Below are 56834 nucleotides of genomic sequence, written 5' to 3'. Positions count from 1 at the left end.
ATCAACAAGCCGCCCGTGGACCCCGGTTCGGGCTGGAACGCCCGCCCGGGCAAGCTCTCCGCGCAGGACCTCGCCGCCTACCGCGCCAAGCCGCAGAGCCCCACGGAGACCGGTTACCGGGGCCTGAAGGTGTACTCCATCGCACCCTCCTCCTCCGGCGGCACCACCGTCGGGGAAGCCCTCAACATCCTTGAGAACACGGACCTTTCGCGCGCCAGCGATGTGCGCTATCTCCACCGCTTCATCGAGGCCAGCCGGATCGCGTTCGCCGACCGGGGCCGCTGGGTGGGCGACCCGAGCTTCGAGAACGTGCCCACCAAGGACCTGCTGTCCCAGCGGTACGCCGACTCGCGCGCCTGCCTGATCAAGGACGAGTCGGTCCTCACCAGCCCGCTCGCCCCCGGCGACCCGCGTCACCCCGCCGCCTGCGGCACGGGAGGCAAGGCCGCCCCGACGACCTACGAGGGCGAGAACACCACCCATCTCACCACCGCCGACAAGTGGGGCAACGTCGTCTCCTACACGCTCACCATCGAGCAGACCGGCGGCAGCGGCATCACCGTCCCCGGCCGGGGCTTCCTGCTCAACAACGAGCTGACCGACTTCTCCTTCGCCCCCGCCGACCCGGCCGTCCACGACCCCAACCTGCCGGGTCCGGGCAAGCGACCGCGCTCCTCCATCTCCCCGACGATCGTCCTGGACCGGCACGACCGGCCCGTGGTGGCCCTCGGTTCGCCCGGCGGCGCCACCATCATCACCACCGTGCTCCAGACCCTCACCGGGTTCGTGGACCGGGGCCTGCCCCTGGTCGACGCCATCGCCGCACCCCGCGCCAGCCAGCGCAACGCGGCCCAGACCGAACTCGAACCCGCCCTCTACGACAGCCCGTTGAGAGCACGGCTCGAAGCCATCGGGCACAGCTTCAAGCTCAACCCGGAGATCGGCGCCGCGACCGGCGTCCAACGCCTGCCGGACGGACGCTGGCTGGCCGCCGCCGAGAAGGTACGGCGCGGTGGCGGCTCGGCGATGGTGGTGCATCCGGCGCCCTGACTCAACTGCTCCCATCGCGTCCCGCTGTTCAGGACGCTCAGGACGCGGCCTCGGCCGACCGGGCCCGCTCCCGGTTCTCGACCCGGAAGTCCAGTCCGTCGTCGGCCGCGTCCACCGTCACCCGCCCGCCCTCGGCGACCTCGCCCCGCAACAGCAGCCGCGACAGCTGGTTGTCGACCTCGCGCTGGATGGTGCGGCGCAGCGGGCGGGCGCCGTACTCGGGCTGGTAGCCGCGCTCGGCCAGCCAGTCCACGGCCGCGTCGGTGAAGTCCACCGTGACGTCCCGCGCCCGCGCCAGTTCGCGCGTGCTCTCCAGCAACAGGTCGGTGATCCGCCGCAGTTGCTCACCCGTGAGCTGGCGGAAGACCACGATCTCGTCGATGCGGTTCAGGAACTCCGGCCGGAAGTGCTCCCGCAGCGGCCGCAGGATCTGCTCGCGCCGCGCCTCCTCGTCGGCGTCCTGCCCGCCGGGCCCGAAGCCGATCGAGGCACCGCGCCGGTTGATGACGTCGGAGCCGAGGTTGCTGGTCATCACGATCACCGTGTTGGTGAAGTCGACCGTGCGCCCCTGCGCGTCCGTCAGCCGCCCGTCGTCCAGCACCTGGAGCAGGATGTTGAAGACGTCCGGGTGGGCCTTCTCCACCTCGTCGAGCAGCAGCAGCGAGTACGGATGCCTGCGCACCACCTCGGTGAGCTGCCCCGCCTCCTCGTGCCCCACATAGCCGGGCGGCGCCCCGATCAGCCGGGAGACCGTGTGCCGCTCCTGGTACTCGCTCATGTCCAGGCGGACCATCCGGTCCTCGCTGCCGAACAGGTCCTCCGCGAGCGCCCGCGCCAGCTCGGTCTTGCCCACACCGGTCGGCCCGAGGAACAGGAAGCTGCCGATCGGCCGGTCCGGGCTGGCCAGACCCGCGCGCGAGCGCAGCACCGCGTCGGCCACCACCCGTACCGCCTCGTCCTGGCCGACCACCCGCTGATGCAGATGATCCTCCAGACCCAGCAGCCGCTCCTTCTCCTCCTGGGTCAGCCTGCTGATCGGGATCCCGGTCTGCCGGGAGACCACCTCGGCGATGGCCTCCGCCGTCACCTCCAGGTTCTGGCCCTCGTCGGCCTCGCCGTCGTCGCTGGCCGCGATGCGCTCCTTCAGCTCCACGATCCGGTCGCGCAGCCGGGTCGCCTCCTCGTACTGTTCGCTCGCGACCGCCTGGTCCTTGTCCCGGACCAGCTGCTCGGCCTCGCGCTCCATCGCGCGCACGTCGGTGCCCTTGGTCCGCGCGCCGAGCCGTACCCGGGCGCCCGCCTGGTCGATCAGGTCGATCGCCTTGTCCGGCAGCCGCCGGTCGGTGAGATAGCGGTCCGACAGCTCCACGGCCGCCGCCAGCGCCTCGTCCGTGTACCGCACCTGATGGTGGGCCTCGTAGCGGTCCTGGAGCCCGCGCAGGATCTCCAGCGCGTCCTCGGGCGTCGGCTCCGGCACCAGGATCGGCTGGAAGCGGCGGGCCAGCGCCGCGTCCTTCTCGATCCGCCGGAACTCCTCCAGCGTCGTCGCGCCCACGATGTGCAGCTCGCCCCGGGCGAGCGCGGGCTTGAGGATGTTCCCCGCGTCCATCGCGCCGCCCTCGCCGCCCGTGCCCGCGCCGACGACCGTGTGCAGCTCGTCGATGAACACGACCAGGCGGTCGGAGTGGGCGCGGATCTCCTGCACGATGTTGTTCAGCCGCTCCTCGAAGTCGCCCCGGAACCGGGTACCGGCCACCACCGCCGTCAGATCGAGGGCCACCACCCGGCGCCCCTCAAGCCCCTCCGGCACGTCACCGTCCGCGATGCGCTGCGCAAGCCCCTCCACGACGGCCGTCTTGCCGACCCCCGCGTCACCGATCAGCACCGGGTTGTTCTTGCCGCGCCGCGACAGCACCTCGATGGTCTGCTCGATCTCCTTCTCCCGCCCGATCACCGGGTCGATACGGCCCTGCCGGGCCAGCTCGGTCAGATCGCGGCCGTACTTGTCGAGCGTCGGCGTACCGGTCGGCTGCGGGCGCTCCACGCGCACCTGCGTGGGACCGGCGGCGCCCTCCGGCGGCGGGGGCGGCAGCGGGCCCGCGCGGAAGCGGGCCGCGTTCAGGATGTGCCCGGCCGCCGAGTCCGGGTTCGCGGCGAGCGCGCTCAGCACATGCTCCGGGCCGATGTATCCGGCGCCGGTCGACCGCGCCATGTCGTGCGCGTCGAGCAGCGCCCGCTTGACCGCCGGGGTCAGGGACAGTGCCGTCGGCGGCACCTTGCCCTGCGGGTGCTGGGAGGGGCCCGCGCGGCCGTCTATCTCCGTCGCCAGCGAGTCCGGGTCCGCGCCCGAGCGGGAGAGCAGGCTCCGGGTCGGCTCGCTGGACAGGGCGGCGCGCAGCAGGTGCTGGGTGTCCAGGTCCCGGCTGCCGTGCTCGGCGGCGTACTGCGCGGCCCCTCTGACCAGCTCGCGGGCCGGCTGGCTGAGCAGGCGGCCGATGTCGATGGGGCGGGGGCCGGGCTGGCCTGGGGTGCCGGGGGCTCCGCCGAAGTAGCGGGAGAAGAGTTCCCCGAAGGGGTCGCCCTCGGGGGGACCGGTGTAACCGCTGGTCATCGTTTCCGTCCTTCGCCGACGATGTGCGGGGAGGCCGGTGGCCCTTCTGCCAACGATGGCACGTCGTTCTCCGAGTGGCACCTGCGGACGGCTACGGCGGGGGGTGGTGCGGGTTGTCTGTCGGGTGCGGGTCGTGGTGGGTTCTCGCGCAGTTCCCCGCGCCCCTTCAGATGTGGTCTATGCCGTCTCTCCGGTGCGGGGCGTCCGTGGTTGCTCGCGCCGTTCCCCGCGCCCCTTTCAGGTCGGCTGCCGCGAGGTCAGGATTCGGGGGCCCTCTGTCGTGATCGCCACTGTGTGTTCCGCGTGGGCTGCTCTTGAGGCGTCCGAGGTGCGGAGGGTCCAGCCGTCCTCCGCTTCGTAGTAGGCGTTCTTGCCGCTGGCGATCAGCATCGGTTCGATCGCGAGGACCATGCCGGGGCGGAGGGGGATGCCTCGGGCGGGGCGGCCCTCGTTGGGGACCTCGGGGTCCTCGTGCATGCGGCGGCCGATGCCGTGGCCGCCGAAGCCGGAGGGGATGCCGTAACCGGCCTGGCGGCAGGTGCGGCCGATCGCGTGGGCGATGTCGCCGATGCGGTTGCCGACGACGGCCGCCTCGATGCCCGCGGCCAGGGCGCGTTCGGCGGTCTCGATCAGGCGCAGGTCCGCCGGGTCGGGGCGGCCGACCACGAAGCTCGTCGCGGAGTCACCGGCCCAGCCGTCCAGCAGGGCGCCGCAGTCCACCGAGAGCAGATCGCCGTCGCGCAGGCGGTACGCGGTCGGGATGCCGTGCACGATCGCGTCGTTCACCGAGGCGCAGATCACCGCCGGGAACGGGGTCGGGGCGAAGGAGGGGCGGTAGCCGAGGAAGGGGGACGTGGCGCCCGCCTCGCGCAGCACCTCGCGGGCGACCTCGTCCAGCTCCAGCAGGCTCACCCCGATCCCGGCGGCCTGTCGTACGGCGGTCAGGGCGCGGCCGACCACTTGGCCCGCGGCGTGCATCGCGTCGATCGACGCGTCCGTCTTGAGTTCCATCATGCCAATTACTATACCGGTATTAGAATGGGTGCCATGGTGCGCACCCCCCTCACCCCAGAAGAGCGCGAGCGCGGCGAACGGCTCGGTGCGCTGCTGCGCGCGGCCCGTGGCCCCCGGAGCATGACCGAGGTCGCGGCGGTGGCCGGGATCTCCGCCGAGACGCTGCGCAAGATCGAGACCGGCCGGGCGCCCACCCCGGCTTTCTTCACCGTGGCGGCCCTCGCCGGGGCGCTCGGCCTCTCCATGGACGAGCTGGCGGCGCTCTGCGTCCTGGTGGACGCCTGACGGCCCGGCCCTGGTCGGCGCTCGACGCCCGGCGGCCCTGGTCGGCGCCTGTCGGTCCTGGTGACGCCTGACGCGGACCGCAAACCGCGCGTAGTCGGGACGTAACACGGCGGGTGTTGGCTGCACCCACGCGCTCACCCACCGGAGTGTGAATCGAGATCGACTCAGCGGGTTGCCGACGATGGTCTTGGCAAGGGCGTCCAGGAGGCTTACTTTCGTCCCTCTACGGGCCGTTTCTACGGGCGTGGAGGGCTCGGACGCCGCGTCGAAGGAGCAGCTCATGGCCAACGTCGTACGTGCCGCACTGGTCCAGGCCACCTGGACCGGCGACACCGAGTCCATGATCGCGAAGCACGAGGAGCACGCCCGCGAGGCCGCGCGGCAGGGCGCGAAGATCATCGGGTTCCAGGAAGTCTTCAACGCCCCGTACTTCTGCCAGGTCCAGGAGCCCGAGCACTACCGCTGGGCGGAACCGGTCCCGGACGGCCCGACCGTGACGCGGATGCGGGAGCTGGCCCGCGAGACCGGCATGGTGATCGTCGCCCCCGTCTTCGAGATCGACGGCTCCGGCTTCTACTACAACACCGCCGCCGTGATCGACGCCGACGGCAGCTACCTCGGCAAGTACCGCAAGCACCACATCCCCCAGGTCGAGGGCTTCTGGGAGAAGTACTACTTCAAACCCGGCAACCTCGGCTGGCCCGTCTTCGACACCGCCGTCGGCAAAGTCGGCGTCTACATCTGCTACGACCGCCACTTCCCCGAGGGCTGGCGCGAACTCGGCCTCCAGGGCGCCCAGTTGGTCTACAACCCGTCGGCCACGCATCGCGGACTCTCCGCCCACCTGTGGCAGCTGGAGCAGCCCGCGGCGGCCGTCGCCAACGAGTACTTCGTCGCCGCGATCAACCGCGTCGGCCAGGAGGAGTACGGCGACAACGACTTCTACGGCACTTCGTACTTCGTGGACCCGCGCGGCCAGTTCGTCGGCGATCCGGCCGGTGACAAGAGCGAGGAACTCCTCGTCCGCGACCTGGACTTCGACCTCATCGACGAGGTACGGCAGCAGTGGGCGTTCTACCGCGACCGGCGCCCCGACGCGTACGAAGGGCTGGTACGGCCATGACCGATCTCTTCGCCCGCCACCGCCGGGTCATGCCCGACTGGCTCGCCCTGTATTACGACGACCCGCTGGAGATCACCCACGGCGAGGGCCGCCACGTCTGGGACGCGCGGGGCAACCGCTATCTCGACTTCTTCGGCGGCATCCTCACCACGATGACCGCGCACGCCCTGCCCGAGGTCACCAAGGCGGTCAGCGAGCAGGCCGGGCGGATCATCCACTCCTCGACCCTGTACCTGAACCGCCCGATGGTGGAACTCGCCGAGCGCATCGCCCAGTTGAGCGGCATCCCGAACGCCCGGGTCTTCTTCACCACCTCCGGCACCGAGGCCAACGACACGGCGATGCTGCTCGCCACCGCCTACCGGCAGGGCAACACCGTCCTAGCGATGCGCAACAGCTACCACGGCCGCTCCTTCGGCGCCGTCGGCATCACCGGCAACCGCACCTGGTCCACGACCTCCCTCTCCCCGCTCCAGACCGTCTACGTCCACGGCGCCGTCCGCACCCGGGGGCCGTACGCCGCGCTGGACGACCGCGCGTTCATCGACGCCTGCGTGGCCGACCTGCGCGATCTGATCGGCCAGGGCCGCACGCCCGTCGCGCTGATCGCCGAACCCGTCCAGGGCGTAGGGGGGTTCACCTCGCCGCCCGACGGCCTGTACGCCGCCTTCCGTGAAGTCCTCGACGAGCACGGCATTTTGTGGATCTCCGACGAGGTGCAGACCGGCTGGGGCCGCACCGGCGACCACTTCTGGGGCTGGCAGGCGCACGACCGCAACGGCCCGCCGGACATCGTCACCTTCGCCAAGGGCATCGGCAACGGTATGTCCATCGGCGGGGTGATCGCCCCCGCCGAGATCATGAACTGCCTGGACGCCAGCAGCATTTCCACCTTCGGCGGCACCCAGATCACCATGGCCGCCGGGCTGGCCAACCTCACCTACCACCTGGAGCACGACCTCCAGGGCAACGCCCGCCGCGTCGGCGGTCTGCTCCTCGAGCGGCTGCGCGCCGTCGCCGCCCGGCTGCCCGGCGTGCGCGAGGTGCGCGGGCGCGGCCTGATGATCGGCGTCGAACTGGTCAGGCCCGGCACCGACGAGGCCGACCCCCTCGCCGCCGCCACCGTCCTGGAGTCCGCCCGCTCGGGCGGCCTGCTCATCGGCAAGGGCGGCGGCCACGACACCAGCGTCCTGCGCATCGCGCCGCCGCTCACGCTCACCGTCGCGGAGGCGGAGGAGGGCGCGGACATCCTCGAGGACGCGCTGAGGAGCACGTACTGAGAGCGCGCTGAGGAGCCCGTACGAGAGACGAGGTACCGCCCATGACCACCACCTCGGAGTCCTGGCACCCGGCCGCGCCCGCCGGCGGACCGGCCCTGTCCGTCCGGCAGGTGCTCACCCTGGAACGCGTGCTCGCCGGGGAGCCCGAGGTGGTGGCCGGGGCCGGACAGCTCGACCGCGCCGTGCGCTGGGTGCACGTCGCCGAGGCCGCCGACGTCGGGGTGATGCTCAGCGGCGGCGAGATGGTCCTCACCACCGGGGTGCTGCTCGCGGGCGACGAGGCCAAACAGGCCGCCTACATCCGCTCCCTGCACCACGCGGACGCCGCAGCCGTGGTCCTCGGCCTCGGCCGCGCCTTCCCCGCCCCGCCCGAGACGATGTGCCGCACCGCCGAACGGTACGGGCTGCCCATGGTCGTCCTGCACCGGCCCTTCCCCTTCGCGGAGCTGACCGAGGAGGTCCAATCACGGCTGGTACGGCGGAAGTTCGCCGCCGTCAGCCTCTCCGAGACCGTCCGCACCGGCCTCACCGGACTGATCACCGCCGGGGCCCCGCTGCAGCGCCTCCTGGACGAGATCGCCCGGCACAGCGGCTGTCCGGTCGTCGTCACCAACCTCGCCCACCGCGTCCTCGCCACGGCGGGGGAGCGGTCCGCCGTGGACGACGTGCTGCGCGACTGGGAGCGCATCGCCCGGCAGGCGGGAGGCAGCGAGGGCGACGGCTGGGTCCGCGCCGAACTCGGCGGCCGGGGCGAGCGCTGGGGACGGCTGCTGCTGTGCGGCTACCGGGGCGAGGCGGCCACCGGACGGCTGCTCGCCGACCGCGCCGCCGAAGCCCTGGTCCTGCACCGGATGCTCGGCGGCGGCTCCACGGCCGCCTGGGAGGAACAGTCCGCGCGCGGCCTGCTCACCGACCTCGCCTCCGGCACGGTACCCGCCCGGCAGCTGCTGCCCCGGGCCCGCGCCGCCGGGCTGCCGGTCGGCCGCCGCACCTTCGTCCCCCTGGTCGTGCCCGGCGCCGAACCCGCCGTACTGGACCGGGTGTTGCGCGCGCTCGGCCTGGCCGGACTGGTTGCCGAACTCGGGGACGGCGTCACCGCAGCCCTGCTCAGCCTCGCCCACGACCAGGACGCCGAGGCGCTCACCGCCCGCTTCGCGGCCCGGCTGCGCACGACCGAGCCGGACGCCTCCGTCGCCGCCGCCGAACCGCGCGAGACCTGGGACGACGTGCCCGCCGGGCTGCGCGAGGCCCGGCACGTCGCGGACGCCCTCGCGGGCGCCGACGCCGCCCTGGACCGGCCGCCCGTGGTACGGCTGCGGGACGTCCATCTGCGCGGCCTGGTACGGCTGTTGCGCGACGACCCGCAGGTGCAGTCCTTCGCCGAACGGGAGCTGGACGGCCTGCTGTGCGGCGAGGGCGGCGAGCTGCTGGACGTGCTGCGCACCTACCTCGCGACCGGCCGCAACAAGTCCCGCACCGCCCAGCTCCACCACGTCTCGCGGCCCGCCCTCTACCGCCGCCTGGAGGCGATACAGACGCGCCTCGGCATCGACCTCGACGACTTCGAGCAGGCCGCCTCGGTGCACATCGCCCTGCTCGCCCATGACGCGCAACGCCACTGAAACACGCCACGACCTGGGAAAACGGCGCTGAAACATGGCCCGGCCGACTCGTGACACGGTGACACGGCCGACCCCCGCACACGTGACACCCTGCCACTCAAAACCGGCCACCCGCCCTTCCTAGGCTCCTGGGGCGGGCATCGGAAGCCCCGTCTGCCCGCCGACGCCCAGCACGCACTCTCGCTGCACCGGGCGTGAGCCCTAGTACATCCAGTACGAGGGATCACGCCCGGCACACCGAGAGCACGCACCGGACGCCGCCCGGCCCGCCCTTCGGGCGGACGACGCGGCTTCCGATGCCCGCCCCAGCCACATCGAGCTACCGGAGGTCCCCGATGAGCCGAGTGATCCGCGCCGCCCTCTTCCAGACGGCCTGGACGGGCGACAAGGAGTCCATGATCCAGGTGCACGAGCAGGCGGCCCGCGACGCCGCCGCCCAGGGCGCCCAAGTCCTGTGCTTCCAGGAGCTGTTCTACGGCCCCTACTTCTGCCAGGTCCAGGACAAGGCGTTCTACGAGTACGCCGAGCAGATCCCCGAGGGCCCCACCGTCCGCCGCTTCCAGGCGCTGGCCCGGGAGTTGGGCATCGTCCTCGTCCTGCCGATGTACGAGGAGGAGCAGCCCGGCGTCCTCTACAACACCGCCGCCGTGATCGACGCCGACGGCAGCTACCTCGGCAAGTACCGCAAGACCCACATCCCCCAAGTACAGGGATTCTGGGAGAAGTTCTACTTCCGCCCGGGCAACAGCGGCTGGCCCGTCTTCGACACCGCCGTCGGCCGCATCGGCGTCTACATCTGCTACGACCGCCACTTCCCCGAGGGCTGGCGCGCGCTGGGCCTCGCCGGAGCGGAGATCGTCTTCAACCCCTCGGCCACCTCGCGCGGACTCTCCCGCTACCTCTGGCAGCTGGAGCAGCCCGCCGCCGCCGTCGCCAACGAGTACTTCGTCGGCGCGATCAACCGGGTCGGCGTGGAGGACCTGGGCGACAACGACTTCTACGGCACCACCTACTTCGTGGACCCGGAGGCCCAGTTCGTCGGCGAGGTCGCCAGCGACAAGGAGACCGAACTGGTCGTCCGCGACCTCGACATGGCGAAGCTGCGCGAGGTACGGGACCGGTGGCAGTTCTACAGGGACCGCGCACCGGGCGCGTACAACCCGCTGACGGCGCCGTAAAAACAGGCCGTAGGTCACGTAGGGGCGCGGGGAACTGCGCGACCAGCCACACACGACCCGCAGCGGACCACAAGGAGAGGACCCCATGTCCCGCCGCACGCTCATCCAGAACGGCCTCGTCATCACCGCCTCCGACGAGATCCACGCCGACGTACTGATCGAGGACGGCCGAATCGCCGCCCTGGCCGCCGCAGGCACCCCCGCCGCCGAAGCCTTCAGCGCGGAAACCGTCATCGACGCGACAGGAAAATACGTCATCCCCGGCGGCGTCGACGGCCACACCCACATGGAGATGCCGTTCGGCGGAACCTACGCCGCCGACACCTTCGAGACCGGCACCCGCGCCGCCGCCTGGGGCGGTACGACCACCATCGTGGACTTCGCCATCCAGAACGTCGGCGGCAGCCTGCGCGAGGGCCTGGACGCCTGGCACCAGAAGGCCGAGGGCAACTGCGCGATCGACTACGGCTTCCACATGATCGTCTCCGATGTGAACCAGGAGACGCTGAAGGAGATGGACCTGCTGGTGGAGGAGGGGGTGACCTCCTTCAAGCAGTTCATGGCCTACCCGGGCGTCTTCTACTCGGACGACGGCCAGATCCTCAGGGCGATGCAGCGCGCCGCCGAGAACGGCGGACTGATCATGATGCACGCCGAGAACGGCATCGCCATCGACGTCCTGGTCGAACAGGCCCTCGCGCGCGGCGAGACCGACCCCCGCTACCACGGCGAGGTCCGCAAGGCCCTCCTGGAGGCCGAGGCCACCCACCGCGCGATCAAGCTCGCCCAGGTCGCCGGGGCCCCGCTCTACGTCGTGCACGTCTCCGCGCAGGAGGCGGTCGCCGAGCTGACCCGCGCCCGCGACGAGGGGCTGAACGTCTTCGGCGAGACCTGCCCGCAGTATCTGTTCCTGTCCACCGACAACCTCGCCGAGCCGGACTTCGAGGGCGCCAAGTACGTGTGCAGCACGCCGCTTCGCCCCCAGGAGCACCAGGCCGCCCTCTGGCGGGGCCTGCGCACCAACGACCTCCAGGTGGTCTCCACCGACCACTGCCCGTTCTGCTTCTCGGGCCAGAAGGAGCTGGGCCGGGGCGACTTCTCCAAGATCCCGAACGGAATGCCGGGCGTGGAGAACCGCATGGACCTCCTCCACCAGGCCGTGGTCGAGGGGCACATCTCGCGCCGCCGCTGGATCGAGATCGCCTGCGCCACCCCGGCCCGCATGTTCGGCATGTACCCGAAGAAGGGCACGATCGCCCCCGGCGCCGACGCCGACGTGGTGATCTACGACCCGCACGCCGAGCAGGTCATCTCCGCCGAGACCCACCACATGAACGTCGACTACTCGGCGTACGAGGGCAGGCGGATCACCGGCCGGGTCGAGACCGTGCTCTCGCGCGGCGTGCCCGTGATCACCGAGCGGGAGTACACCGGCCACGCCGGGCACGGCGTCTACACCCCGCGCTCCACCTGTCAGTACCTCAACTAGGAGTGGCGCCCATGGACTTCGGACTAGTCCTCCAGACCGACCCGCCCGCCTCCCGCGTCGTCGACCTCATGAAGCGCGCCGAGGCCAACGGCTTCACGTACGGCTGGACCTTCGACTCCGCCGTGCTCTGGCAGGAGCCGTTCGTCATCTACAGCCAGATCCTCGCGAACACCGAGCGGCTGACCGTCGGGCCCATGGTCACCAACCCGGGCACCCGCACCTGGGAGGTCACCGCCTCCACCTTCGCGACCCTCAACGACATGTTCGGCAACCGCACGGTGTGCGGGATCGGCCGGGGCGACTCCGCGATGCGCGTCGCGGGCCGCAAGCCCAACACGCTCGCCCGGATCAGCGAGGCCATGAAGGTCATCCGCGCCCTCGGCCGGGGCGAGGAGGCCGACCTCGGCGGCACCGTGATCCGCTTTCCGTGGACCAAGCCAGACGCCCAACTCCCGGTCTGGATGGCCGCGTACGGCCCCAAGGCGCTCAAGATGACCGGCGAGGAGGCCGACGGCTTCATCCTCCAGCTCGCCGATCTCTATCTCACCGAGTACATGGTGAAGGCGGTCAAGGACGCCGCCGTGGCCGCGGGCCGCGACCCGTCCGAGGTCACCATCTGCGTGGCCGCCCCCGCCTACGTCACCGAGGACGACTCGCCCGAAGCGCTCGCCCACGCCCGCGACCAGTGCCGCTGGTTCGGCGGCATGGTCGGCAACCATGTGGCCGACCTCGTCGCCAAGTACGGCGAGCACTCGGCCCAGGTGCCCGACGAACTCACCGACTACATCAAGTCCCGCGAGGGCTACGACTACGCCCACCACGGGCGCAGCGGCAACCCCGACACCCAGTTCGTGCCCGACGAGATCGTGGACCGCTTCTGCCTCATCGGCCCCGTCGAACGGCACATCGAGAAGCTGACGGCGCTGCGCGCGCTGGGCGTCGACCAGTTCGCCGTCTACGACATGCACGACGCGCAGGAGGCGACCATCGACGCCTACGGCGCGAAGGTCATCCCGGCGCTCGGCGCCTGACCGGCCGCAGTCGGCCTGACCGCTCGCCGACCCGACCGTCCGCAGTCGGATCGAACTCCCCCTCCCCGAACGTCCCTTGCGCGGGAGGGGGCCGGACGCCCGTACGGAATTACGGACGCACCCCCCAATCGGCGCCACCCGCACGGCCTGTCCCGTCGTCCCACTCATCCGATTGGCCTGTCCCATGACCGACACCGCTCCCACCGCCTCGCCGCCGACCGCCCAAGTCACCCTCCCCGACGGCCGGGTGGAGATCCCCGCCGAGGCTCCCCAGCCCAGTGGCCGCTTCGCCAACGAGGACCTGCTCCCGGTCCCGGTCGCCAAGCGCACTTGGACCACGTACAACTTCTCCGCGCTGTGGGTGGGCATGGCCCACAACACCGCCTCCTGGACGCTCGCTTCGGGGCTCATCGCGGTCGGCATGGACTGGAAGCAGGCGGTGTTCACCATCGCCCTGGCCAACCTGGTCGTGCTCGTGCCGATGCTGCTCACCGGGCACGCCGGACCCAAGTACGGCATCCCCTTCCCGGTCTTCGCCCGTGCCTCCTTCGGTATCCGGGGCGCCAACCTCCCCGCTGTCGTACGGGCGTTGGTGGCCTGCGGCTGGTTCGGCATCCAGACCTGGATCGGCGGCGAGGCGATCTACTTCCTCGCGGGCAAGCTCATCGGTGACAGCTGGTCGAACGCCTCGCACATCGGCGGCTACGCCTGGACCATGTGGCTGTCCTTCGCGCTCTTCTGGGTGCTCCAAGTCGCCATCATCGTGCGGGGGATGGAGACCATCCGGCGCTTCGAGAACTGGGCCGCGCCCTTCGTCCTGGTCGGCGCCTTCGTGATGCTGTGGTGGATGAGCGACAAGGCGGGCGGCGTCGGCCCGCTCTTCGACCAGCCCTCCAAGCTGGGCTGGGGCGGCGACTTCTGGAAGCTGTTCTGGCCCTCCCTGATGGGCATGATCGGCTTCTGGTCGACGCTCTCCCTGAACATCCCCGACTTCACGCGCTACGGCCGCAGCCAGCGCGCCCAGACGCGGGGCCAGGCGCTGGGACTTCCCACCACCATGACCCTGTTCGCCTTCCTGTCGGTCCTGGTCACCTCCGGCTCGCAGGCGGTCTACGGCAAGCCGATCTGGGATCCGGTCCAGCTCGCCGCCAAGACCGACAACGTGGTGGGCCTGCTCTACGCCCTGGTCACCGTGCTGGTCGCGACCCTCTCGGTGAACATCGCGGCCAACCTGGTCTCCCCGGCCTTCGACTTCTCCAACATCGCGCCCCGCAAGGTCAGTTTCCGCACCGGCGCGCTGATCACCGCCGTCCTCGCGGTGCTGATCTTCCCGTGGCGGCTCTACTCCGACCCGCAGGGCTACATCTTCACCTGGCTCGGCCTGGTCGGCGGCCTCCTCGGCACCGTCGCGGGCATCCTGATCGCCGACTACTGGCTGGTGCGCCGCACCCGCCTCGACCTCGCCGACCTCTACCGCGAGGACGGCCGCTACTGGTACGCGGGCGGCTGGAACTGGCGCGCGGTGACCGCCTTCGTCGTCGGCGGCGTCCTCGCCATCGGCGGCGCCGACTTCCACCCCCTGATCGATGGCCGCCCCATCCCCTTCCTGAGCCCCCTCGCGGACTACGGCTGGGCGGTGGGCCTCGGCACATCACTGGTGCTGTACCTGGCCCTGACGGCAGCCACGAACCGCAAGCAGCGGGAGGAGTAAAGGAGTTGAGTTGCGCGGCGCCCCGGCGATCAGACGGATCACCGGGGCGCCGCGCCGCCGCCCGCGGGGGCGACGACGAACGGTGCCTGGAGCGCGGGCCAGGGTGCGCCCCTGCGGACGCCGCCCACCTCGACCGCCGCACCCGGTCGTACCCCGTTGCATCCGCCGGCCCTGGCCACCCAGCTGCTGGAGCTGGGCGATGCCGAGGTAGCGGCGAGGAGGCGTTCGAGGTGCTGCGCCCGCACACGGCGGACTCCGTTCAGTCGGACTTGCCCGCGCTGGCCTTCAAGGTCGCCATCGCGGCCTTCGCCGCCTTGATGGCGCCCTTGTTGATCTCGTCGGTGGCGGGGGCCTTCTTGTTCTCGAAGTCGCTGCCGCTGTAGGTGATGACCACCAGGGCGTTGGACGCGCGGGCCATCACCAGGCCCTCGCGGGTCTGCTGCTTGTCCTCGGTGGTGAGGTTCACGACGGAGTAGCCGCTGTCCCCGAGGCCGGGGACCGAGCCGCCGCCGCTCTTCTCGGTCACACGCTGCTGGTACTCCTTGGTCGCCGCCTCGTCGGACGCGGTGACCTCGTAGGAGACGTCGAGCCAGCGGTAGTCGAAGCCCTTGAGGGCGTTCCAGGAGCAGGTGCGGCGCAGCTTGGAGTCGGTGGAGGGGATCTCCTTGCCCGCCGTCTTGGCCCCGGGGACAAGGGACTTGATGGTGTCGACGGGCACGCCGGTGCACGGCGCGGGCGCCGCGTCGTAGGTCTTCACCGCCGGGGCGGAGGAGGCGGCGCCGTCACCGCCGGAAGAGGCGGCCGGAGCGCTCTCCTTGCCGGAGGAACGGTGCTCGGCGGCGGCGGGCGTGGCCGGGCCGGAGGACAGGGTCCAGCCCACGCAGGCCAGCACGACGACAGGGGACAGACGTGCGGTGAGGGCGAGCGGCAGAGGAAGGGATCGCACGGCGCACTTCTCGTGGGGGAGGGGGTGCGGAAGGGTCCGCAGGGTGGACGGAGACGACAGTCTCACACGACTGCCCCCGGCGCGGAAGGGCCAACTCGCTGCGTACTCGGCCGGTGACCCAGCCCGTTCAAGAAGGCGTCGTATGCCGGGAATTGTCCGTCCGGGGCGATACGCGGCACCGATTCCGTCCGTTGGTATGGACCTGTCATCGAGGTCCGACTAGGCTCTGCCCCGCACAGATGAGAGCGCTCTCAGTCATCGGCTGTTCCACCCCCACCTTGCTGGAACGACGAAGGGCAACTCCCGTGAGACGCAAGCGACTTCTGCGCGCGGCCGGGGCCGCACTCCTCATGCTCGGCGGACTGACCGCGGCCGGCACCGTCCCCGCCACCGCGAACGACTCCGCCACCGCCGCCAAGGCCCCCGCCTCCGAGGGCCTGCTCACCGCGATGCGGCACGACTTCGGCCTGACGAGGGAACAGGCCGAGGCCCGCCTCGCATCGGAACGCGCCGCCACGAAGCTCGACCCCGAGGCCCGCAAGACGGCCGGGTCGGCGTACGGCGGCTCCTGGTACGACGCGGACAGCGGACGGCTCACCGTGGCCGTCACCGACGCCGCCTCCCCGGCCACTCGCGCGGCCCTGCGCGAGGCCGGTGCCACCGTCCGCACCGTCCGCCACAGCGCCCGCGAGCTGGACGCCGCCAAGGCCCGCATCGACCGCCTCAAGGCACCCAAGGGCGTGAGCAGTTGGCACGTCGACCCGCAGGCGGGCACCGTCGTCGTCGACGTGGTGCGCGACCGCCGGGCCGACAACGATGTCCAGCGCTTCCTGACCCGCGCCCGCGCGGCCGGACCCGTCACCGTCGAGACCGTCTCCAAGGCCGCGGGCACCCTCGCCGCGGGTACCGTCGGCGGCGACCCCTTCTACACCGGCAACGTGCGCTGCTCCATCGGCTTCTCGGTCTACGGCGGCTTCGTCACCGCCGGACACTGCGGACAGCCCTCCGCCGCCGTCTACGGCTGGGACCGCTCCTACGTCGGCAACTTCCAGGGCTCGTCCTTCCCGGACAACGACTACGCCTGGGTCAACGTCGGCAGCGGCTGGTGGACCGTACCGGTCGTGCTCGGCTGGGGCACCGTCTCCGACCAGCTGGTGCGCGGCTCCAACGTGGCACCGCCCGGCACCTCCATCTGCCGCTCCGGCTCCACCACCCACTGGCACTGCGGCACCGTCCTCGCCCTCAACGAGACGGTCAACTACAGCCAGGGCGCGGTCCATCAGCTGACCAAGACCAACGTCTGCGCCGAACCCGGCGACTCCGGCGGCTCGTTCATCAGCGGCGACCAGGCCCAGGGCGTCACCTCCGGCGGCTGGGGCAACTGCTCCAGCGGCGGCGAGACCTGGTTCCAGCCGATCAACGAGATCCTGAACCGGTACGGGCTGACGCTGCACACGGCCTGACGCCGCACCCCGCCTGACCACGTCCCGCAGGGGCCCCGCCGGAGTCGGACGACCGGCGGGGCCCCTCCGTGTTCCCCCGCGCTGAGGCCCATACTTCGGTCATCGCCTTCGACAACTCAGGGAGAAGAGATGCGACTTGCCGACGTTCCCCGTGTGGAGTGCGTGACGGAGATCGCCGCCGAGCCGAAGCGGGTGTGGGCCCTGGTGTCGGACATCGCCACACCGGCCCGCCACAGCCCGGAACTTCAGGAGGTGGAATGGCTCGACGGTGCCGAGGAACCGGCCGTCGGCGCGTGTTTCTCCGGCCGCAATCACAACGACATGCTGGGCGAGTGGCGCACGGTCAGCCGCGTCACCCGGCTGACCGAGCCCCGCGTCTTCGCATGGGAGGTCGTCCGCTACAACGAGCGTGACCTCGGCGATGCGTTGGCGATCTGGACGTTCACCCTGGAACCGCTCGCGGACGGCTCGGGCACCCGGTTGCGGCACGGGATGCGTCTGGGGCCCGGCCGTGGCCCGCTGAACGCCTACGTCGAGCGGTACCCGGAGCGGGAGGAGCAGATCGTCGACGGTCGCCTCGCCCTGCTCCGCACCGGCATCGAGAAGACGCTGGCCGGGGTGAAGGCCGAGGCGGAGGCGTGAGCGGGGCCTGAGGCGGGGCTCGGGGCCGGGATGGGCGGGGCTCGGGGCGGGCTCGGTGCGCGGGCGGGACGGGGCTGACGTGCGGGCGGGCCGGTGCCGACGCCCGTAAAGGGCATGGCTGACGGCCGTACAGGGCATCGCTGACGCGCCGGTGAGGCGTGGTTGACGCGCGGGTGGCCGGGCGGAAAGTCTCGTCCCGCAGGTGCAGGCCACGCAGACGGGAGACCCCATGTTCACCACCCGCCCCACCCTCCAGGGCACCTTCGGCATGGTCTCCTCCACCCACTGGCTCGCCTCCCAGTCCGCGATGGCCGTGCTGGAGGACGGGGGCAACGCTTTCGACGCGGCCGTGGCGGGGGCGTTCGTACTGCACGTGGTCGAGCCGCATCTGAACGGCCCCGCGGGCGAGGTGCCCATCCTGCTCGCCCCGGCCGGTGGCGAGGTCCGGGTGCTGTGCGGGCAGGGCGTCGCCCCGGCCGGAGCCACCGTCGCGCACTACCAGGGGCTCGGTCTCGACCTGGTCCCCGGCACCGGCCCGCTCGCCGCCGCCGTGCCCGGCGCCTTCGACGCCTGGCTGCTGCTCCTGCGCGACCACGGCACCAAGTCCCTGGACGACGTGCTGAAGTACGCCATCGGGTACGCCGAGCACGGCCATCCGCCGGTGGAGAACGTCGGCGCGGCCGTGGAGAGCGTGCGGGAGCTGTTCGAGACCGAGTGGACCTCCTCGGCCGAGGTGTATCTGCCCGGCGGCGACGCGCCCCGCCCCGGCGCGTTGCTGCGCAACCCCGCCCTCGCCGCCACCTGGCAGCGGCTGCTCGCCGAGACCGCCCACGCGGGCGACCGGGAGGCCCGTATCGACGCCGCCCGCGAGGTGTGGCGCACCGGCTTCATCGCCGAGGCCCTGCTGCGCCAGTCCCGCCGCCCCACCCTGGACACCAGCGGCGAACGCCACACCGGCACGCTCACCGAGGCCGACCTGGCCGACTGGTCCGCGTCGTACGAGGACCCGGTCACCTACGACTGGAACGGCTGGACCCTCTGCAAGGCGGGCCCCTGGAGCCAGGGCCCCGCCCTCCTCCAGCAACTCGCGCTGCTGCCCGCCGAGTTGCCCGCGTACGGCTCCGCCGACCATGTCCACCTGCTCATCGAGAACTGCAAGCTCGCGATGGCCGACCGGGAGGCCTGGTACGGCGACGCGGCCCACGTCCCGCTCGCCGAACTGCTGTCGGCGGAGTACAACGCGGAACGGCGGGCGCTGGTCGGGGAGTCGGCGTCGTACGAGCTGCGGCCGGGGACGGTGGGCGGAAGGGAGCCGCGTCTGCCCGCGCGGGCGGGGACGCGGGGGGACGCGGGCGCGAGCCTGCCGGGAGCGGGGGAGCCGACCGTGGGGCTGGGCGGGGTGGGGGAGCCGGTGCTCGGGGCGGCCGGGGAGCCCGCCGCGGTCACGATGCCCGGGGAGCCTCGGGTGAGTGCCGACGGTGCCACCCGGGGCGACACCTGCCATCTCGACGTGGTGGACCGCTGGGGCAACATGATCGCGGCGACGCCCAGCGGCGGCTGGCTCCAGTCCAACCCGGTCGTGCCCGAACTCGGCTTCCCGCTCGGCACCAGGCTCCAGATGGCGTGGCTGGAGGAGGGTCTGCCCAACTCCCTGACGCCGGGCCGCCGCCCCCGGACCACCCTCACCCCCTCCCTCGCGCTGCGCGACGGCGTCCCCGTGCTCGCCTTCGGCACCCCCGGGGGCGACCAGCAGGACCAGTGGCAGCTCCACTTCTTCCTCGCCGCCACCCTGCGCGCCCCGGTGCGCGGCGCCCTCGACCTCCAGGGCGCCATCGACGCCCCGAACTGGCACAACGACGGCTTCCCCAGCTCCTTCCACCCCCGCACGAGCCGTCCGGGCAGCGTGACCGTCGAGTCCCGGATGCCCGAGGCCGTGGTCGCGGAGCTGCGGCGCCGGGGGCACGACGTGACCGTGGGGCCCGCGTGGTCGGAGGGACGGCTGTGCGCGGTCGCGCGCGATCCCCGGACGGGCGTGCTGTCGGCGGCCGCGAACCCACGGGGGATGCAGGGGTACGCGGTGGGGCGCTAAGGCGCGCTGACCATGTGTTTTCTGGGTTTTCCACAGCCTGACGGGGGAATGTCCGCCGGGCGTGGTCTCATGGACACATGATCGACGACACGGAAGCCCTCGAAGAGTTTCTCGCCCGGCACTCCACCGATGTGGAGGAGGCGATCCGCAAGGCGGCCGCGGCCGAGATCCTGCCCCGCTTCCGCAGACTCGCCGCGCACGAGGTCGACCAGAAGAGCGGACCGCACGATCTGGTCACGGACGCCGACCGGCTCGCCGAGCGCCGCCTCGCCGCCGACCTGTGCGCCCTGCTGCCCGGCTCGGTCGCCGTGGGCGAGGAGGCGGTGCACGCGAACCCCGCGTCGTACGAGGCGATCAAGGGCGACGCCCCGGTCTGGATCATCGACCCGGTCGACGGCACCCGGCACTTCGTCCACGGCAAGGACGGCTTCTGCACCCTGGTCGCGCTCGCCCACCGGGGCACCGTGCTCGCCTCCTGGACGTACGCGCCGGTGCGCGACCAGATGGCCACCGCCGTGCGCGGCCAGGGCGCCTATCTCGACGGGGAGCGGCTGTTCGCCGGGCCGCCCGAGCCCGGCCGTGATGTCAGCGTCGCCGTGTCCCACCCCGACTACACCACCGAGGAACAGAAGCGCGCGCTGCGTGCCCTGTGGACCGACGGCGTCGCCCCGCGCTCCTGCGGCTCGGCGGGCCTGGAGTACCTGGCCATCGCCCGGGGCGACACGGACGCCGTCGCCTTCTCCTGGGAGGCCGCCTGGGACCACGCGGCGGGCCTGCTGCTTGTCGAGGAGGCGGGCGGCGCCCATCTCACCCTCACCGGCGAGCCGTTCCGCATAACCGGCGGCAACGTGCTGCCGTTCACCGCCGCCCGCGACGCCGCGACCGCGCGCCGCGTGGCCGAGCTGCTGCGCACGGGGTCCTGAAGAGAGGGCGGGGAGCCGATCGGAGCCGCGCGAGGGCCGAGCGGCGGGAGCCACCCGCGCCGACAAGGGCGACGCGCCACCCGCCGGGGGAGCGACGAGCCGCCCGCCTATCCTGATCCGAGTTGCCACCGGCCGACGAGGGGGTCCTAAGGTGCCGTCGATGCTCGATGCCGTCGTGGTGGGTGCGGGGCCGAACGGACTGACCGCGGCCGTCGAACTGGCCCGGCGCGGCTTCTCCGTGGCCCTCTTCGAGGCCCGGTCCATCGTCGGCGGCGGCGCCCGTACCGAGGAGCTGACCCTCCCCGGCTTCCGCCACGACCCCTGCTCGGCCGCCCACCCGCTCGGCATCAACTCGCCCGCTTTCCGCGCCCTCCCGCTGGAGCGGTACGGCCTGCGCTGGCTGCACGCCGACCTGCCGATGGCGCATCCGTTCCCCGACGGCAGCGCGGCGGTGCTGGCGAGGTCCGTGGCGCAGACGGCCGCGTCCTTCGGGCCGCGCGACGCGGGGGCGTACCGGCGGCTGGTCGCCCCGTTCCTGCCCCGCTGGGACACCCTGGTCCGCGACTTCATGTCCCTGCCGTCCACCGCGCTGCCGCGCGACCCGCTCACCCTGGCCCGCTTCGGCCTCGCCGGGCTCCCGCCCGCCACCGCGCTGATACGCCGATTCCGGGACGAACGCGCGCAGGCGCTCTTCTCCGGCCTGGTCGCCCATGTGATGGCCCCGCTCAACGGCCTCGCCACCGGCGCCATCGGCCTGGTCTTCGCCCTGGCCGCGCACGCCCGGGGCTGGCCGGTGGCCGAGGGCGGTTCCCAGTCGATCTCCGACGCGCTCGCGGCGTACCTGAAGGACCTCGGCGGCGCCGTGCACACCGACTACGAGGTCAAACGCCTGGACGACCTGCCGCCCGCCCGCGCCTACGTCTTCGACACCTCACCGACCGCGCTCGCCCGGATCGCGGGCTTCGGCGGGTACTACGACAGCTACCGCTACGGCCCCAGCGTCTTCAAGATCGACTACGCGCTGGACGGCCCGGTCCCGTGGACCGCCCCCGAGGCGCGTAGCGCGGGCACCGTGCAGATCGGCGCGAGCCGGGCCGAGATCGACAGTGCCCTGCGCGCCGCCTCCCGCGAGGGCCGCGCCCCAGAGAGACCCTTCATGATCACCGTGCAGCCCAGCGTGGCCGACCCCACCCGCGCGCCCGAGGGCAAGCACGTCTTCTGGACCTACGGCCACGTCCCGAACGGCTGGAGCGGCGACCTCACGGACGCGATCGAACGCCAGCTGGAGCGCTTCGCCCCCGGCTTCCGCGACCGCGTCCTGGCCCGCGCCACCGCAGGACCCGCCGAGATGGCCGCCCGCAACGCCAACTACGTCGGCGGCGACATCGCCTGCGGCGCGGCCTCCGGCCTCCAGCTGCTGCTGCGCCCCCGGCTGTCGGCGTTCCCGTACCGCACCCCGCACCCGGCCGTGTTCCTCTGCTCCTCCGCGACCCCGCCCGGTCCCGGGGTACACGGCATGTCGGGGCACAACGCCGCCAAGGCGGTCTGGAGGAGGCTGAGGCAGAGATGACCACACTGCACCTCGTCCTGGGCGACATCACCCGCCAGCGCGCCGACGCGATCGTCAACGCGGCCAACTCCTCGCTCCTCGGCGGCGGAGGCGTCGACGGCGCGATCCACCGACGCGGCGGCCCCGCCATCCTGGAAGCCTGCCGCGCCCTGCGCGCCTCCTCCTACGGCGGCGGCCTCCCCACCGGTCACGCCGTCGCCACCCCAGCGGGGCGCCTGGACGCCCTCTGGGTCATCCACACCGTCGGCCCCGTCTGGCAGGGCCCCGACAGCGACCCGGACCCGCTCGCCTCCTGCTACCGCGCATCCCTCCGCGTGGCCGACGACCTCGGCGCCCGCACGATCGCCTTCCCCGCCATCTCCACCGGCGTCTACCGCTGGCCGATGGCCGACGCGGCCCGCATAGCCGTCGAGACCGTCCGCACCCTGCCGACCGAGGTGGAGGAGATCCGCTTCGTCCTCTTCGACGAGACGGCGTACGAGGCGTTCGCCCGGCACGTGGACTGACATCAGGTCGATCACATGGCTGTGTCACTCTCCGGGGATGCCGCTTGGCCACCCTGCGGCCGTGAGGGTGTCCGCGAGCGTAGGCTCCGAAGGATGCGGATAGGCGAGTTGTCGAAGCGCACGGGCGTGAGTCCACGCTCACTGCGGTACTACGAAGAGCAGGGCCTGCTGACCAGTTCACGCTCCGACGCGGGGCAGCGTCACTATGCCGATGCCGCGGTCCAGCGTGTGTCGCTCATCCGGCAACTGTTCGACGCGGGCATGTCCAGCAGAGTGATCGCGACTGTGCTGCCGTGTGTGGACGTCCCGGGTGACCTGGGCGTCGCCGAGGACACGTTCACGGCGATGATGCGCGAGCGCGACCGGATCGACGCCGACATCACGCACCTGATCGAGACCCGGGACGCACTCGACGTGCTGATCAGGGCCAACAGCCGACACCGGGCGGAGTTGTCCACGGTTCCGGAACCGGTGGCGCGGTCGGCCTGACCCTGTGATCTGCGTCTCAGACGGTTGCCCCTCACATCAATGTCAGAGGTGAGGATGGCGATACCGCCCGGAAGCACCGGGTGGGTCGTACGAGAGGCGGCGGAAGATGGGGCAGGCATGGGGTTTCAGCAGGTATGGCGGGCCCGAGGTGCAGGAGTTCTTCGATCGCCCCGATCCCGTCCCCGGCCGGGGCGAGGTGCTGATCCGGGTCGACGTCGCCGGTGTGAATCCGCTCGACCACTTTCTGCGCTCGGGTCTGGTCGACGGGCTCGACGGCGGGCGTCCGTTTCCCCGTGCGCTGGGCATGGAGGCGGCCGGAACCGTTCTCGCTCTGGGCGAGGACGGCTACGGGCTCGAGGTGGGTGACGCGGTCTTCGGCTTCGCGCTCACCGGTGGTGGCACCTACGCCGAGACGACGGTGCTGTCCGCGCCGAACACCGCGCGCATCCCGGAGGGTCTGTCCGTGACCGTGGCGGCGACGCTGCCGGTGGCCGGGACGACCGCGGTGGACGCGCTCGACCAGCTCAGTCTCCCGGCCGGTGCCACGGTCCTGGTCAACGGGGTCGGGGGCGGGGTCGGCCTCGCCGTCGCCCGGCTGGCTGCCGGGCGCGGGCTGCGTGTGATCGGTACCGGGAGTACCGCCAAACGCGAGCACGCCGAGGCCATCGGGGTGCGGTTCATCGACTACACCGTCGAGGACGTGGCCGCCGCGGCACGCGAGCTGGTTCCGGACGGCTTCGACGGGATCGTCGACCTGGCCGGGGGCACCTCGCTGCGGACGGTCGCTCCGCTGGCCCAGGACCCCCGCAACGTCATCGCTGTGGGTGATATGACGGTGCCCGATCTCGGTGGGCGTTTCGTCGAGCGTCGCGTCGACCGCGAGAACCTGGAGCGGTCGGCCCGGCTGGCCCTCGACGGACTCCTCGCACCCGTGATCACCGCGGTCCATCCGCTCTCCGACGCCCCGGCCGCCCTCGCCACCGTCGAGAACGGTCACGCCTCGGGCAAGGTGGTCATCAAGGTGGCATGAGAAGTGCCCGGCCGCCCGACGCCGCCGACCGTCCATCGCGGACTGACGAGAACCCGTGGTGAGCGCGGTCGGGGCGCCCACCACTTGTCGTGAACGGGAGTGAACCGGCCGACGGAACGCGCCTGTTCCAGCGCCTGCGGAATGTACGGGACCTCGCCGCGTCCGGTGCGCTCGCCAGGGACGAGGCGTACACCGGGGGCCGGGTCGCGTACGAGGGCGCGCTCGCCCGCTTGCGGGACGTGATGCGGCGGGATCTCGGGGTCGACCGGGCCGTGGCCCTCTAGCGCAGTGCCAGGTGGGCGATCACCGCGCGGTGGTCCGTGCCCGGGACGGTCCGTTCCGTCACAGAGAGGGCCGTCAGGCCGGGGCCGTGGAGGATGTGGTCGAGTTGGACCAGGGGTGGGAGGAGGGGGTTGTCCGACGGCCAGGTGGGGGACCAGCCGTGGCCGAGTTCGGCGTGGGTGTCGGTGAGGCGGCCCGAGGAGAGGAGGGTGCGCATGCGGGCGTGGTCGAGGGAGGCGTTGAAATCGCCGAGGAACACCGTGTCGGGACCGTCGGCGCGGGCGACCGCAGTGAGGGCGGTCATGTCGCGGCCCCAGCGGGCGGCGTCACCGAGCGGGTAGTACGTGTGCACGGCCACCAGCCGTACCGTCCGCCCGCCGACCCTCACCCGCGCGGTGGTCTGGGGCCACGCGGTGTCCGCCCTCAACGGGCCGCCGTGCGTCAGCGGAAGCCGCGAGTAGAGGGAGGAGTCGTTCTCGGGATGCAGCTCCTGGTACGGCAGCACCCGGCCGAGGCCCGCCTCCGCGAGCGCGGTCACCCCGGCGGACGGCAGCTCCTGCACCGCCAGCACGTCGATCCGCCCGGACCGCACCAGCCGTACGACCGCCCGCGCATCCGCCTTCCCCACATGGGTGTTGAGCGTGGCCACCCTCAACTCGGCCGCCCCCGCCGGAACATGCCCCCGCTCCGGCACGAACCGGGGCACCAGCAACGCCACATGAGCGGCCGCGAGCACCCCCGCGACGACGATCACCGCCCGCGACCGCAGCCCCCGTACCGCGAGCACCAGGACCAGCACGAGCACGCTCACCACGGCCGCGTACGGAAACAGCACCACGGCCACGGCGAGCGGCGTCCCCCCGTCCAGCCCACCCGCCCGCACCAGGAGCAGGACGGACAGCGGGACGAACACCACGCCCCACCCCAAGATCCTCTTGAACCCGCCGACACCCACGGTCCCGCCTCCCGCCCCGGCCCAGGAGATGATCACTCCCGCCCGTGAAGGGGGACGGCACCGACCGCCCGCCGGTTGCGTAAGGTGACCGCGATGAACGACGACCCGCAGGCCGAAGACACCCGCATCACGGCCCTGCTCCACACCGTGGACCGCCTGCCCGGCCCCTCCCACCTGGAGTTTCCCGACGGCTACGACCACGCCCGGGCAACGGCGCGAGCCCTCCGGCTCCAGGACCGCCTGACCCGGGACCTCGGCCACCCCTGCGCCCTGGACGACCGGAACCAGGACGCCAGTTACCACTTCGAGATCGCCGTGCCGGGCGAGGCGACCGGCACGGGCGTACCCGTCCTCGTGCGGCTGAGCAACCACGGCGACCTGGCGGCCGTGACGGTTCCGGGCCCCTCCGGCCACGGCATCCCGGAGGGCGCCGTCTCCCCGGAGACGCTCGACCGGATCGACACCGCTCTGCGCGACCTCGGCCGCACACCGGTGCCCCTACGGCTGCTGCACCGGCCCTACGACGGCGTGAGCACCTGGCTCGCCGCGGAGGCGCCCGGCCACGCCACCTGGTGGACCCGCTTCTTCGGCCACCTCTGACGCCCCGGCCCCCTCACCTGCGAGGCTTGCGGCACTCGTGTCACCGGAGTTACCTGGAAGTATCCGGCGGTGAAGCGAGGGTTCGAGGCCACGGTGGATGACCGGGGGCCCGCTCTTTCTGCGCGCCCTCGGCGGCGGTCCGCGCTCGCCACCGTCATCCGGCGTCAGACGCGGAGGTGACAGAGGTGAGAGCCGTTGTCTACGAGAGGCCCTTCAGTGTCACGGTCTCGGAGGTGGAGGATCCGCAGATCCTGCACCCCAACGATGTGATCGTCCGGGTCACGTCGTCCGCCATCTGCGGTTCGGACCTGCACATGTACGAGGGGCGCACGGCGGCCGAGCCGGGCATCGTCTTCGGCCACGAGAACCTGGGCGTGATCGAGGAGGTCGGCGACGGCGTGACCTCCCTGAAGGTGGGCGACCGCGTCGTCATGCCGTTCAACGTCGCGTGCGGGTTCTGCAAGAACTGTCTCGCCGGGGAGACCGGGTTCTGCCTGACGGTCAACCCCGGCTTCGCGGGCGGTGCCTACGGCTATGTGGCCATGGGCCCGTACATGGGCGGTCAGGCCGAGCGGCTGCGGGTGCCGTTCGCCGACTTCAACTGCCTGAAGCTGCCCGAGGGCGACGAGAACGAGACGGACTACGTCCTGCTGGCCGACATCTTCCCGACCGGCTACCACGGCTGCGAACTCGCCCAGGTGTCGCCCGGCGAGACCGTCGCGGTGTACGGGGCCGGACCGGTCGGCCTGATGGCCGCCTACTCGGCGCTGCTGCGCGGCGCCTCGAAGGTGTTCGTCGTCGACCGCGTCCCCGAACGGCTCGCCAAGGCGGCGGAGATCGGGGCCATCCCGATCGACTTCACCCAGGGCGACCCGGCCGAGCAGATCAAGGCCCAGACGAACGGAGAGGGCACCGACAAGGGGATCGACGCCGTCGGCTACCAGGCCCAGGCGGGCGACGAGACCCACCACGAGGAACCCGCGATCGTCCTCAACCAGCTGGTGGAGACGGTCCGGCCGACCGGCAGGCTCGGCATACCGGGCCTGTACGTGCCGTCCGACCCCGGCGGCCCCGACGAGCACGCCAAGCACGGCCAACTGCTGGTCTCGATCGGCAAGATGTTCGAGAAGGGCCAGAAGATGGGCACGGGCCAGTGCAACGTCAAGCGGTACAACCGCCAGCTGCGCGACCTGATCGCCTCCGGCCGTGCCCGCCCCAGCTTCGTGGTCTCCCACGAACTGCCGCTGGAGGACGCCCCGCAGGCGTACGAGAAGTTCGACCAGCGGATCGAGGGCTACACCAAGGTGGTGCTCCACCCGGGTCACGACCTCGCCGCGTGAGCGGGTGAGCGCGTGAACGGGACCGAGGCGTAGCACCGCCTCGTACGAAGCCGGGCGGTCGCCATCGCGCGAGCCGCCCGGTCGGGGGCCGGGCCCGGCGTTACGGTTTCGACCGGGCCGTTCCTCCCCGGAGCCGCCCACCAGGGCCGCCACCCGGGAGGAACCGTGAGCCGAGCCGTCGAGCACGCCCCGCCGCCGGTCCGGGGCCTGAACGGGCGCATGCTGACGGCGGCCGTGGTCTCCGCGATCAGCGGGCTGCTCTACGGCTACGACACCGGCATCATCTCCGGCGCCCTGCTCCAGATCTCCAAGGAGTTCCGCATCGGGGACTCCATGAAGGAGGCCATCGCCGCCGGGATCCTGCTGGGCGCGGTGATCGGCTCCCTCGCGTGCAGTCTGCTGTGCGAGCGGATCGGACGGCACCGGACCATCCTGCTGATCTGCGTGGTGTTCATCGCGGGCAGCCTGACCTGCTCGTTCGCACCCAGCGCGGTCGGCCTCGCGCTGGCCCGCGTACTGCTCGGCTTCGCCGTCGGCGGGGCCACGCAGACCGTGCCGATGTACGTGGCCGAGCTGGCCCCGAGGACGATCCGCGGGCGGCTGGTGCTCTGCTTCCAGCTCGCGATCGGGGTCGGCATCGTCATCGCGACCCTGGTGGGCGCGAGCGAGTCGGTGTCCTGGCGGGTGGCGATCGGCGCGGCGGCCGTACCGGCCCTGGTGATGCTGCTCGGCCAGCTCCGGCTGCCCGAGAGTCCGCGCTGGCTGGTCGAGCAGGGCCGGGTGGACGAGGCGGAACGGGTGCTGAAGGCGGTACGGCCCGACGGCTACGCGATCGCGCCCGAGCTGGACGAGATCGTGGCCCTGGCGGGGCAGCAGCGGACGGTCGGCCGGGAGCGGCGCGGCTGGCGCGGGCTGCGGCAGCCGTGGGTGCGCCCGGCGCTGATCGTCGGCTGCGGCATCGCCGTCTTCACCCAGCTGTCCGGCATCGAGATGATCATCTACTACGCGCCGACCATCCTCACGGACAACGGCTTCTCCCAGGAGGACGCGCTGCGGATCAGCGTGGCGCTGGGCGTGACGTACCTGGTGATGATGATCGTCGGCCTGTGGATCGTGGACAAGGTGGGGCGCCGTCGGCTCACCCTCGTGATGGTCCCGGGCGCCGCGCTCAGCCTGTTCGCCCTGGGCGCGTACTTCGTGACCGGCCACTCGGGGCGCTCCGACATCCCGGGCATCGTCGCCTGCCTGCTGGCCTTCATGTTCTTCAACGCGGGCGGCCTTCAGCTGATGGGCTGGCTCACCGGCTCCGAGATCTACCCGCTGTCGGTGCGCGCCGCGGCGACCAGCGTCCAGTCGGCCACGCTGTGGAGCACCAACCTGCTCATCACCCTGACCCTGCTGACGATGATCAACGCCTTCGGCGTCGGCCAGGTCTTCTGGATCTACGGCTGCTTCAACGTCGCGGCCTGGCTCTTCGTCCGGCGCCGCATGCCGGAGCTGACCGGCCACAGCCTGGAGGACATCGAGGCCCACCTCGAGAAGGGCCGCTTCCACCCGGGCGACTTCGCCCGCGCGTGACGTTTCACTGGGACCGGCGCCTCAGCCGTACAGCACGACGAGCGAGCCGCACACCAGCACGGCCCCCGCCGTGACCCCGAGCACGCGGTACCGGTCCCAGGCGGTCAGCGCGACCGCCCCCGCCCAGACCGCCCCCGCGACGGCGGTGGCCATCGGGCCCAGCACCGTCTGCGCCGCCATCAGCGGCAGCGGCGCGAGCAGCAGCGTCGGCGGTATGACGGCGAGCCGCGGCCTGATGCCCAACCGCTTGTACACCACCACCAGCACGACCAGCGCGGTCACGATCACCACGGGCAGCGCGGTCAGATTCCCCCATGTGACGCAGGGCCCGTCCGACGCACACACCCCCTCGCTCCGCCCCTGCGCCCGCGCGAGATAGGCACCCGCCCCGACAGCCAGCCCGGCACCGGTGACGGCGGCGCCGGACAAACGCGGGGCGAGGGCACGGAGTTCGGGGCACGAGGAGTCCATGTCGGCAGTTTTACCGGGGAGTTGAGCGAAGACATGAGTAGGGGTACTCAACGCCCGGCGCGAGCGCGCTGTGGCCGCAGCCGGGCTCGCGTTGTCAGCCGCGGATGAGCAGGATGACCAGTGACGAGATTCCCGCGAGGGCGACCGCCGCCACGCCGTAGACGAGTCGGTGGGACCGCAGGAAGGGCAGGAAGCGGTCGACGGCGAGGCGGCCGGGGCCGGTCAGGGCGAGGCCGAGGGCGACGGAGGCCATCAGGAGGGGGAACTCGTAGCCGTTCGGGGCGAAGAAACCGCCGCCCCATGCGACAGCCATCGCGTTGATCATCGTGCCGAGGGCCGCGGCGCCGGCGAGCGGGGTCAGCAGGCCGAGGGCGAGACCGATGCCGCCCAGGGTTTCGGTGAGCCCCGCGACCACGGCGAACGCCTCACCGGCGGGGTAACCGCTCATGGTGAAGAACTGACCGGTGCCGCTCACCCCGCCGCCGCCGAACCAGCCGAACAGCTTCTGGGTGCCGTGCGCGAAGAGGATCACGCCGATCGCCAGACGGATGACCAGCAGACCCACGTCGTAGGCGCGCAGCGAAGGAGCAGGTCGGTGGGGGGAAGTCATGCGAGGGCCTTTCTGGGACACTTAAGTCGATGTGTGAAGCTTCAACAAATCGGGATGCTGGTGAGGGTGGAGCCATTTGTTGCGATCATTCCTTATGTCCGCGATGGCCGCTTGCTCACGCCTGCCGTGCCGCGCGCACCGGATGCTTGCTCATGATCGAGACCCGGTTGAACGCGTTGATGGTGACCGCGACCCAGATCGCGGCCGATATCTGGTCATCGGTGAGCGCTTCGCGCGCCTGTGCGCACGCCGTCTCCTGGAGCCCGGCGTCGCCGGGAATGGTGGTCGCCTCCGCGAGGGCCAGTGCGGCGCGTTCCCGCGCGGTGAACACCTCGGTGTCCCGCCAGGCCGCCAGGACGCCGAGCCGCTGCGTGGTCTCGCCCGCCCGCGTCGCCGCCCTCGTGTGGACGTCGAGACAGTAGGCGCAGCCGTTGATCTGGGACACGCGCAGATTGACCAGCTCCACGAGGGTGCGATCGAGGCCCGCCTGGGCGGCGACCGCGCGCACCTGCTCCGAGGTCCGGATCAGTGCCTGCTGGGCGGCGGGGCTCTGCTTGTCGATGAAGACGCGCCGGGAGGTGTCCGCGTCCGTGTGGGTGCTCAACCTGATCTCCTCCGGGGCCTGACCGGCCCCTCGCTGTGCGGGGTGTACCTGTGGGGGTGATCGCTCTATGATGGCGATATTAGTTGAATGTAGAACAACATATGGCGGGAGGAGCCGGGCGTGAGCAACGGCGAAGAGAAACGGGTCGACGTACTGACCCCGCGCGACGTACCCCTCGGCGGGCCCCGCGCCATGACCGTCCGCCGGACTCTGCCGCAGCGCGGGCGGACCACCATCGGCGCCTGGTGCTTCGCCGACCACTACGGCCCCGACGACGTCTCCGTGAGCGGCGGCATGGACGTCGCCCCGCATCCGCACACCGGGCTGCAAACCGTGAGCTGGCTGTTCAGCGGGGAGATCGAGCACCGCGACAGCCTGGGCAGCCACGCCTTCGTACGGTCGGGCGAGCTGAACCTCATGACCGGCGGCCACGGCATCTGCCACTCGGAGGTCTCCACCCCGGGGACCACCGTCCTGCACGGCGTCCAGCTCTGGGTCGCCCTGCCGGAGGAACACCGCGACACGGAACGGGACTTCCAGCACCACGTCCCCGCGCCCGTACGGGTCGACGGCGCCGAGATCAGGGTCTTCCTGGGGACTCTCCCCGGAGTCGGACGGTCACCCGTGCGGACCTTCACGCCCCTGCTCGGCGCCGAGATCGTCCTCCGGCCGCACGCCACGCTGACCCTCGCCGTCGACCCCGCCTTCGAGCACGGCCTGCTGGTCGACCAGGGGCGGGTACGGCTGGACGGTAAGTCGCTGGACCGGGCCGAGCTGGGCCATCTGCCCCCGGGCGGCGACACCCTCACGCTCACGAACGACACCGACGACCTCGCGCGGACCGTGCTGCTCGGCGGCACCCCGTTCGAGGAGGAGATCGTCATGTGGTGGAACTTCATCGGACGCAGCCACGAGGACATCGTCAAGGCCCGCGAGGAGTGGCAGAGCGCGTCCGGCCGCTTCGGTGCCGTCGAGGGATACCCGGGGGACCGGCTCCCCGCCCCCGAGCTGCCGAACGCGGCGCTGCGGCCACGGGGCAACCCCGGGCGCCGCTGAGCCCCGGCCGAACCGGGAGCACCTTTTCCACAGGTCCGAAAGCCCGAAAGGCATCCCATGACCCAGCCCACCCCGACCGTCGAGCACAACACCGCCAAGCACCGCTACGAGATCCACGTCGACGGCGAGCGCGCCGGACTCACCGCCTATCGCGACCGAGGTGACCAGCGCGTCTTCTACCACACCGAGGTCGACGACGCCTTTGCCGGACAGGGCCTGGCCGCCCGGCTCGTCCAGGAGGCGCTGACCGACGTGCGTGCCTCGGGCAAGCGGATCGTGCCGGTCTGCCCGTACGTCGCGAAGTTCCTGGAGCGGCACGAGGAGTTCGCCGACATCACCGACCCGGTGACCCCCGACGTCCTCACGTGGCTGGACAGCCACCTGGGCTGAGCGGCGGGACAGGGAAACGGGGGCAGGGAAAAGGCCGCCGTGCGGGACCGGATCAGTGGTCCCGCACGGCGGCCTTCGTCGTGTGCGCGGTTACGCGGTGACCGCGTCCTCCGCGTCACCCTCCACGGACTCCACAGCCTCCACGGACTCCGCGGCGGCCTCGCGCGCCGCGTCGTCGTCGCCCGCGCCGCGCGGGGCGGGGATCGCCGGGGCGGCGAGCCGCGCGGCCATCCGCTCGCGGCGCTCGTCGGCCTTGGCGCACAGCGCCTCGGCGGCACCGCGGAAGCGCTCCATGGACGGCGGGTCGGACGGCCCGAGCAGGTGCTCCTTCAGCGCCGCGCGCCGCTCGGCATAGCGGTCCTTCTCGGGGTGCCGGACCGACTTCAGCAGGCCCGGGACACCCTTCGCGGACGGTGCAAGGACGGTGGCCGCCGTCACGGTCGGGAAGGCGGCGCGGAAGGCTTCCTCGCTCATGCCCGAGGTGTTGGCGACGGCGTACGGCTTCTCGCTGGTCAGCCAGTCGGAGACCACGCTGGAGACATCGCTGATCAGCAGGTCCGCCATGTTGAAGCAGGCGAAGATCGCGGGCCGCGCGTCGGTGACGATCAGGTGCTCCCACTCCGGGAAGGACGCCCAGTAAGCGGCCTCCCAGGCGGCCGTCGCTCGCTCGATCTCGGCCTCGCGGTCACCCTGCGGGGTGCCCTGGAGCAGCATGCGCTCCAGTTCGTCGGCGCCCGGCCGGAAGGAGACCGAGGTCAGCTTCTCCAGCTCGGCGGTGCGGCGGGCCAGCTCGGCGGCGGCCTCGGGGCCCGGACGGGCACCGGAGCGCTTCGCGGCGGCCTCGCGGATCATCGCCTTGATCCGCTCGTTGGCGGCGCCCGCGCGCGGGTCGACGGAGCCGGTCATCGGGTGCGGCTTGTAGACCAGGCGCACACCGGGGTCGGCCAGCAGCTTGCGCACGATGTTCTCGCCCGCGAGCACCACGGAGGTGTTGCCGGGGTTGCCGTCCCAGCCCTCCCAGGTGGGGGCGTAGAGCACGTGGGTGTACTCACCGGTGGGCGGACCGGCGTACGGCCGGATCGGGGCCAGCTGCGGGCGGCCGACCTCGACGATGTCCTTGTCCTCGACGCCGACCTCCGCCAGCGCGTACCGCTCGCGCGCCGCGGGACCGGCCACCCACACCTCGTCGTACGCCTTGGCGTACGGGTTGCAGGAGGACAGCTTGTCGCTCTCGCCGTGGTTGATGAACGCGTGCTTGATGGAGGGGATGCGCAGCACCTGCGAGGTCTTACCGGAGTTCGCCGGGTGCAGCATCATCTTCAGCGTCGAGTTCTCCAGCGCGAACATCGTGGAGACCTTGGGGAAGCAGATGATCGGCACGTCGGTGGCGTCGATCTTCTGCACCATGAACCGCTCGCGCAGCACGATCAGCGGGCGCTCCAGCTGGGAGAGCGTGGACAGCCACATGTTCGCCTGGTAGGCGGAGGTGGTGCCGCCGGAGAAGTACATGGCGACGGTCGGCCGGTAGCCGGCGAGCCACTTGTCCACCCACTCCAGCACCTCGGCGTCGCTCTTGGCGCGCTTCTTGCCGGTCAGCCAGCGGGCCAGGTGCAGAGTGCCGGCGCCCATCAGCGCGACGGAGACGGCCAGGCCGATCGCGCCCCAGCGCGCCTGCGCGGTGAGGGCGGTCAGGAGCAGCCCGACGGTGCCGGGAACGGCGAAGGTCAGCAGCCGGTGCGCCGGGCGGCGCAGCAGGATGCGCGGCGGCGCGGCGCTCAGGTTCAGCTCGGCGGCGTCGATGTTGCGCGTGACGATCGGCAGCGAGCGGGCGCGGCGCACCATGATGGCGATCGCCTGGCACAGGAAGTGCAGGCTGTAGTACGCGCCCAGGGCGACGAGCAGGGGGGCCTGCTCACGCCGGGGCTCCACCCCCTCGATCCGCAGCAGCGCCACCATGACGAGCATGTCGCGCAGCAGCTGCCGCACGGTCACGTCCAGGCGGATCCGGTTCAGCTGCGCCAGCGCCGCGGGCCGCCTGTACTGAAGGTACGTTTCGAGTGCGACGCCCGCCGCGGTCGCGGCGACGAAGAGCGGCACGATCGGCAGCAGCGCGCCGATCAGCTGCGCCGCGAAGAGCGCGAATATCGCGAACACCGCGTACAGCTGCGCGATGCGACGGGTGACGAGTCCGGCGGAGGGCACGGGCTGGGCTCCTGCTGGGGGTGCGACGGACGGGGTGAGCGTATGCGGGGGGTGTACCGCTCCCGGCGGGCCGGGGGCGGAAAGGGTGGCCGTATGGCTTATGCGGCCCGCGTAGCAATGTACGACAGGGAAAAATGCCGCATTACGGGCGAAGCGTGAGCAAAGTGACAAGGGGCGGTGCGGTTCTGACGCGTCGTCGGGGCGGGTGGCCCCGGTTGTCCGGAGGGGATCGCCGCAGCGGTCGCCGAGCCGACGACTGTGCCCGCCGAGGGCAGCAACCGCCCGCGATTGAGCCTGGTCATCGAAGCTCCCTCGAAAAGGAAAACGTGCCGTGTTCCGAACCTGTTCACCGGGTGTCCGCCTCCTCGTGACGCGACAGGAGGAAGGGGCATTCGGCCGTGATGTCGGCGGATCATTAAAGCACTTGCGGATTTGGCTCAGGTAACCACGGCAACCTGTGCGGCTTTACGGGCCGAACGATACGGAATCGTTACTTCCGGGTGTGTCGTCGAGGCGTCCGCGTGCGCGTGACATCATCGGCCGAGGCCACCCCCTCATGACGCGGTCCCGCGTACGCGCGAGGCCGCCGCGCAAGGAGCACGATGAACCCCGTCCCCTCCGCCCCGGCCGCCCGCGCGACGGAAGCCGGGGGCACGGGCGCCGCCCTGCTGGACGGCTTCTCCCTGGAGATGACCGGCAAGGACGTGCCCCGCCTGGAGGAGGCCGCCCCCGGCATACCCCCGGGCACCCGCATCAACGTGACCTATCTCGCGGGCGAGGACCTGGGCACCCGGCTGGCCGCCGCCCGCGCGGTCAAACGGCTCGGCTTCGTCCCCGTCCCGCACCTCTCCGCCCGCCGTCTGCCCTCCCGGGCCCACCTGGAGGAGTTCCTGTCCGCACTGGCCGCCGACGGCACCGGCGAGCACGTCTTCGTGGTCGGCGGCGACCCCGCCCGCCCCGAGGGCCCGTACGAGGACGCCCTCTCCGTCATCCGCACCGGACTGCTCCAGCGCCACGGGGTACGCCACATCGGCATCACCGGCTACCCGGAGGGCCACCCCGGCCTCACCGGCCCCGCCCTGTGGTCCGCGCTCACCGACAAGGCGGCGGTGCTCGGTGCCGAGGGGTTCGGCGGCGAGATCATCACCCAGTTCGGCTTCGCCGTGGACCCGGTGCTCACCTGGCTGGAGGCGGTCCGGGCGCGCGGGATACGGCTGCCCGTGCGCGTCGGCGTCCCCGGCCCGGCCGGAGTGCGTCGGCTGCTCGGCTACGCCTCCCGCTTCGGCGTCGCCACCAGCGCCTCCGTCGCCCGCAAGTACGGCCTCTCTCTCACCAACCTCATGGGAACGGCGGGCCCGGACCGCTTCCTGCACGAGCTGGCGCTGCGGTACGACCCGGAGCGGCACGGGGCGGTGAAAGCGCACTTCTACACGTTCGGGGGGCTGCGGACGACTTCGGAGTGGGTCGGGGCGTATCGCGCGTCGGTCTGACCAGGGCTCGGGGCGGTGCCTGGTCACCCCCAGGTACATGTCGGATTCTCGCCAGCGACCGGGCCTCCCGGTGGCCATCCTTGTAGGCATGCGGACAGCGACGAGCGGGACGACAGGTGCGGGGCCGGGGCCGGGGGCGAACCCGGTGACCCTGGTGGCCCCGGCGCCCTCGGTGGCACACCTGGACCGGGAGCACTGCGTGCACGCCGTGCAGTCGAAGGACGCCCGGTTCGACGGGTGGTTCTTCACGGCGGTGCTCACCACCGGCATCTACTGCCGGCCGAGCTGCCCGGTGGTCCCGCCCAAGCCGCGGAACATGACCTTCTACCCGAGCGCCGCCGCCTGCCAGCGGGCCGGGTTCCGGGCCTGCAAGCGCTGCCGCCCGGACGCCAGCCCCGGCTCCCCGGAGTGGAACCAGCGCGCCGACCTGGTGGCCCGCACCATGCGGCTCATCGCCGACGGCGTCGTGGACCGCGAGGGCGTCCCCGGCCTCGCCTCACGCCTCGGCTACTCCGCCCGCCAGATCGAGCGCCAGCTCCTGGCCGAGCTGGGCGCCGGACCACTCGCCCTGGCCCGCGCCCAGCGCGCGCAGACCGCCCGGCTGCTGATCGAGACGACCGCCATGCCCATGGCGGAGATCGCCTTCGCCGCGGGCTTCGCCTCCCTGCGCACCTTCAACGACACCGTCCGCGAGGTCTACGCCCTCACCCCGACCGAGCTGCGCGCCCGCGTCCCGGCCGTCGGCCCCGCCGCCACCCCGGGCACGATCTCCCTGCGGCTGCCGTACCGGGCCCCGCTGGAGCCGGGCAACCTCTTCGGACACCTGGCCGCCACCGCCGTACCCGGCGTGGAGGAGTGGCGGGACGGCGCCTACCGGCGCACGCTCTCGCTGCCGTACGGGCACGGGATCGTGGCGCTCTCCCCGGCCGCCGGGCACATCGCCTGCCGTCTCACGCTCGGCGACCCGCGCGACCTCACCGTGGCGATCAGCCGCTGCCGCGCCCTGCTCGACCTGGACGCCGACCCGGCCGCCGTCGACGAACGGCTGCGCGCCGACCCCGCGCTCGCCCCGCTGGTGGACCGCGCGCCGGGACGACGGGTGCCGCGCACGGTGGACGAGGCCGAGTTCGCCGTACGGGCCGTGCTCGGACAGCAGGTGTCCACGGCCGCCGCCCGCACCCACGCGGCCCGCCTGGTCACCGCGCACGGCAAACCGCTGGACGACCCCGAGGGCGGGCTCACCCATCTCTTCCCGACCCCCGAGGCACTGGCCGCTGTGGACCCCGAGACCCTGGCCATGCCGCGCACCCGGCGCACCACCCTGACCACGCTCGTCCGGCACCTCGCGGACGGCACGCTGCGGCTCGGCGCCGAGTCCGACCGGGCCGAGACCCGCGCCCGCCTGCTCGACCTGCCCGGCTTCGGGCCCTGGACCGCCGACGTCATCGCCATGCGCGCCCTCGGCGACCCCGACGCCTTCCCCGTCACCGACCTGGGAGTACGACGCGCCGCCGAGCGCCTCGGGCTCCCCGCCACCCCGGCCGCGCTCACCGGCCGCGCCGAGGCCTGGCGGCCCTGGCGGGCGTACGCCGTGCAGTACCTGTGGGCGACCGACAGCCACCCGATCAACGTCCTTCCGGACTGAGGAAGTTGCCATGACCGCCATGAAGCACCACACCGTCACCGACAGCCCCTACGGGCCCCTCACGCTCGTCGCGGACGCCGACGACACGCTGTGCGGCCTCTACATGGAGGGCCAGCGCCACCGCCCCGCCGAGGAGACCTTCGGCCCGCGCGACGACAGCCTGCGCGCCTTCGCCGAGGCCCGCGAGCAGCTGGCGGCCTACTTCGCGGGCGACCTGACCGACTTCACCCTCCGCCTGAACCTCGCGGGCACGCCGTTCCAGCAGCGGGTCTGGGAGCAGCTCACCCTCATCCCCTACGGGGAGACCCGGAGCTACGGCCAGCTCGCCGCCGCCCTCGGCAACCCCACCGCCTCCCGCGCCGTCGGCCTCGCCAACGGCCGCAACCCCATCGGCATCATCGTCCCCTGCCACCGGGTCATCGGCTCGACCGGCAGCCTCACCGGCTACGGCGGCGGCCTGGCCCGCAAGCAGAAGCTGCTGGAGTTCGAGAAGGCCGAGAAGGGGGAGAGCCTGTTCTGACCGGCCGTGGGGTCAGTCGCCGTACCGCCCGGCCAGCGCGCTCAGCAGGCCGGGCAGCGCGGTGCCGATCGGCTCGCGGACGACCTCCTCGGCGAGGTCGTCGTACGGCGTCGGCTCCGCGTTGACGATGGTCAGCCGGGCGCCGTGGTCGGCGGCCACCCCGGCGAGACCGGCGGCGGGCTGCACCTGGAGCGTGCTGCCGACGGCGATGAACACCGTGCACGCCTTGCTGATCGACAGGGCCTCGCCGAGGACGACGGGGTCCAGGCTCTGCCCGAACATCACCGTCGCCGACTTCAGGATCCCGCCGCACTCCAGACACGGCGGATCCTCCTCACCGGCCTCCACGCGGGCGAGGGCGTCCTCCATCGACCCCCTCGCGTGACACTTGGTGCACACGAACTCCCTTGCGTTGCCGTGCAGTTCGAGCACCTTCCGGGCGGGCATCCCGGCCCGCTGATGCAGCCCGTCCACGTTCTGTGTGAGCACCCGCACCGGGACACCGGAGCGCTCCAGCTCGGCCACCGCCCGGTGCGCGGCGTTCGGCTCCGCGCTCAGCGCCCGGTTCTTGCGCCGCAGCTGCCACGAGCGGCGCCGGATCTCCGGGTCCGCCATGTAGTACGCGTACGTCACCAGCTTCTCGGCCTCCGGATCCCGCCGCCACAGCCCGTTGGGGCCGCGGTAGTCCGGGATACCGGAGTCGGTGGAGATGCCTGCGCCGCTGAGGACGGCTACGAGGGGCTTGGCCATGGGACCGAGAGTAGGGCGGGCGGGGGCGGGGCGGCGAGGGGATATCGCCGCACGGTCAGACCACCCGGTGGCCGTTCTCCAGCTCGGCCGGGCCGTTGCCCTCCGCCAGGACGTCCAGGGCGGTCAGGATGCGGTCGGAGAGGGGCGAGGGGAGGTAGTCCGGCAGTTCGGGGCGGGGGACCAGGCGCCAGGACAGCAGCTCCTCCTCCTGGAGACGGATCGACTTCAGCTCGGCCTCGCTCAGCACGCCGCCGTCGTAGAGGTACGCCACCAGCGGCGGGCGGCCCGGTCCCGGTACCCAGTCCACGGTGAGCAACCGCCCCGGCTCCAGGTCCAGGCCGATCTCCTCCAGCGTCTCGCGCCGCGCCCCCTGCCGAGGTGTCTCCCCCTGATCCGACTCGATCGTGCCGCCCGGCAGCCCCCACCCCGGCCGGTAATTCGGCTCGACGAGCAGCACCCGTCCCTCGGCGTCCCGGAACAGACACGCGGCGGCGGCGAGGACACGGGGGAGACCGGCGATGTACGTGGCGAAGTCGTTCGAGGTGGTCATCCTGGCAGCGTAGCCAGGCGCGGGGGCGCGGGCACAGGGGGCGGTGGGGGCGCGGGGGTGCGTCTGGCGCGGGCTGGGGGCGGGGTGGTGGTGTACGGGGGCTGCGTGCTCGGCGCGGGCTGTGGAGCTGGTCGTCGGCGTGCCCGGTGCTGCTGGCGTGGCGTGGGCATGCTGGGCATCGAGGCTGCGGGCGAGTCGGCGGCGCATTGGCGTCGTCGACGGAGCTGCGCGGGCGCGGCAGCGTGCCCTGGGCGGCAGCCCTTAGGGTCGCAGCGGTGCTCCCTGGGGCGAGCGTGGGTTCGGACGGTGAGGGGTCGTGTGGTGACGGACGGTGCGGGGCGGCGGCGGGTGCTGGTCGCCGCCGACAAGTTCAAGGGGTCGCTGACGGCCGCCGAGGTGGCCGCGCGGGTCGCGGCCGGGCTGCGGCGGGTCGTGCCGGACGTGGTGGTGGAGGCGCTGCCCGTGGCCGACGGGGGCGACGGCACGGTGGACGCGGCGCTCGCGGCCGGATTCGAGCGGCGTGAGGCGCGGGTCGCCGGGCCGACCGGGGAGCCGGTGACCGCCGCCTTCGCGGTGCGCGGCGACACCGCCGTGGTCGAGATGGCCGAGGCGAGTGGGCTGCGGCGGCTGCCGGAGGGGGTACGGGCGCCGCTCACGGCCTCCACGTACGGCTCGGGGGAGCTGCTGCGGGCCGCGCTGGACGCGGGCGCGCGGACCATCGTGTTCGGCGTCGGGGGCAGCGCCACGACGGACGGCGGCGCCGGGATGCTGACGGCGCTCGGTTCCCGGCTGCTGGACGGCGACGGAAAGCTGGTGGCCCCCGGCGGCGGCGCGCTCGTGGACCTCGCCCGTGCCGACCTGTCCGGCCTCGATCCGCGCCTCGCCTCCGTGGACCTGGTGCTCGCCGGTGACGTCGACAACCCGCTGACCGGGCCGCAGGGCGCCGCCGCCGTCTACGGCCCGCAGAAGGGCGCCTCCCCGGCGGACGTGGCCCGTCTCGACGCCGCCCTCGCCCACTACGTGACCGTCCTCGCCGCCACCCTCCCTCGCGCGGCCGACCTCGCGACCTTCCCCGGCGCGGGCGCCGCCGGTGGCCTCGGCTACGCCGCCCTCCTCCTCGGCGCCCGCTTCCGCCCCGGCATCGAGGTCGTCCTGGACACCCTCGGCTTCGCCGCCGCCCTGGACCGCGCCGACCTGGTCATCACCGGCGAGGGCTCCCTGGACGAACAGACCCTGCACGGCAAGGCCCCGGCCGGAGTCGCCGCGGCGGCCCGCGCGGCGGGCAAGGAGGTGGTCGCGGTCTGCGGCCGTCTGACCCTGTCGCCCGCCGCCCTCCGCACCGCAGGCATCACCCACGCCTACCCCCTGACCTCCCTCGAACCGAACGAATCCACCTGCCGAGCCCAAGCAGGCCCCCTCCTGGAACGCCTGGCCACCCACCTGGCCAAGAACCACCTGACCTGAGCCGGCGTGGCCGCCCGAGCGCGGCAACGGCTTCCGGCGCGAAACACCGAGGGCCCCGACCTGTGACAGGTCGGGGCCCTCGGTGAACACTGCTGGACCGGTGGGGCTACGGCAGCTGGGCCGCTCGTGCCTCCCGGCGGTTGTCGCGGAAGTTGTTCACCCGGCGGGCCGTGGCGAACAGGGGGATGACCGCGCCCATGACGAGCTGGAGTGCACAGCCCGTCTGGAGGAGGAGCTGGCCGCTGGGGGCGTCGAAGGCCCAGGCGGCGAGGAGGCCCATGGAGAGGACGATCCAGGAGAGCATGGCCCCGGCGAGGCGGCCACGCGGCTTCGGGTACTCGACCCGGCTCACCATCAGCCAGGCGGTGCCCAGGATGGCCAGGAGCGTCGCCACGAAGGGCAGCTCCAGAAGCACGATCGAGACGACGGTCAGGGCGCCGAACGGTGACGGCATCCCCTGGAACATGCCGTCCTTCAGCGTCACGCAGGAGAAGCGCGCCAGGCGTAGGACCACCGCGAGCAGCACCACGATCGCGCCGAGCGCCGCCACCCGCTGGTGGGCGTCGTCGGCGACCATGCCGTAGACGAGGACGAAGTACGCGGGCGCCAGGCCGAAGCTGATGAGGTCGGAGAGGTTGTCCAGCTCCGCGCCCATCGGCGAGGAGCGCAGCTTGCGCGCCACCAGGCCGTCGAAGAGGTCGAAGATCGCCGCGCAGAGCATCAGGATGACCGCCGTGGCCGCGCTGTGGCGGGCCATGCCGGATTCCTGGCTGCCGGTGAGGTGCGGGATGAGGATGCCGGTGGTGGTGAAGTACACCGCCATGAACCCGCAGGTCGCGTTGCCGAGCGTGAGCGTGTCCGCTATCGACAGGCGCAGAGAGAGAGGCATCTCCTCTTCGTCGTCGACCGCGTCGGCCTCGGGCACCCAGCCCGCCTGTGTCTCCGGATCAATCACGGTCAATGCGAGTCACCCCAGCCACGGTCTTCTGCCCGACCTCGACCGCGACCTCCACACCCTCGGGCAGGTAGAGGTCGACACGCGAGCCGAAGCGGATCAGACCGATGCGCTCGCCCTGCTCGACCTTCGTCCCCTCGGGGAGGTACGGCACGATACGACGAGCCACCGCGCCCGCGATCTGGATCATCTCGATGTCGCCGAGTTCGGTGTCGAAATGCCAGACTACGCGCTCGTTGTTCTCGCTCTCCTTGTTGAAAGCAGGAACAAAGCCGCCGGGGATGTGCTCGACCGACGTCACGGTGCCCGCCAGCGGCGCCCGGTTGACGTGGACGTTGAGCGGACTCATGAAGATCGCGACGCGGGTGCGGCCGTCCTTCCACGGCATGATGCTCTGCACCACACCGTCGGCGGGGGAGATGACCCGGCCCGTGGCGATCTCGCGCTCGGGGTCGCGGAAGAACCACAGCATTCCCGCCGCGAGCGCGGTGGCGGGAACGGCGACGGCCTTGGCGACGCCCGAGCGGCGGGCGCGGGCCAGGCTGAGGGCTGCGGTGGCGACGGTCGGGAGGAGCCACGGCGATGCTCCGCGCGCGAGGCGTACGCCGGCCCGGCTGTCGCGAGGTGCAGAGGTTTGGCTGTGGGGCATGGATGACCTTCGTAGCGGATGATGCCGCGCTTGACGGGGGACGGCGGCTTTCCGGGATCGTACCGGGAGCGGGCCGCAACTGGGCAAGCCAGGAAGCCGAGTCGACGGCTGAAGACCGTCAACGGGGTGTGATCTTCCCTACGAAGAAAACACCCCGTCCCCGGACAATCAGCCCTGGAACCGGTACTCTTCGAGCAGTCTGCGCCCGATGATCATTTTCTGGATCTCGGCGGTGCCTTCACCGATGAGCAACATGGGAGCCTCCCGGTAAAGGCGCTCGATCTCGTACTCCTTGGAGAAGCCGTAGCCGCCGTGGATGCGGAAGGCGTCCTCCACCACTTCCTTGCAGTACTCCGAGGCGAGGTACTTCGCCATCCCGGCCTCCAGGTCGTTTCGCTCCCCGGAGTCCTTTTTGCGTGCGGCGTTCACCATCATCGCATGGGCTGCCTCGACCTTGGTGGCCATTTCGGCCAGCTTGAACTGGATGGCCTGGTGCTGGGCGATCGGCTTGCCGAAGGTGTGCCGCTGCTGCGCGTACTGAACGCCCAGCTCGAAGGCGCGCTGCGCGACACCGCAGCCACGCGCCGCCACGTTGACGCGGCCCACCTCCACACCGTCCATCATTTGGTAAAAACCCCGGCCCGTGACGCCGCCGAGCACGCGGTCGGCCGGGATGCGCAGGCCGTCCATGATCAGCTCGGTGGTGTCGACGCCCTTGTAGCCCATCTTGTCGATCTTGCCGGGGATGGTGAGCCCCGGCCGGACCTCGCCGAAGCCGGGTTCCTTCTCCACCAGGAAGGTCGTCATCGACTTGTGGGGCGCGGTGCCCTCGGGGTGGCCTTCGTCACTGCGGACCAGGACAGCCACGAGCGAGGAGGTGCCACCGTTCGTCAGCCACATCTTCTGGCCGTTCAGGACGTATTCCTCGCCGTCCTTCACCGCCTTCGAGGTGATGGCCGACACGTCCGAGCCGAGCGCCGGCTCCGACATCGAGAACGCGCCCCGGATGTCACCGAGGGCCATCTTCGGCAGGAAGTAGGACTTCTGTTCCTCCGTGCCGTGCTGCTTGAGCATGTACGCCACGATGAAGTGCGTGTTGATGATCCCGGAGACCGACATCCAGCCCCGGGCGATCTCCTCCACGCACAGCGCGTAGGTGAGCAGCGACTCGCCCAGGCCCCCGTACTCCTCGGGGATCATCAGACCGAACAGCCCCAGCTCCTTCAGGCCGTCCACGATCTGCTGCGGGTACTCGTCGCGGTGCTCCAGCTCGGTGGCGACCGGGATGATCTCCTTGTCCACGAAGTCGCGGACCGTGGAAAGGATCTCCCGCTGGATGTCCGTCAGACCTGCGGTCTGGGCGAGTCGGGCCATGGCCTACTTCTCCTGCTGCTTGAGTTCCGGACGGCCGGGCTGTTCGCCGCCGCGCTCCTTGATGTACGTCTCGGTCGGCACCATGACCTTGCGGCGGAAGACGCACACCAGGGTGCCGTCCTGCTTGTAGCCCTTGGTCTCCACGTGCACGATCCCGCGGTCGTTCTTCGACTTCGACGGCCACTTGTCGAGCACGGTCGTCTCGCCGTAGATCGTGTCGCCGTGGAAGGTCGGCGCCACGTGCTTGAGCGACTCGATCTCCAGGTTGGCGATCGCCTTGCCCGACACGTCCGGCACGGACATGCCGAGCAGCAGCGAGTAGATGTAGTTGCCCACCACCACGTTCTTGCCGAAGTCGGTCGTGCTCTCGGCGTAGTGCGCGTCCATGTGGAGCGGGTGGTGGTTCATGGTGAGCAGGCAGAAGAGGTGGTCGTCGTACTCGGTGACCGTCTTGCCGGGCCAGTGCTTGTAGACGGCCCCGACCTCGAACTCCTCGTAGGTGCGCCCGAACTGCATCTCACGCCTCCGGAATCTCGAACTTGGTCGTCCGCCGCATTCCGGCCGCGCGGCCCTTGCCCGCGATGACCAGGGCCATCTTGCGGCTGGCCTCGTCGATCATCTCGTCGCCGAGCATCGCCGAGCCCTTCTTGCCGCCCGCCTCGGAGGTGCAGTACTCGTACGCGTCCAGGATCAGCTCGGCGTGGTCGTAGTCCTCCTGCGAGGGCGAGAAGACCTCGTTGGCCGCGTCCACCTGGCCGGGGTGCAGCACCCACTTGCCGTCGAAGCCGAGCGCGGCGGCGCGGCCGGCCACCTCGCGGAAGCCGTCGACATTGCGGATCTGGAGGTAGGGGCCGTCGATCGCCTGGAGGTCGTTGGCGCGGGCGGCCATCAGGATCTTCATGAGGATGTAGTGGTAGGCGTCGGCCGGATAGCCGGGCGGCTGCTCGCCCACGACGAGCGACTTCATGTTGATCGACGCCATGAAGTCGGCAGGGCCGAAGATGATCGTCTCGATACGTGGACTGGCGGACGCGATCTCATTGACGTTGTTGAGACCCTGTGCATTCTCGATCTGCGCCTCAATGCCGATCCGGCCGACCTCGAAGCCCATGGTCTTCTCGATCTGCGTGAGCAGCAGGTCGAGCGCGACCACCTGCTGGGCGTTCTGCACCTTGGGCAGCATGATGCAGTCAAGGTTCGGCCCCGCGCCCTCAACCACCGTCACGACATCGCGGTACGTCCACTCGGTCGTCCAGTCGTTGACCCGCACGACCCGCGTCTTGCCCGTCCAGTCACCCTCATTGAGGAACTTGACGATGGTGTGCCGCGCCTCGGGCTTCGCGAGCGGCGCGCACGCGTCCTCCAGGTCCAGGAAGACCTGGTCGGCCGGGAGACCCTGCGCCTTCTCCAGGAAGCGCGGATTGCTTCCCGGCACCGCCAGACAGGAGCGGCGCGGACGCAGACGGTTGACAGGGGACGTCATGCGGGGACCTCCAGGGGGTCGAGCTTGTTCGCTGTGCGGATCTCGTCGACGATACGGCCGATGATTCCCGTGATGTCGAAGTCCTTCGGGGTGAACACGGCGGCCACACCGGCGGACTTCAGCTGTTCGGCGTCCGCGTTCGGGATGATGCCGCCCGCGATCACCGGGATGTCGTGCGCACCGGCCTCGCGCAGCCGCTCCAGGACGTCCGGCACCAGCTGGGCGTGCGAGCCGGACAGGATGGACAGACCGACCGCGTGCACGTCCTCCGCGAGGGCCGCGTCCACGATCTGTTCCGGGGTCAGCCGGATGCCCTGGTAGACCACTTCGAACCCGGCGTCACGGGCGCGCACGGCTATCTGCTCGGCGCCGTTGGAGTGCCCGTCCAGGCCCGGCTTGCCGACCAGGAAGCGCAGCTTGCCCACGCCCAGGTCGCGCGCGGTGGCGTCCACCCGGGCGCGCACCCCGGCCATCGCGGAACCGGCCTCGGCGGGCACGGCCACCGGCGCGGAGGAGACCCCGGTGGGCGCCCGGTACTCCCCGAACACCTCGCGCAGCGCCCCCGCCCACTCGCCGGTCGTGACCCCGGCGCGGGCGCACTCCAGCGTGGCCTCCATCAGGTTCTCGGTGCCCTTGGCGGCCTCCTTCAGCCGCTCCAGCGCCTTGCAGGGGCGCGGGTGGTTGAAGGGCGGCTGGTAGCGGGTGTCGCGCCAGTTCCGGAGCGCGGTGATCACCCGGTCCTCGACCGCCGGGTCGACCGTCTGGATCGCGGTGTCCAGGTCGGCGGTGAGCGGGTTCGGCTCGGTCGTCTCGAAGATGTTGACGCCGATGATCTTCTCTTCGCCGGACTCGATCCGCGCCCGCCGCTCGGCGTGGGAGGCGACGAGCTGCGCCTTGAGGTACCCGGACTCGACGGCGGCCATCGCGCCGCCCATCTCCTCGATCCGGGCCATCTCCGCGAAGGACTCGTCGACCAGCGCGGCCACCTTCGCCTCGATGACGTGCGAGCCCGCGAAGATGTCCTCGTACTCCAGCAGATCGCTCTCGTGCGCCAGCACCTGCTGGATGCGCAGCGACCACTGCTGGTCCCAGGGCCGGGGCAGGCCGAGCGCTTCGTTCCAGGCGGGCAGCTGCACGGCACGCGCGCGGGCGTCCTTCGACAACGTCACCGCCAGCATCTCCAGGACGATCCGCTGGACGTTGTTCTCCGGCTGCGCCTCCGTCAGGCCGAGCGAGTTGACCTGGACGCCGTAGCGGAAGCGGCGCTGCTTGGGGTTCTCGATGCCGTACCGCTCGCGGGTGACCTGGTCCCAGATGCGGCCGAAGGCGCGCATCTTGCACATCTCCTCGACGAAGCGGACGCCCGCGTTGACGAAGAAGGAGATGCGCGCGACCACGTCGCCCATGCGCTCCTGCGGCACCTGGCCGGAGTCGCGCACCGCGTCCAGGACGGCGATCGCGGTCGACATGGCGTACGCGATCTCCTGGACCGGCGTGGCACCGGCCTCCTGGAGGTGGTAGCTGCAGATGTTGATCGGGTTCCACTTGGGGATGTGGGACACCGTGTACGCGATCATGTCCGTCGTCAGCCGGAGCGAGGGCCCCGGCGGGAAGACGTGCGTCCCGCGCGAGAGGTACTCCTTGACGATGTCGTTCTGGGTCGTGCCCTGGAGCCGGGTGATGTCCGCGCCCTGCTCCTCGGCGACGACCTGGTAGAGCGCCAGCAGCCACATGGCGGTGGCGTTGATCGTCATCGAGGTGTTCATCTGCTCCAGCGGGATGTCCTGGAACAGCCTGCGCATGTCACCCAGATGCGAGACGGGCACGCCGACCCGGCCGACCTCGCCGCGGGCGAGGATGTGGTCGGCGTCGTAGCCGGTCTGGGTGGGCAGGTCGAAGGCGACCGACAGACCGGTCTGGCCCTTGGCGAGGTTGCGCCGGTACAGCTCGTTGGACGCCTCCGCCGTGGAGTGGCCGGCGTACGTGCGCATGAGCCACGGCCGGTCCTTCTGACGCTGTGTCATCTGTGGCCTCCGTTGCCGTCAGACGTTCCGGAAGCGGTTGATCGCGTCGATGTGCCGCGCGCGCAGCTCCTCGTCGCGCACGCCGAGCCCTTCCTCGGGGGCGAGGCAGAGCACGCCGACCTTGCCCTGGTGGGCGTTGCGGTGCACGTCGTGCGCGGCCTGGCCGGTGTCCTCCAGGGAGTACACCTTGGACAGGGTGGGGTGGATCTTGCCCTTGGCGATCAGGCGGTTGGCCTCCCATGCCTCGCGGTAGTTGGCGAAGTGGGAGCCGATGATGCGCTTGAGCGACATCCACAGGTAGCGGTTGTCGTACTCGTGCATGTAGCCCGAGGTGGAGGCGCAGGTGGTGATGGTGCCGCCCTTGCGGGTGACGAAGACGCTGGCGCCGAAGGTCTCGCGGCCGGGGTGCTCGAAGACGATGTCGATGTCCTCGCCGCCGGTCAGCTCGCGGATGCGCTTGCCGAAGCGCTTCCACTCCTTGGGGTCCTGGGTCCGCTCGTCCTTCCAGAACCTGTAGCCCTCGGTGTTGCGGTCGATGATCGCCTCGGCGCCCATGGAGCGGCAGATGTCGGCCTTCTGGTCGCTGGAGACGACACAGATCGGGTTGGCGCCGCCCGCCAGCGCGAACTGGGTGGCGTACGAGCCGAGTCCACCGCTCGCGCCCCAGATGAGCACGTTGTCGCCCTGCTTCATGGCGGCGCCGTTGCGGGAGACGAGCTGGCGGTAGGCGGTGGAGTTGACCAGGCCGGGGGCGGCGGCCTCCTCCCAGCTCAGGTGGTCCGGCTTCGGCATGAGCTGGTTGGACTTGACGAGCGCGATCTCCGCCAGGCCGCCGAAGTTGGTCTCGAAGCCCCAGATGCGCTGCTCGGGGTCGAGCATCGTGTCGTTGTGGCCGTCCGAGGACTCCATCTCGACGGACAGACAGTGCGCGACGACCTCGTCACCGGGCTTCCAGGCGTTGACGCCGGGGCCGGTGCGCAGGACGACGCCCGCGAGGTCGGAGCCGATGATGTGGTACGGCAGGTCGTGCCGCTTGGCCAGCTCGTTGGTGCGGCCGTAGCGCTCCAGGAACCCGAAGGTGGACAGCGGCTCGAAGATCGAGGTCCACACGGAGTTGTAGTTGACGGAGGAGGCCATCACGGCCACCAGCGCCTCGCCCGGGCCGAGTTCCGGCACCGGGACGTCGTCCAGGTGGATCGACTTGCGGGGGTCCTTGTCGCGGGTGTCGAGGCCCGCGAACATCTCGGTCTCGTCCTTGTGCACGGTGATCGCGCGGTACGAGTCGGGGAGCGGCAGGGCGGCGAAGTCGGCGGACGTGGCGTCCTGCGACTGGATCGCGGCCAGGATGTCCTTCACGGTCACGGTAGTGCCTCCGGCGGTGAGTGCCCCGAGGGAAGGGCACTGGCGGTTCGTCGGTGGTGCGGGAGTGCTGCTGAGGGGGCGAGGGGTGGGCCGGGGTTCCGGCGGGGTGCTTCGGCAGCGCTGGGTGGCGCGGGAGGGTGCCTGTGACGCAGGCGTCCGGGCGCACAAGCCGAGTGGGGCTTGAGGGGACAGCCGACGCGCGAAGGGACTCTGCGCGCCGGCCGCCCGGACACTCTCAACGTATGACACCGCGTGTCAGTCGGCAAGGCACTGAGTGCCAAAAACCGGACTCAAATGAAATCTTCACTTAACAAATGAGCGATGATCGATCGAACGGGGGTCCGAAAAGCGGCGGAAACGGCGCCGGGGAGGCAATCCGGGCACGTCCGGGGGACGTCCGGGCACGCGAAACGGCCACCCCGGAGGGTGGCCGTCGTCGCGCGGGTGGGGCGGAGGCTCAGCGGGCCTTCAGCGCCTCCTCGATGGTCCGCATCACCTCGTCCAGCGGGGCGTCGGTGCGCGCGACCGTCACCAGGACCTCGCCCTGCGCCGACACCGCGGCCGGTGCGGTGGCCGTGCCCGTCCCGGACGACGCGCTGCGCCCGGCGCCGATGCCCGTGCCGAACGTCTTGCGGACGATCGCGAAGGCGTGGTCGAGCTGCGCCTCCACGTCGCCCTGGCCTTCGGCCCGCAGCCAGCGCCGCAGCACATGGTTGTGGGCGGTGACCACGGCGGACGCGGCGACCTCGGCAAGGAGCGGGTCGTCGTTGGCGTCGTCGGCGTGCGCGTGCTCGTCGAAGTGGCCGAGCAGATAGCGGGTGAACAGCCGCTCGTAGCGCGCCACGGAGGCGATCTCGGCCTCGCGCAGGGTGGGCACCTCGCGCGTCAGCCGGTAGCGGGCCACCGAGATCTCCGGCTGGGCCGCGTACATCTTCATGACTTCCTTGATGCCCCGGCACACCGTGTCGAGCGGATGCTCGTGCGCGGGCGCCGCGTTGAGGACCGCCTCGGCCCGCACCAGGGTGTCGTCATGGTCCGGGAAGATCGCCTCCTCCTTGGAACGGAAGTGGCGGAAGAAGGTACGACGGGCGACCCCGGCCGCGGCGGCGATCTCGTCGACGGTGGTCGCCTCGTACCCCTTCGTCGCGAAGAGTTCCATCGCGGCGGCGGCCAGTTCCCGGCGCATCCTGAGCCGCTGGGCGGCGGCGCGACCGCCCACGGCGCTCTCCGGAGCGTCGGGCGTGGCTGGTGTACGTGAGGACCTGGCGGGCTGGGACATGCCCCGAACGTACTGCATGGAGCCACTTTCACGCGCGGGTGCGGGGGTTGGAGCGGGGCCGCGGGCGGGGGCCGACGCGGCGGGCGGGGCGGCGGCGGGTGCCGCATCGGCGGCCGGGGCCCGTCCACTGCCGCGCGGTGCGCGCCCGCCCCGGCCCGCCGGGCGCCCGCGTCTGCCCGGGGTCCGGCCGCCCCCGGCCGCCGGAGCGGAGGACCGCCCGGCGGTGGGGGAGAACCCGCCGGGATCGAGCAGTCCGCCCCACTCCGGCTCCGCGCGACCGCGGCCCCGTGCTCCGTCAGCGGCGGGCATACTCGCGGAAACCGCGGCCGGTCTTGCGGCCCAGGCAGCCCGCCGCCACCAGGTGTTCGAGCAGCGGGGCCGGGGCGAGCCCCGGGTCGCGGAACTCGCGGTGCAGCACCTTCTCGATGGCCAGCGACACGTCGAGCCCCACCACGTCCAGGAGTTCGAACGGCCCCATCGGGTAGCCGCCGCCCAGCTTCATCGCCGCGTCGATGTCGTCGAGCGTGGCGTAGTGCTCCTCGACCATCTTCACCGCGTTGTTGAGGTACGGGAACAGCAGCGCGTTCACGATGAACCCGGCACGGTCGCCGCAGTCCACCGGGTGCTTGCCGATCCGCGCGCAGACCTCACGGACGGTCGCGTGGACGTCCTCGCCGGTCAGCACCGTGCGCACGACCTCGACCAGCTTCATCGCCGGGGCCGGGTTGAAGAAGTGCATCCCGATCACGTCCTGCGGCCGGGAGGTCGCGCGGGCACAGGCGACCACGGGCAGCGAGGAGGTCGTGGTGGCCAGGACCGCGCCCGGCTTGCAGACCTTGTCCAGCGCCTGGAACAGCTGCCGCTTGACGTCCAGGTCCTCCGCGATCGCCTCGACGGCCAGATCCACGTCCGCGAACGCCTCGTACGACCCCGCCGGGACGATCCGGTCAAGCACCCCGGCCGCCGCCTCCTCGGTCAGCCGGCCCTTGGCCACCGAGCGCGAAAGAGACTTCCCGATACGGGACTTGGCCGCCTCCGCCTTCTCCTCGGTACGGGCCGCGAGGATCACGTCGTACCCCGCCTTGGCGAACACCTCCGCGATGCCCGAGGCCATCGTGCCCGACCCGGCGACACCGACGGAACGCACGGTGCGGCCCCGCACGCCGGTGCCGTCGGCGGCCGGGGTCAGGGCGTCGGGGACCACCTCGGCGCTGCCCGGCGCCGCGTAGGTGTAGAAGCCGCGGCCCGCCTTGCGGCCGGTCAGGCCCGCCTCGCTGAGCTGCTTCAGGAGGGGCGCGGGGGCGTGCAGCCGGTCGCGGGACTCGGCGTACATGGCGTCCAGGACGGTGCGCGCGGTGTCCACGCCGATCAGGTCGAGCAGCGCGAGCGGGCCCATCGGCAGACCGCAGCCGAGCCGCATCGCCGCGTCGATGTCCTCACGGGAGGCGTAGCGGGCCTCGTACATCGCGGCGGCCTGGTTGAGGTAGCCGAACAGCAGGCCGTCCGCGACGAACCCGGGCCGGTCGCCCACCGCCACCGGCTCCTTGCCCAGCTCCACCGCGAGGTCGGTCACGGTGGCCACCGCCTGCGGCGCGGTCAGCACCGAGGAGACCACCTCGACCAGCTTCATGGCCGGTGCCGGGTTGAAGAAGTGCAGCCCGAGCACGCGCTCGGGGCGGGCCGAACCGGAGGCCAGCCGGGTCACCGACAGGGCGTTGGTCCCGGTCGCCAGAATCGTCTCCGGGCGCACCACGGCGTCCAGTTCACGGAAGATCTGCTGCTTGATCTCGTACGACTCCGGCGCCACCTCGATCACGAGATCGGCATCGGCGACCGCCGCGAGATCCGTGGAGGTGCGCACCCGGGCGAGGAGGCCGACGCGCTCCTCCTCGGACAGCCGGCCGCGCGCCACGGCGCGGGCGGTGGTGGCTTCCAGGGCGGAGACGAACCGGGCGGCCTGGGCCGCGCTGATGTCGACGCCGATCACCTCACGGCCGGCCCGGGCGAGCACTTCGGCGATGCCGGTGCCCATGGTGCCGAGGCCGACCACGGCGACCGTACGCAGCGGGGAAGGGGAGGAGGGGGACAGGGGAGTGGCCATCACGGGACTCCAGAAAGGGTGACGACGAGGGAACGCGCCGGATGCGCCGAGGGGCGCACGCCGGAGCCGAGTCGATGCGGATGTTCCGGTCGATGCGGGTGTTCCGGGCTGCGAGCGCACACGCCCGGTGCCGTCCTCGCGGGTCACGCACAGACCCGCGAACGGCGGTGTGCCGACCGGCCCTGTCCCGGAGCCGGGTCGTACCGCAGGTACCGAGGTACCTGCGACGTCGATCGCTCACGACGGCCGCGTCACCAGACCGCCCCGAGCGGAGCCGCGAGTGGGTAACTCGCTCGTCTGAGCTTAACCAGTGAGTAACGAGCGCGCCAGACCTGCGCGGCGACGGGACTTTGTGATGTACCTCCCCAAGCGCGTGTGACGTGCCTAATCTGAAACCGTGGACGAAGAGTTGCGAGCGCTCACGGAGCGCTTACGGCAGGAGTCGCGCGGCGCGGCGGCCTGCGAACGCCTGCTGGACACCCAGGACCACGACGAGCTGGCCCGGGTCCTCACCGCGCCCGGACAACCGCTGTGGGCGCGGGAGTTGGCCGCCTTCCGGCTCGGCAGCGCCGGGGACCGCCGGGCCTTCGAGTCGCTGGTCCTGCTCCTCAACCACCGCGACCCGCCCCGCTGCGCCGCCGCCGCGACCGCGCTCGCCCGCCTCGGCGACCCGCGCACCGCCCGCGCCGCCGCCGCCCTCGCCACCAACGAACTCCGCGTCGCCTACGCCCTCCACCCGGTGCGGCTCCTGGTCGAACTGCGCGCCCCCGAGTCCGTGCCCGCGCTCATCACCACCTTGGAACGCAGACTGCGCCCGCACGATCCCTACCGGCGCGTGGCGCTGGCCTGCGTGGAGGGGCTGGGGGAGCTGGCCGACCCGCGCGCCAGACGGGTGCTGAACGAAGCCCTCGCCCATCCGGTGCTCGCGGAGGCGGCGGTGGGGGCGCTGGCACGCATCCCCCGTCAGCTGGACCGGAGTTGACGGTGCCTCACTTCGCGCCTCACTTCACGTAACGGACCTCGAAGACCTCTTGGCCGCCCGCCTCGAAGGACTGCTCGGTGCCGTCGGGGCGGAAACCGGCGCCCTCGTAGAAGCGGCGGGCGCGGGTGTTCCCCGTCAACACCCAGAGATATACGCGCGGATAGTCCGCGCACCGCTCGGTCACCTCGGTGAGCAGCGCCCGGCCGATCCCGCCGCCGAGGTGCTCGGGGTCGACGTAGAGGGCGTACAACTCGCCGTTGCCGTCCGGGACTTCGCCTTCCCGGCCCGGACCGTACGCCGCCCAGCCGAGCACTTCACCGGCCCGCTCGGCCACCAGGTGCACACCGTCGCCGCGCCCGAAGCGGGCCCGGCGCAGCTCCGCGTCCTCCTCCACGTCCAGCTTGTCCAGGTAGGCGTCCGCCACGATGCCCCGGTACGCCTGTTGCCAGCCGTGTACCCGGATCCGGGAGACGCGGTCGCAGTCGGTGAGCAGCATGGGGCGGATGCGGAGGGGGGTGTGCGGGGCATGCGGGGAGGGGGCCATGGCGGCACCCTAGGGAAGGTCCCGGGGGTGCCGCGCGTGAATTCGGGTGCCGGTGGCCCGGCACCGGCTCAGCGGCGGAAGCCCAGCAGCCCGTGCAGGGTGGAGCCGCGGGCCACCGTGGCGGCCCGCTTCGCCGTGCGGGGCTCGGGCTCGGGGCCCGGGGACTTCGCGCACGTCGCGTCGACGAGGCCGCGCCCGCGCGGGACCGTACCGTCGGCCAGATAGTCCGCGAGGTAGGTGTCCAGGCAGTCGTTGCCGCTCAGCGTGACACCGTGGTTGCCGCCGCCCTCCTCGACCACCAGGCTGGAGTGGGCCAGCAGCCGGTGCGCCATGACGCCCCCGGCGTACGGGGTCGCGGCGTCGCCCGTCGCCTGGAAGAGCAGCGCGGAGGACAGCTTGCCGTTGGCGACGTTCACCGGCTGCCGGGGACCGGTCGGCCAGAAGGCACAGGGCGCGTTGTACCAGGTGTTGTTCCAGGTCATGAAGGGCGCCTTCGCGTGCGTCCGCCAGGCGTCCCGCCGCCAGCGCGACCAGTCCCGGGGCCAGCCCGCGTCCCGGCACTGCACGGCCGTGTAGACGCTGTAGCCGTTGTCGCCCGAGGGGTCGACCGCCGCGAGCCGTTCGTACGCCGCCACCAGCGGGGCGGTCTTCTTGTCGCGGACGTAGGCGGAGAATGCCTCGGCCAGGGTGGGCCAGTAGCCGTCGTAGTAGCCGCCCGGCATGAAGGTGTCCTCCAGCTCGGAGGCGCCCACCTTGCCCCCGGCGGGCTTCTTCGCGAGGGCGGCGCGCATCGCGTACCACTTCTCCTCGACCTTCGCCGGGTCCGTGCCGAGCCGGTACGCCGTGTCGTTCTTGGCGATCCAGGCCATCAGGGCGCGGTGGCGGTCGTCGAAGGCGACGTCCTGGGCGAGGTTGTCCTCGTACCAGACGCCGGTCGGATCCACGATCGAGTCCAGGACCAGACGGTGCACCCGCTGCGGGAAGAGCTTGGCGTAGACCGCGCCCAGATACGTGCCGTAGGAGTAGCCGAAGTAGCTGATGCGGGGCGCGCCGAGGGCCGCGCGGATCGCGTCCATGTCGCGCACGGCGTCCACCGTGTCGATGTACGGCAGCACGTCCGCGTGGGCGCGGGCGCAGGCGGTGGCGAAGGCGCGGGCCCGCTCCACGTTCTTCCGCTCCAGTGCGGCGGTGCTCGGCACGCTGTCGGGGCGCACCGGGTCGAAGTGGCCGGGCGCGCAGTCCAGGGCCGGGGTGCTCTTGCCGACGCCGCGCGGGTCGAAGCCGATCACGTCGTACTGCGCGGCGACCTTCTTCGGCAGCGAGGACGCCACGAACCCGGCGAGCGAGAGGCCGCTGCCGCCGGGGCCGCCGGGGTTGACCAGCAGCGGGCCCTGGGAGGTCTTCGCGGTGTGCGGGACGCGCGAGAGGGCGAGCGTGACCTGCGGCCCGTCCGGGCGGGTCCGGTCCAGGGGGACCTTCAGCGAGCCGCACTGGAGGGCCGGGGACGAGCCGCTGCCGCAGTCCTTCCAGGTGATGCCCGCCGTGTCCCGGGCGGGCGCGGCCTGGGCGTGGGTGCTCGTGAGCGAGGTCGCCAGCACGGCGGTGGCCGCGCACAGCACGGCTGCGCGTGTTCTCAAGGAGTCCTCCCGGGTACGGCGTGCGGCGCGGACCGCGCCGGCCGCGGTCCACGCCGCATCGTCCCGGACGGAGCCTCCGTGCGAACGCGTCTTCGCCGGACTTGACCCGATCGGGTCGCGGGATGCGCTCGAACGCGCCGGGTGGACTACATCAGCGTGAGCTGGGTCGGCTCGGCGGCGGACGGCTCCGTGGGCTCCTGCTCCCGGCGGACTCCGCGTGTCGTGCTCGCCCGGGTCGGCCCGATGCCGTACTCGCGGGCCAGCTCGTGGACCTGGCGGGTGATACGGCGCTGGTACCAGGTGGGGGCGTAGGCGGTGCGGGCGTACATGCGTTCGTAGCGCGGGACCAGGTGGGGGTGGTGCCGGGCGAGCCAGCTCATGAACCACTCGCGGGCGCCGGGGCGCAGATGCAGCACCAGCGGGGTGACGGAGGTGGCGCCGGAGGCGGCGATCGACCGTACGGTGGCGCGCAGTTGGTCCGGTTCGTCACTGAGGAAGGGGATGACCGGGGCCATGAGGACCCCGCAGCCGATGCCCCGTTCGGCCAGGGCGCGGACGACGTCCAGGCGCCGTTCGGGGGCGGGGGTGCCCGGCTCCACCGTGCGCCACAGCGTGGGGTCCGTGAAGCCGACCGAGACCGAGACGCCGACGTCGGTCACCTCGGCCGCGCGGGTCAGCCGGTCCAGGTCGCGCAGGATCAGGGTGCCCTTGGTGAGGATGGAGAAGGGGTTCGCGTACTCGGTGAGGGCGTCGATGATGCCCGGCATCAGCCGGTAGCGGCCCTCCGCGCGCTGGTAGCAGTCCACGTTGGTGCCCATCGCCACGTGCTCGCCCCGCCAGCTGCGCGCGGCGAGCTGGCGGCGCAGCACCTCGGGGGCATTGACCTTGACGACGATCTGGCTGTCGAAGCCGAGGCCGGTGTCGAGATCCAGATAGCTGTGCGTCTTGCGGGCGAAGCAGTACACGCAGGCGTGCGAGCAGCCCCGGTACGGGTTCACCGTCCATTCGAACGGCATCCGCGAGGCGCCCGGCACCCGGTTCAGGATCGAGCGGGCGCGCACCTCGTGGAAGGTGATGCCCGCGAATTCCGGGGTGTCGAACGTCCGGGTCGTGACGGCGCCCGCCTCGAACAGCGCGCCGTCGGGGGTCCGGCCGTGACCACCGGACTCGTCGGTCAGGTTCTCCCAGCGCATGACGCCTCCTCGGTAGCTCGAAACCCAGAATAGAACATGTGTTCCCTTGACGGGCGGAGCCCGGTTCGGCCGCCCCCGATTTGGGCCCCCGGGCCCCCGGGTGATTGGCTTGGCCGAACCCCAGGAACCAGCTCGTGGAGGAAAGCGATGGCGCAGGTCGAGGCCACTACGGAACGGATCGTGGCGGCGGACGCCGAGACGGTGTTCGACGCGCTCGCGGACTACCGCGACAGCCGCCCCCGGCTGCTCCCCGAGCACTTCAGCGAGTACGAGGTGCGCGAGGGCGGCGATGGCGCGGGCACCCTCGTCCACTGGAAGCTCCAGGCCACCAGCAAGCGCGTGCGCGACTGCCTGCTGGAGGTCAGTGAGCCCACCGACGGCGAGCTGGTCGAGAAGGACCGCAACTCCACCATGGTCACCACCTGGCGGGTCACCCCGGCCGGTGACGGCAGGACCCGCGTCGTCGCGACCACCACCTGGAAGGGCGCGGGCGGCATCGGCGGCTTCTTCGAGCGCACCTTCGCGCCCAAGGGCCTCGACCGGATCTACGGCGCGATCCTCGCCAACCTCGCCGCCCAGGTGGAGAAGTAACCCCCGGCTGTCTCAACATCCGTCCGGTGAAGGGGTGTTGTGCCCTTCACCGGTTCGGGTGACATCGATTCCCTTTGAGCTTTGGCCGTAACTCGCCGTAC

General features: G+C 71.7%; 51 protein-coding genes (1 of these 51 only partly in view). 29 read left to right on the top strand and 22 right to left on the bottom strand.

The features are described 5' to 3' along the window. Positions 1 to 1050: the 3' portion of a gamma-glutamyltransferase gene (gene ggt / locus B079_RS0116980; RefSeq protein WP_018547036.1), read on the top strand. Its footprint begins 747 nt before the window's first position; 1050 of the gene's 1797 nt are visible here — the last part of the coding sequence; its start codon lies beyond the left edge, outside the window; the stop codon is at positions 1048 to 1050. 37 nt (positions 1051 to 1087) lie between these two features. Here ggt and B079_RS0116975 read toward each other — a convergent pair whose 3' ends face one another. Together B079_RS0116975 and map are read right to left on the bottom strand one after the other, a co-directional pair. Beyond that, the gene (locus B079_RS0116975; RefSeq protein WP_018547035.1) at positions 1088 to 3661 is read right to left on the bottom strand and encodes an ATP-dependent Clp protease ATP-binding subunit; all 2574 of its coding nucleotides are present in this window, start codon (positions 3659 to 3661) and stop codon (positions 1088 to 1090) included. A 237-nt stretch (positions 3662 to 3898) separates the two neighbouring features. After that, positions 3899 to 4675, bottom strand: coding sequence for a type I methionyl aminopeptidase (gene map / locus B079_RS0116970; protein ID WP_018547034.1), 777 nt, complete (start codon positions 4673 to 4675; stop codon positions 3899 to 3901). A gap of 33 nt (positions 4676 to 4708) precedes the next feature. Between map and B079_RS0116965 the strand changes: the two genes are divergently transcribed. The 8 genes from B079_RS0116965 to B079_RS0116930 all read left to right on the top strand — a co-directional run bounded on the left by B079_RS0116965 (position 4709) and on the right by B079_RS0116930 (position 14394). Beyond that, positions 4709 to 4960 carry a helix-turn-helix domain-containing protein gene (locus B079_RS0116965; protein ID WP_026248779.1) on the top strand — a complete coding sequence of 84 codons (252 nt, stop codon included), beginning with the start codon at positions 4709 to 4711 and terminating at the stop codon, positions 4958 to 4960. Between the two features lie 280 nt (positions 4961 to 5240). After that, entirely contained in the window at positions 5241 to 6083 is an 843-nt protein-coding gene (locus B079_RS0116960; RefSeq protein ID WP_018547032.1) for a nitrilase-related carbon-nitrogen hydrolase, read from the top strand. Further along, complete coding sequence (locus B079_RS0116955; RefSeq protein ID WP_018547031.1) at positions 6080 to 7363, top strand: aspartate aminotransferase family protein; 1284 nt, start codon at positions 6080 to 6082, stop codon at positions 7361 to 7363. The genes B079_RS0116960 and B079_RS0116955 overlap by 4 nt, the downstream gene beginning before the upstream one ends. Positions 7364 to 7404: 41 nt before the next feature. Continuing rightward, on the top strand, positions 7405 to 8985 hold the full coding sequence (locus B079_RS0116950; protein ID WP_018547030.1) for a PucR family transcriptional regulator: 1581 nt from the start codon (positions 7405 to 7407) through the stop codon (positions 8983 to 8985). Between the two features lie 335 nt (positions 8986 to 9320). Further along, a complete protein-coding gene (locus B079_RS0116945) occupies positions 9321 to 10163 on the top strand; it encodes a nitrilase-related carbon-nitrogen hydrolase (protein WP_026248778.1) in 843 nt (280 codons plus the stop codon). 85 nt (positions 10164 to 10248) lie between these two features. Then, positions 10249 to 11652, top strand: a complete 1404-nt coding sequence (gene hydA, locus B079_RS0116940) for a dihydropyrimidinase (RefSeq protein ID WP_018547028.1) — start codon at positions 10249 to 10251, stop codon at positions 11650 to 11652. Between the two features lie 11 nt (positions 11653 to 11663). After that, complete coding sequence (locus tag B079_RS0116935) at positions 11664 to 12683, top strand: TIGR03842 family LLM class F420-dependent oxidoreductase (protein WP_018547027.1); 1020 nt, start codon at positions 11664 to 11666, stop codon at positions 12681 to 12683. A gap of 184 nt (positions 12684 to 12867) precedes the next feature. Next, positions 12868 to 14394 carry an NCS1 family nucleobase:cation symporter-1 gene (locus B079_RS0116930; protein ID WP_018547026.1) on the top strand — a complete coding sequence of 509 codons (1527 nt, stop codon included), beginning with the start codon at positions 12868 to 12870 and terminating at the stop codon, positions 14392 to 14394. Between the two features lie 259 nt (positions 14395 to 14653). Here B079_RS0116930 and B079_RS0116925 read toward each other — a convergent pair whose 3' ends face one another. Continuing rightward, complete coding sequence (locus tag B079_RS0116925) at positions 14654 to 15340, bottom strand: hypothetical protein (RefSeq protein ID WP_018547025.1); 687 nt, start codon at positions 15338 to 15340, stop codon at positions 14654 to 14656. 305 nt (positions 15341 to 15645) lie between these two features. Here B079_RS0116925 and B079_RS0116920 point away from each other — a divergent pair, with 305 nt between their 5' ends. From B079_RS0116920 to B079_RS0116880, 9 genes are all read left to right on the top strand, one after another. Continuing rightward, a complete protein-coding gene (locus tag B079_RS0116920) occupies positions 15646 to 16803 on the top strand; it encodes an alpha-lytic protease prodomain-containing protein (RefSeq protein WP_018547024.1) in 1158 nt (385 codons plus the stop codon). Between the two features lie 129 nt (positions 16804 to 16932). Then, entirely contained in the window at positions 16933 to 17445 is a 513-nt protein-coding gene (locus B079_RS0116915; protein ID WP_026248777.1) for an SRPBCC family protein, read from the top strand. 229 nt (positions 17446 to 17674) lie between these two features. Then, positions 17675 to 19534: a gamma-glutamyltransferase family protein gene (locus B079_RS0116910; protein WP_018547022.1), complete on the top strand. Its 1860-nt coding sequence runs from the start codon at positions 17675 to 17677 to the stop codon at positions 19532 to 19534. Positions 19535 to 19611: 77 nt separating this feature from the next. After that, complete coding sequence (locus tag B079_RS0116905; RefSeq protein WP_018547021.1) at positions 19612 to 20457, top strand: inositol monophosphatase family protein; 846 nt, start codon at positions 19612 to 19614, stop codon at positions 20455 to 20457. A gap of 160 nt (positions 20458 to 20617) precedes the next feature. After that, on the top strand, positions 20618 to 22027 hold the full coding sequence (locus tag B079_RS0116900; RefSeq protein WP_018547020.1) for a phytoene desaturase family protein: 1410 nt from the start codon (positions 20618 to 20620) through the stop codon (positions 22025 to 22027). Beyond that, positions 22024 to 22533, top strand: coding sequence for an O-acetyl-ADP-ribose deacetylase (locus tag B079_RS0116895; RefSeq protein WP_018547019.1), 510 nt, complete (start codon positions 22024 to 22026; stop codon positions 22531 to 22533). Before B079_RS0116900 ends, B079_RS0116895 begins: the two co-directional genes overlap by 4 nt. Positions 22534 to 22626: 93 nt before the next feature. Further along, a complete protein-coding gene (locus B079_RS0116890) occupies positions 22627 to 23022 on the top strand; it encodes a MerR family transcriptional regulator (protein WP_018547018.1) in 396 nt (131 codons plus the stop codon). Between the two features lie 106 nt (positions 23023 to 23128). Continuing rightward, positions 23129 to 24052, top strand: a complete 924-nt coding sequence (locus B079_RS0116885; RefSeq protein WP_026248776.1) for an NADP-dependent oxidoreductase — start codon at positions 23129 to 23131, stop codon at positions 24050 to 24052. Positions 24053 to 24141: 89 nt separating this feature from the next. Further along, on the top strand, positions 24142 to 24336 hold the full coding sequence (locus B079_RS0116880) for a hypothetical protein (protein ID WP_018547016.1): 195 nt from the start codon (positions 24142 to 24144) through the stop codon (positions 24334 to 24336). On the opposite strand, the gene B079_RS0116875 is transcribed toward B079_RS0116880, so the two are convergent. Next, the gene (locus B079_RS0116875; protein ID WP_018547015.1) at positions 24333 to 25289 is read right to left on the bottom strand and encodes an endonuclease/exonuclease/phosphatase family protein; all 957 of its coding nucleotides are present in this window, start codon (positions 25287 to 25289) and stop codon (positions 24333 to 24335) included. The two genes, B079_RS0116880 and B079_RS0116875, sit on opposite strands and share 4 nt — an antisense overlap. A gap of 93 nt (positions 25290 to 25382) precedes the next feature. Here B079_RS0116875 and B079_RS0116870 point away from each other — a divergent pair, with 93 nt between their 5' ends. From B079_RS0116870 to B079_RS0116860, 3 genes are all read left to right on the top strand, one after another. Then, on the top strand, positions 25383 to 25889 hold the full coding sequence (locus tag B079_RS0116870; RefSeq protein ID WP_018547014.1) for a hypothetical protein: 507 nt from the start codon (positions 25383 to 25385) through the stop codon (positions 25887 to 25889). A 185-nt stretch (positions 25890 to 26074) separates the two neighbouring features. Next, positions 26075 to 27229, top strand: coding sequence for a glutathione-independent formaldehyde dehydrogenase (locus B079_RS0116865; RefSeq protein ID WP_018547013.1), 1155 nt, complete (start codon positions 26075 to 26077; stop codon positions 27227 to 27229). A 165-nt stretch (positions 27230 to 27394) separates the two neighbouring features. Beyond that, complete coding sequence (locus tag B079_RS0116860) at positions 27395 to 28807, top strand: sugar porter family MFS transporter (RefSeq protein ID WP_018547012.1); 1413 nt, start codon at positions 27395 to 27397, stop codon at positions 28805 to 28807. 21 nt (positions 28808 to 28828) lie between these two features. On the opposite strand, the gene B079_RS0116855 is transcribed toward B079_RS0116860, so the two are convergent. From B079_RS0116855 to B079_RS0116845, 3 genes are all read right to left on the bottom strand, one after another. After that, positions 28829 to 29278 carry a hypothetical protein gene (locus B079_RS0116855; RefSeq protein WP_018547011.1) on the bottom strand — a complete coding sequence of 150 codons (450 nt, stop codon included), beginning with the start codon at positions 29276 to 29278 and terminating at the stop codon, positions 28829 to 28831. A gap of 94 nt (positions 29279 to 29372) precedes the next feature. Further along, positions 29373 to 29888: a DoxX family protein gene (locus tag B079_RS0116850; protein ID WP_037801636.1), complete on the bottom strand. Its 516-nt coding sequence runs from the start codon at positions 29886 to 29888 to the stop codon at positions 29373 to 29375. Positions 29889 to 30003: 115 nt separating this feature from the next. After that, positions 30004 to 30492: a carboxymuconolactone decarboxylase family protein gene (locus tag B079_RS0116845; protein WP_018547009.1), complete on the bottom strand. Its 489-nt coding sequence runs from the start codon at positions 30490 to 30492 to the stop codon at positions 30004 to 30006. A 120-nt stretch (positions 30493 to 30612) separates the two neighbouring features. Here B079_RS0116845 and B079_RS0116840 point away from each other — a divergent pair, with 120 nt between their 5' ends. Together B079_RS0116840 and B079_RS0116835 are read left to right on the top strand one after the other, a co-directional pair. Then, entirely contained in the window at positions 30613 to 31548 is a 936-nt protein-coding gene (locus B079_RS0116840; protein WP_018547008.1) for a pirin family protein, read from the top strand. Between the two features lie 57 nt (positions 31549 to 31605). Next, entirely contained in the window at positions 31606 to 31938 is a 333-nt protein-coding gene (locus B079_RS0116835; RefSeq protein WP_018547007.1) for a GNAT family N-acetyltransferase, read from the top strand. A gap of 90 nt (positions 31939 to 32028) precedes the next feature. Here the strand turns inward: B079_RS0116835 and B079_RS0116830 are convergent, their stop codons facing one another. Next, the gene (locus tag B079_RS0116830; protein WP_018547006.1) at positions 32029 to 34140 is read right to left on the bottom strand and encodes a hypothetical protein; all 2112 of its coding nucleotides are present in this window, start codon (positions 34138 to 34140) and stop codon (positions 32029 to 32031) included. Positions 34141 to 34742: 602 nt separating this feature from the next. Here B079_RS0116830 and B079_RS0116825 point away from each other — a divergent pair. The 3 genes from B079_RS0116825 to B079_RS0116815 all read left to right on the top strand — a co-directional run bounded on the left by B079_RS0116825 (position 34743) and on the right by B079_RS0116815 (position 37795). Continuing rightward, positions 34743 to 35630 carry a methylenetetrahydrofolate reductase gene (locus B079_RS0116825; protein WP_018547005.1) on the top strand — a complete coding sequence of 296 codons (888 nt, stop codon included), beginning with the start codon at positions 34743 to 34745 and terminating at the stop codon, positions 35628 to 35630. A gap of 88 nt (positions 35631 to 35718) precedes the next feature. Next, positions 35719 to 37275: an AlkA N-terminal domain-containing protein gene (locus tag B079_RS0116820; RefSeq protein WP_078495973.1), complete on the top strand. Its 1557-nt coding sequence runs from the start codon at positions 35719 to 35721 to the stop codon at positions 37273 to 37275. Between the two features lie 19 nt (positions 37276 to 37294). Further along, on the top strand, positions 37295 to 37795 hold the full coding sequence (locus B079_RS0116815) for a methylated-DNA--[protein]-cysteine S-methyltransferase (RefSeq protein WP_026248773.1): 501 nt from the start codon (positions 37295 to 37297) through the stop codon (positions 37793 to 37795). A 12-nt stretch (positions 37796 to 37807) separates the two neighbouring features. Here the strand turns inward: B079_RS0116815 and B079_RS0116810 are convergent, their stop codons facing one another. Both B079_RS0116810 and B079_RS0116805 read right to left on the bottom strand, forming a co-directional pair. Next, positions 37808 to 38545 (bottom strand): SIR2 family NAD-dependent protein deacylase, encoded by a 738-nt coding sequence (locus tag B079_RS0116810; RefSeq protein WP_018547002.1) that lies wholly within the window; start codon positions 38543 to 38545, stop codon positions 37808 to 37810. 55 nt (positions 38546 to 38600) lie between these two features. After that, a complete protein-coding gene (locus B079_RS0116805; protein ID WP_018547001.1) occupies positions 38601 to 39095 on the bottom strand; it encodes an NUDIX domain-containing protein in 495 nt (164 codons plus the stop codon). A 321-nt stretch (positions 39096 to 39416) separates the two neighbouring features. On the opposite strand from B079_RS0116805, the gene B079_RS0116800 reads away from it, so the two are divergent. Beyond that, positions 39417 to 40559 (top strand): glycerate kinase, encoded by a 1143-nt coding sequence (locus tag B079_RS0116800; RefSeq protein WP_026248772.1) that lies wholly within the window; start codon positions 39417 to 39419, stop codon positions 40557 to 40559. A gap of 106 nt (positions 40560 to 40665) precedes the next feature. Here the strand turns inward: B079_RS0116800 and pssA are convergent, their stop codons facing one another. The 9 genes from pssA to B079_RS0116755 all read right to left on the bottom strand — a co-directional run bounded on the left by pssA (position 40666) and on the right by B079_RS0116755 (position 51786). Beyond that, positions 40666 to 41484: a CDP-diacylglycerol--serine O-phosphatidyltransferase gene (gene pssA, locus B079_RS0116795; protein ID WP_018546999.1), complete on the bottom strand. Its 819-nt coding sequence runs from the start codon at positions 41482 to 41484 to the stop codon at positions 40666 to 40668. Positions 41485 to 41506: 22 nt separating this feature from the next. Next, positions 41507 to 42163, bottom strand: coding sequence for a phosphatidylserine decarboxylase (locus tag B079_RS0116790; RefSeq protein ID WP_018546998.1), 657 nt, complete (start codon positions 42161 to 42163; stop codon positions 41507 to 41509). Between the two features lie 168 nt (positions 42164 to 42331). Continuing rightward, positions 42332 to 43537, bottom strand: coding sequence for an acyl-CoA dehydrogenase family protein (locus B079_RS0116785; protein WP_018546997.1), 1206 nt, complete (start codon positions 43535 to 43537; stop codon positions 42332 to 42334). A 3-nt stretch (positions 43538 to 43540) separates the two neighbouring features. Beyond that, positions 43541 to 44053 (bottom strand): MaoC family dehydratase, encoded by a 513-nt coding sequence (locus B079_RS0116780; RefSeq protein WP_018546996.1) that lies wholly within the window; start codon positions 44051 to 44053, stop codon positions 43541 to 43543. 1 nt (position 44054) lies between these two features. Further along, the gene (locus tag B079_RS0116775; RefSeq protein ID WP_018546995.1) at positions 44055 to 45020 is read right to left on the bottom strand and encodes an HpcH/HpaI aldolase/citrate lyase family protein; all 966 of its coding nucleotides are present in this window, start codon (positions 45018 to 45020) and stop codon (positions 44055 to 44057) included. Next, positions 45017 to 47044 (bottom strand): protein meaA, encoded by a 2028-nt coding sequence (locus tag B079_RS0116770; RefSeq protein WP_018546994.1) that lies wholly within the window; start codon positions 47042 to 47044, stop codon positions 45017 to 45019. Before B079_RS0116770 ends, B079_RS0116775 begins: the two co-directional genes overlap by 4 nt. A gap of 18 nt (positions 47045 to 47062) precedes the next feature. Further along, a complete protein-coding gene (gene ccrA / locus B079_RS0116765; RefSeq protein WP_026248771.1) occupies positions 47063 to 48400 on the bottom strand; it encodes a crotonyl-CoA carboxylase/reductase in 1338 nt (445 codons plus the stop codon). Between the two features lie 463 nt (positions 48401 to 48863). Further along, positions 48864 to 49685, bottom strand: coding sequence for a TetR family transcriptional regulator (locus B079_RS0116760; protein WP_026248770.1), 822 nt, complete (start codon positions 49683 to 49685; stop codon positions 48864 to 48866). A 295-nt stretch (positions 49686 to 49980) separates the two neighbouring features. Beyond that, positions 49981 to 51786 carry a 3-hydroxyacyl-CoA dehydrogenase family protein gene (locus tag B079_RS0116755; RefSeq protein ID WP_018546991.1) on the bottom strand — a complete coding sequence of 602 codons (1806 nt, stop codon included), beginning with the start codon at positions 51784 to 51786 and terminating at the stop codon, positions 49981 to 49983. 397 nt (positions 51787 to 52183) lie between these two features. Here B079_RS0116755 and B079_RS0116750 point away from each other — a divergent pair, with 397 nt between their 5' ends. Beyond that, positions 52184 to 52768: an adenylosuccinate lyase gene (locus tag B079_RS0116750; RefSeq protein ID WP_026248769.1), complete on the top strand. Its 585-nt coding sequence runs from the start codon at positions 52184 to 52186 to the stop codon at positions 52766 to 52768. 19 nt (positions 52769 to 52787) lie between these two features. Here the strand turns inward: B079_RS0116750 and B079_RS0116745 are convergent, their stop codons facing one another. From B079_RS0116745 to B079_RS0116735, 3 genes are all read right to left on the bottom strand, one after another. Then, positions 52788 to 53312: a GNAT family N-acetyltransferase gene (locus B079_RS0116745; RefSeq protein WP_018546989.1), complete on the bottom strand. Its 525-nt coding sequence runs from the start codon at positions 53310 to 53312 to the stop codon at positions 52788 to 52790. 68 nt (positions 53313 to 53380) lie between these two features. Beyond that, entirely contained in the window at positions 53381 to 54949 is a 1569-nt protein-coding gene (locus B079_RS0116740; protein ID WP_026248768.1) for an alpha/beta hydrolase, read from the bottom strand. 146 nt (positions 54950 to 55095) lie between these two features. Beyond that, positions 55096 to 56142, bottom strand: a complete 1047-nt coding sequence (locus B079_RS0116735) for an Rv2578c family radical SAM protein (protein ID WP_018546987.1) — start codon at positions 56140 to 56142, stop codon at positions 55096 to 55098. 147 nt (positions 56143 to 56289) lie between these two features. On the opposite strand from B079_RS0116735, the gene B079_RS0116730 reads away from it, so the two are divergent. Beyond that, positions 56290 to 56733: an SRPBCC family protein gene (locus tag B079_RS0116730; protein WP_018546986.1), complete on the top strand. Its 444-nt coding sequence runs from the start codon at positions 56290 to 56292 to the stop codon at positions 56731 to 56733. Positions 56734 to 56834: the final 101 nt, after the last annotated feature.

This window comes from Streptomyces sp. LaPpAH-108 (assembly GCF_000373625.1).
Taxonomy (GTDB): Bacteria; Actinomycetota; Actinomycetes; order Streptomycetales; family Streptomycetaceae; genus Streptomyces.
This window is presented reverse-complemented; position numbering and strand designations above follow the sequence as displayed.

Excerpts from the sequence above, each read along its gene's own strand:
- B079_RS0116775 (WP_018546995.1), bottom strand. The coding sequence starts at position 45,020 with ATGACGTCCCCTGTCAACCGTCTGCGTCCGCGCCGCTCCTGTCTGGCG.
- B079_RS0116895 (WP_018547019.1), top strand. The coding sequence starts at position 22,024 with ATGACCACACTGCACCTCGTCCTGGGCGACATCACCCGCCAGCGCGCC.
- B079_RS0116820 (WP_078495973.1), top strand. The coding sequence starts at position 35,719 with ATGCGGACAGCGACGAGCGGGACGACAGGTGCGGGGCCGGGGCCGGGG.
- B079_RS0116910 (WP_018547022.1), top strand. The coding sequence starts at position 17,675 with ATGTTCACCACCCGCCCCACCCTCCAGGGCACCTTCGGCATGGTCTCC.
- map (WP_018547034.1), bottom strand. The coding sequence starts at position 4,675 with ATGATGGAACTCAAGACGGACGCGTCGATCGACGCGATGCACGCCGCG.
- B079_RS0116965 (WP_026248779.1), top strand. The coding sequence starts at position 4,709 with ATGGTGCGCACCCCCCTCACCCCAGAAGAGCGCGAGCGCGGCGAACGG.
- B079_RS0116770 (WP_018546994.1), bottom strand. The coding sequence starts at position 47,044 with ATGACACAGCGTCAGAAGGACCGGCCGTGGCTCATGCGCACGTACGCC.
- B079_RS0116870 (WP_018547014.1), top strand. The coding sequence starts at position 25,383 with ATGAACGACGACCCGCAGGCCGAAGACACCCGCATCACGGCCCTGCTC.
- B079_RS0116745 (WP_018546989.1), bottom strand. The coding sequence starts at position 53,312 with ATGGCCCCCTCCCCGCATGCCCCGCACACCCCCCTCCGCATCCGCCCC.
- B079_RS0116755 (WP_018546991.1), bottom strand. The coding sequence starts at position 51,786 with ATGGCCACTCCCCTGTCCCCCTCCTCCCCTTCCCCGCTGCGTACGGTC.
- hydA (WP_018547028.1), top strand. The coding sequence starts at position 10,249 with ATGTCCCGCCGCACGCTCATCCAGAACGGCCTCGTCATCACCGCCTCC.
- B079_RS0116950 (WP_018547030.1), top strand. The coding sequence starts at position 7,405 with ATGACCACCACCTCGGAGTCCTGGCACCCGGCCGCGCCCGCCGGCGGA.
- B079_RS0116835 (WP_018547007.1), top strand. The coding sequence starts at position 31,606 with ATGACCCAGCCCACCCCGACCGTCGAGCACAACACCGCCAAGCACCGC.
- B079_RS0116825 (WP_018547005.1), top strand. The coding sequence starts at position 34,743 with ATGAACCCCGTCCCCTCCGCCCCGGCCGCCCGCGCGACGGAAGCCGGG.
- B079_RS0116760 (WP_026248770.1), bottom strand. The coding sequence starts at position 49,685 with ATGTCCCAGCCCGCCAGGTCCTCACGTACACCAGCCACGCCCGACGCT.
- B079_RS0116780 (WP_018546996.1), bottom strand. The coding sequence starts at position 44,053 with ATGCAGTTCGGGCGCACCTACGAGGAGTTCGAGGTCGGGGCCGTCTAC.
- B079_RS0116975 (WP_018547035.1), bottom strand. The coding sequence starts at position 3,661 with ATGACCAGCGGTTACACCGGTCCCCCCGAGGGCGACCCCTTCGGGGAA.
- B079_RS0116735 (WP_018546987.1), bottom strand. The coding sequence starts at position 56,142 with ATGCGCTGGGAGAACCTGACCGACGAGTCCGGTGGTCACGGCCGGACC.
- B079_RS0116935 (WP_018547027.1), top strand. The coding sequence starts at position 11,664 with ATGGACTTCGGACTAGTCCTCCAGACCGACCCGCCCGCCTCCCGCGTC.
- B079_RS0116930 (WP_018547026.1), top strand. The coding sequence starts at position 12,868 with ATGACCGACACCGCTCCCACCGCCTCGCCGCCGACCGCCCAAGTCACC.
- B079_RS0116850 (WP_037801636.1), bottom strand. The coding sequence starts at position 29,888 with ATGACTTCCCCCCACCGACCTGCTCCTTCGCTGCGCGCCTACGACGTG.
- B079_RS0116885 (WP_026248776.1), top strand. The coding sequence starts at position 23,129 with ATGGGGCAGGCATGGGGTTTCAGCAGGTATGGCGGGCCCGAGGTGCAG.
- B079_RS0116790 (WP_018546998.1), bottom strand. The coding sequence starts at position 42,163 with ATGCCCCACAGCCAAACCTCTGCACCTCGCGACAGCCGGGCCGGCGTA.
- B079_RS0116955 (WP_018547031.1), top strand. The coding sequence starts at position 6,080 with ATGACCGATCTCTTCGCCCGCCACCGCCGGGTCATGCCCGACTGGCTC.
- B079_RS0116815 (WP_026248773.1), top strand. The coding sequence starts at position 37,295 with ATGAAGCACCACACCGTCACCGACAGCCCCTACGGGCCCCTCACGCTC.
- B079_RS0116785 (WP_018546997.1), bottom strand. The coding sequence starts at position 43,537 with ATGGCCCGACTCGCCCAGACCGCAGGTCTGACGGACATCCAGCGGGAG.
- B079_RS0116900 (WP_018547020.1), top strand. The coding sequence starts at position 20,618 with ATGCTCGATGCCGTCGTGGTGGGTGCGGGGCCGAACGGACTGACCGCG.
- B079_RS0116855 (WP_018547011.1), bottom strand. The coding sequence starts at position 29,278 with ATGGACTCCTCGTGCCCCGAACTCCGTGCCCTCGCCCCGCGTTTGTCC.
- B079_RS0116915 (WP_026248777.1), top strand. The coding sequence starts at position 16,933 with ATGCGACTTGCCGACGTTCCCCGTGTGGAGTGCGTGACGGAGATCGCC.
- B079_RS0116805 (WP_018547001.1), bottom strand. The coding sequence starts at position 39,095 with ATGACCACCTCGAACGACTTCGCCACGTACATCGCCGGTCTCCCCCGT.
- B079_RS0116905 (WP_018547021.1), top strand. The coding sequence starts at position 19,612 with ATGATCGACGACACGGAAGCCCTCGAAGAGTTTCTCGCCCGGCACTCC.
- B079_RS0116945 (WP_026248778.1), top strand. The coding sequence starts at position 9,321 with ATGAGCCGAGTGATCCGCGCCGCCCTCTTCCAGACGGCCTGGACGGGC.
- B079_RS0116810 (WP_018547002.1), bottom strand. The coding sequence starts at position 38,545 with ATGGCCAAGCCCCTCGTAGCCGTCCTCAGCGGCGCAGGCATCTCCACC.
- B079_RS0116730 (WP_018546986.1), top strand. The coding sequence starts at position 56,290 with ATGGCGCAGGTCGAGGCCACTACGGAACGGATCGTGGCGGCGGACGCC.
- B079_RS0116890 (WP_018547018.1), top strand. The coding sequence starts at position 22,627 with ATGCGGATAGGCGAGTTGTCGAAGCGCACGGGCGTGAGTCCACGCTCA.
- B079_RS0116960 (WP_018547032.1), top strand. The coding sequence starts at position 5,241 with ATGGCCAACGTCGTACGTGCCGCACTGGTCCAGGCCACCTGGACCGGC.